Annotated in this window: 63 protein-coding genes and 1 pseudogene; 26 read left to right on the plus strand and 38 right to left on the minus strand. The window is 43.7% G+C overall.

Translation table 11 applies throughout. The features are described from left to right. From BM100_RS23420 to BM100_RS14645, 11 genes are all read right to left on the minus strand, one after another. Positions 1-324: hypothetical protein (locus tag BM100_RS23420; protein WP_217648208.1), on the minus strand; the 324-nt coding region annotated here is incomplete at its 3' end. 198 nt (positions 325-522) lie between these two features. Further along, positions 523-1605, minus strand: coding sequence for a DNA-methyltransferase (locus BM100_RS14600; protein WP_092512212.1), 1083 nt, complete (start codon positions 1603-1605; stop codon positions 523-525). Between the two features lie 106 nt (positions 1606-1711). Continuing rightward, entirely contained in the window at positions 1712-1912 is a 201-nt protein-coding gene (locus tag BM100_RS14605; RefSeq protein WP_092512214.1) for a hypothetical protein, read from the minus strand. Positions 1913-2068: 156 nt separating this feature from the next. Continuing rightward, positions 2069-2764, minus strand: coding sequence for a bacteriophage antitermination protein Q (locus BM100_RS14610; protein WP_092512216.1), 696 nt, complete (start codon positions 2762-2764; stop codon positions 2069-2071). Further along, complete coding sequence (locus tag BM100_RS14615; RefSeq protein WP_244590534.1) at positions 2764-3771, minus strand: DUF968 domain-containing protein; 1008 nt, start codon at positions 3769-3771, stop codon at positions 2764-2766. The genes BM100_RS14610 and BM100_RS14615 overlap by 1 nt, the downstream gene beginning before the upstream one ends. Continuing rightward, the gene (locus tag BM100_RS14620) at positions 3768-4448 is read right to left on the minus strand and encodes a phage antirepressor KilAC domain-containing protein (RefSeq protein ID WP_092512218.1); all 681 of its coding nucleotides are present in this window, start codon (positions 4446-4448) and stop codon (positions 3768-3770) included. The genes BM100_RS14615 and BM100_RS14620 overlap by 4 nt, the downstream gene beginning before the upstream one ends. A 4-nt stretch (positions 4449-4452) precedes the next feature. After that, positions 4453-4797, minus strand: a complete 345-nt coding sequence (locus BM100_RS14625; protein ID WP_092512220.1) for a hypothetical protein — start codon at positions 4795-4797, stop codon at positions 4453-4455. Continuing rightward, positions 4787-5851 (minus strand): conserved phage C-terminal domain-containing protein, encoded by a 1065-nt coding sequence (locus BM100_RS14630; RefSeq protein WP_092512222.1) that lies wholly within the window; start codon positions 5849-5851, stop codon positions 4787-4789. The genes BM100_RS14625 and BM100_RS14630 overlap by 11 nt, the downstream gene beginning before the upstream one ends. Beyond that, complete coding sequence (locus tag BM100_RS14635) at positions 5848-6030, minus strand: hypothetical protein (protein WP_092512224.1); 183 nt, start codon at positions 6028-6030, stop codon at positions 5848-5850. The genes BM100_RS14630 and BM100_RS14635 overlap by 4 nt, the downstream gene beginning before the upstream one ends. A gap of 7 nt (positions 6031-6037) precedes the next feature. Next, on the minus strand, positions 6038-6577 hold the full coding sequence (locus BM100_RS14640; RefSeq protein ID WP_092512226.1) for a YmfL family putative regulatory protein: 540 nt from the start codon (positions 6575-6577) through the stop codon (positions 6038-6040). A 66-nt stretch (positions 6578-6643) separates the two neighbouring features. Beyond that, positions 6644-6871, minus strand: coding sequence for a helix-turn-helix domain-containing protein (locus tag BM100_RS14645; RefSeq protein WP_092512228.1), 228 nt, complete (start codon positions 6869-6871; stop codon positions 6644-6646). A gap of 78 nt (positions 6872-6949) precedes the next feature. On the opposite strand from BM100_RS14645, the pseudogene BM100_RS23620 reads away from it, so the two are divergent. The 4 genes and pseudogenes from BM100_RS23620 to BM100_RS14665 all read left to right on the plus strand — a co-directional run. Beyond that, positions 6950-7195: pseudogene (locus BM100_RS23620) on the plus strand (helix-turn-helix domain-containing protein); the annotation flags it as partial. 465 nt (positions 7196-7660) lie between these two features. After that, on the plus strand, positions 7661-8749 hold the full coding sequence (locus BM100_RS14655; RefSeq protein ID WP_092512232.1) for an N-acetyltransferase: 1089 nt from the start codon (positions 7661-7663) through the stop codon (positions 8747-8749). Next, positions 8721-9101, plus strand: coding sequence for an ASCH domain-containing protein (locus BM100_RS14660; protein ID WP_092512234.1), 381 nt, complete (start codon positions 8721-8723; stop codon positions 9099-9101). The genes BM100_RS14655 and BM100_RS14660 overlap by 29 nt, the downstream gene beginning before the upstream one ends. A gap of 387 nt (positions 9102-9488) precedes the next feature. Continuing rightward, on the plus strand, positions 9489-9692 hold the full coding sequence (locus BM100_RS14665) for a hypothetical protein (RefSeq protein WP_092512236.1): 204 nt from the start codon (positions 9489-9491) through the stop codon (positions 9690-9692). Here BM100_RS14665 and BM100_RS14670 read toward each other — a convergent pair. Further along, positions 9664-9891, minus strand: a complete 228-nt coding sequence (locus tag BM100_RS14670; RefSeq protein ID WP_092512238.1) for a hypothetical protein — start codon at positions 9889-9891, stop codon at positions 9664-9666. The genes BM100_RS14665 and BM100_RS14670 overlap by 29 nt on opposite strands. A 117-nt stretch (positions 9892-10008) precedes the next feature. Between BM100_RS14670 and BM100_RS14675 the strand changes: the two genes are divergently transcribed. From BM100_RS14675 to BM100_RS14720, 10 genes are all read left to right on the plus strand, one after another. After that, positions 10009-10380: a hypothetical protein gene (locus BM100_RS14675; protein ID WP_092512240.1), complete on the plus strand. Its 372-nt coding sequence runs from the start codon at positions 10009-10011 to the stop codon at positions 10378-10380. Positions 10381-10446: 66 nt separating this feature from the next. Next, a complete protein-coding gene (locus BM100_RS14680; RefSeq protein ID WP_092512242.1) occupies positions 10447-11274 on the plus strand; it encodes a YfdQ family protein in 828 nt (275 codons plus the stop codon). Between the two features lie 91 nt (positions 11275-11365). Beyond that, entirely contained in the window at positions 11366-11626 is a 261-nt protein-coding gene (locus BM100_RS14685) for an ANR family transcriptional regulator (protein ID WP_092512244.1), read from the plus strand. Between the two features lie 16 nt (positions 11627-11642). Continuing rightward, a complete protein-coding gene (locus tag BM100_RS14690; RefSeq protein WP_092512246.1) occupies positions 11643-11873 on the plus strand; it encodes a hypothetical protein in 231 nt (76 codons plus the stop codon). Next, entirely contained in the window at positions 11870-12469 is a 600-nt protein-coding gene (locus BM100_RS14695; RefSeq protein ID WP_092512248.1) for an HNH endonuclease signature motif containing protein, read from the plus strand. Before BM100_RS14690 ends, BM100_RS14695 begins: the two co-directional genes overlap by 4 nt. Positions 12470-12510: 41 nt before the next feature. Continuing rightward, a complete protein-coding gene (locus tag BM100_RS14700) occupies positions 12511-12981 on the plus strand; it encodes a hypothetical protein (protein ID WP_092512250.1) in 471 nt (156 codons plus the stop codon). A gap of 6 nt (positions 12982-12987) precedes the next feature. Then, positions 12988-13323: a hypothetical protein gene (locus tag BM100_RS14705; protein ID WP_092512252.1), complete on the plus strand. Its 336-nt coding sequence runs from the start codon at positions 12988-12990 to the stop codon at positions 13321-13323. After that, the gene (locus tag BM100_RS14710; protein ID WP_092512254.1) at positions 13316-13627 is read left to right on the plus strand and encodes a hypothetical protein; all 312 of its coding nucleotides are present in this window, start codon (positions 13316-13318) and stop codon (positions 13625-13627) included. Before BM100_RS14705 ends, BM100_RS14710 begins: the two co-directional genes overlap by 8 nt. 88 nt (positions 13628-13715) lie before the next feature. Further along, positions 13716-13958, plus strand: a complete 243-nt coding sequence (locus BM100_RS14715) for an excisionase (RefSeq protein WP_092512256.1) — start codon at positions 13716-13718, stop codon at positions 13956-13958. Next, positions 13942-15069: a phage integrase Arm DNA-binding domain-containing protein gene (locus BM100_RS14720; RefSeq protein ID WP_092512258.1), complete on the plus strand. Its 1128-nt coding sequence runs from the start codon at positions 13942-13944 to the stop codon at positions 15067-15069. The genes BM100_RS14715 and BM100_RS14720 overlap by 17 nt, the downstream gene beginning before the upstream one ends. 120 nt (positions 15070-15189) lie before the next feature. Here BM100_RS14720 and icd read toward each other — a convergent pair whose 3' ends face one another. After that, complete coding sequence (gene icd / locus BM100_RS14725) at positions 15190-16443, minus strand: NADP-dependent isocitrate dehydrogenase (protein ID WP_092512260.1); 1254 nt, start codon at positions 16441-16443, stop codon at positions 15190-15192. Positions 16444-16583: 140 nt separating this feature from the next. Here icd and rluE point away from each other — a divergent pair, with 140 nt between their 5' ends. From rluE to BM100_RS14765, 8 genes are all read left to right on the plus strand, one after another. Continuing rightward, complete coding sequence (gene rluE, locus BM100_RS14730) at positions 16584-17213, plus strand: 23S rRNA pseudouridine(2457) synthase RluE (protein ID WP_092512404.1); 630 nt, start codon at positions 16584-16586, stop codon at positions 17211-17213. Then, positions 17206-17658, plus strand: a complete 453-nt coding sequence (locus BM100_RS14735; protein ID WP_092512262.1) for an NUDIX hydrolase — start codon at positions 17206-17208, stop codon at positions 17656-17658. The genes rluE and BM100_RS14735 overlap by 8 nt, the downstream gene beginning before the upstream one ends. A gap of 125 nt (positions 17659-17783) precedes the next feature. After that, positions 17784-18887, plus strand: coding sequence for a tRNA 2-thiouridine(34) synthase MnmA (mnmA, locus tag BM100_RS14740; protein ID WP_092512264.1), 1104 nt, complete (start codon positions 17784-17786; stop codon positions 18885-18887). A 2-nt stretch (positions 18888-18889) separates the two neighbouring features. Beyond that, entirely contained in the window at positions 18890-19516 is a 627-nt protein-coding gene (gene hflD / locus BM100_RS14745) for a high frequency lysogenization protein HflD (protein WP_092512266.1), read from the plus strand. A 76-nt stretch (positions 19517-19592) separates the two neighbouring features. After that, positions 19593-20963 (plus strand): adenylosuccinate lyase, encoded by a 1371-nt coding sequence (gene purB, locus BM100_RS14750; RefSeq protein WP_092512268.1) that lies wholly within the window; start codon positions 19593-19595, stop codon positions 20961-20963. Between the two features lie 566 nt (positions 20964-21529). Next, entirely contained in the window at positions 21530-22213 is a 684-nt protein-coding gene (phoP, locus tag BM100_RS14755; RefSeq protein ID WP_092512270.1) for a two-component system response regulator PhoP, read from the plus strand. Beyond that, complete coding sequence (gene phoQ / locus BM100_RS14760; protein WP_092512406.1) at positions 22206-23717, plus strand: two-component system sensor histidine kinase PhoQ; 1512 nt, start codon at positions 22206-22208, stop codon at positions 23715-23717. The genes phoP and phoQ overlap by 8 nt, the downstream gene beginning before the upstream one ends. Before the next feature lie 103 nt (positions 23718-23820). Beyond that, complete coding sequence (locus BM100_RS14765) at positions 23821-24942, plus strand: ribosomal protein uL16 3-hydroxylase (RefSeq protein WP_092512272.1); 1122 nt, start codon at positions 23821-23823, stop codon at positions 24940-24942. An 88-nt stretch (positions 24943-25030) separates the two neighbouring features. Here the strand turns inward: BM100_RS14765 and pepT are convergent, their stop codons facing one another. The 5 genes from pepT to lolC all read right to left on the minus strand — a co-directional run bounded on the left by pepT (position 25031) and on the right by lolC (position 30478). Continuing rightward, a complete protein-coding gene (gene pepT, locus BM100_RS14770; RefSeq protein WP_092512274.1) occupies positions 25031-26275 on the minus strand; it encodes a peptidase T in 1245 nt (414 codons plus the stop codon). A 65-nt stretch (positions 26276-26340) separates the two neighbouring features. Beyond that, positions 26341-27171, minus strand: a complete 831-nt coding sequence (gene cobB, locus BM100_RS14775) for a Sir2 family NAD+-dependent deacetylase (RefSeq protein WP_092512276.1) — start codon at positions 27169-27171, stop codon at positions 26341-26343. Between the two features lie 160 nt (positions 27172-27331). Further along, positions 27332-28579, minus strand: a complete 1248-nt coding sequence (lolE, locus tag BM100_RS14780) for a lipoprotein-releasing ABC transporter permease subunit LolE (RefSeq protein ID WP_092512278.1) — start codon at positions 28577-28579, stop codon at positions 27332-27334. Continuing rightward, complete coding sequence (gene lolD / locus BM100_RS14785) at positions 28579-29283, minus strand: lipoprotein-releasing ABC transporter ATP-binding protein LolD (RefSeq protein ID WP_092512280.1); 705 nt, start codon at positions 29281-29283, stop codon at positions 28579-28581. Before lolD ends, lolE begins: the two co-directional genes overlap by 1 nt. Then, positions 29276-30478: a lipoprotein-releasing ABC transporter permease subunit LolC gene (gene lolC, locus BM100_RS14790; protein ID WP_092512408.1), complete on the minus strand. Its 1203-nt coding sequence runs from the start codon at positions 30476-30478 to the stop codon at positions 29276-29278. The genes lolD and lolC overlap by 8 nt, the downstream gene beginning before the upstream one ends. A gap of 320 nt (positions 30479-30798) precedes the next feature. Between lolC and mfd the strand changes: the two genes are divergently transcribed. Continuing rightward, the gene (gene mfd / locus BM100_RS14800; protein WP_092512284.1) at positions 30799-34239 is read left to right on the plus strand and encodes a transcription-repair coupling factor; all 3441 of its coding nucleotides are present in this window, start codon (positions 30799-30801) and stop codon (positions 34237-34239) included. Between the two features lie 221 nt (positions 34240-34460). Here mfd and umoD read toward each other — a convergent pair whose 3' ends face one another. From umoD to yceD, 19 genes are all read right to left on the minus strand, one after another. Further along, a complete protein-coding gene (umoD, locus tag BM100_RS14805) occupies positions 34461-34931 on the minus strand; it encodes a UmoD family flagellar biogenesis regulator (protein ID WP_092512285.1) in 471 nt (156 codons plus the stop codon). Positions 34932-35586: 655 nt separating this feature from the next. Next, the gene (locus BM100_RS14810; RefSeq protein WP_092512287.1) at positions 35587-36891 is read right to left on the minus strand and encodes an NAD(P)/FAD-dependent oxidoreductase; all 1305 of its coding nucleotides are present in this window, start codon (positions 36889-36891) and stop codon (positions 35587-35589) included. A gap of 432 nt (positions 36892-37323) precedes the next feature. Beyond that, a complete protein-coding gene (gene nagZ, locus BM100_RS14815) occupies positions 37324-38343 on the minus strand; it encodes a beta-N-acetylhexosaminidase (protein ID WP_092512289.1) in 1020 nt (339 codons plus the stop codon). 111 nt (positions 38344-38454) lie between these two features. Continuing rightward, positions 38455-39330 carry a thiamine kinase gene (gene thiK, locus BM100_RS14820; protein ID WP_244590535.1) on the minus strand — a complete coding sequence of 292 codons (876 nt, stop codon included), beginning with the start codon at positions 39328-39330 and terminating at the stop codon, positions 38455-38457. Further along, positions 39314-39886: a penicillin-binding protein activator LpoB gene (lpoB, locus tag BM100_RS14825; RefSeq protein ID WP_092512291.1), complete on the minus strand. Its 573-nt coding sequence runs from the start codon at positions 39884-39886 to the stop codon at positions 39314-39316. The genes thiK and lpoB overlap by 17 nt, the downstream gene beginning before the upstream one ends. Positions 39887-40173: 287 nt before the next feature. Beyond that, entirely contained in the window at positions 40174-40524 is a 351-nt protein-coding gene (gene hinT, locus BM100_RS14830; RefSeq protein ID WP_092512293.1) for a purine nucleoside phosphoramidase, read from the minus strand. Between the two features lie 20 nt (positions 40525-40544). Continuing rightward, complete coding sequence (locus tag BM100_RS14835; protein WP_092512295.1) at positions 40545-41330, minus strand: metal-dependent hydrolase; 786 nt, start codon at positions 41328-41330, stop codon at positions 40545-40547. 13 nt (positions 41331-41343) lie between these two features. Then, entirely contained in the window at positions 41344-42342 is a 999-nt protein-coding gene (gene holB, locus BM100_RS14840; RefSeq protein ID WP_092512297.1) for a DNA polymerase III subunit delta', read from the minus strand. Next, complete coding sequence (gene tmk, locus BM100_RS14845; RefSeq protein WP_092512299.1) at positions 42339-42980, minus strand: dTMP kinase; 642 nt, start codon at positions 42978-42980, stop codon at positions 42339-42341. The genes holB and tmk overlap by 4 nt, the downstream gene beginning before the upstream one ends. Further along, entirely contained in the window at positions 42977-44002 is a 1026-nt protein-coding gene (gene mltG, locus BM100_RS14850; protein ID WP_092512301.1) for an endolytic transglycosylase MltG, read from the minus strand. Before mltG ends, tmk begins: the two co-directional genes overlap by 4 nt. A 91-nt stretch (positions 44003-44093) precedes the next feature. Further along, a complete protein-coding gene (gene pabC / locus BM100_RS14855; RefSeq protein ID WP_092512303.1) occupies positions 44094-44921 on the minus strand; it encodes an aminodeoxychorismate lyase in 828 nt (275 codons plus the stop codon). Positions 44922-45138: 217 nt separating this feature from the next. After that, positions 45139-46380, minus strand: a complete 1242-nt coding sequence (fabF, locus tag BM100_RS14860; RefSeq protein WP_092512305.1) for a beta-ketoacyl-ACP synthase II — start codon at positions 46378-46380, stop codon at positions 45139-45141. 74 nt (positions 46381-46454) lie between these two features. Beyond that, positions 46455-46691, minus strand: a complete 237-nt coding sequence (gene acpP / locus BM100_RS14865; protein WP_004247087.1) for an acyl carrier protein — start codon at positions 46689-46691, stop codon at positions 46455-46457. 151 nt (positions 46692-46842) lie between these two features. Further along, positions 46843-47577 (minus strand): 3-oxoacyl-ACP reductase FabG, encoded by a 735-nt coding sequence (gene fabG, locus BM100_RS14870; protein ID WP_092512307.1) that lies wholly within the window; start codon positions 47575-47577, stop codon positions 46843-46845. 11 nt (positions 47578-47588) lie between these two features. After that, positions 47589-48518 (minus strand): ACP S-malonyltransferase, encoded by a 930-nt coding sequence (fabD, locus tag BM100_RS14875; protein WP_092512309.1) that lies wholly within the window; start codon positions 48516-48518, stop codon positions 47589-47591. Positions 48519-48536: 18 nt separating this feature from the next. Beyond that, entirely contained in the window at positions 48537-49490 is a 954-nt protein-coding gene (locus tag BM100_RS14880; protein WP_092512311.1) for a beta-ketoacyl-ACP synthase III, read from the minus strand. Continuing rightward, entirely contained in the window at positions 49491-50549 is a 1059-nt protein-coding gene (gene plsX, locus BM100_RS14885; RefSeq protein WP_092512313.1) for a phosphate acyltransferase PlsX, read from the minus strand. A gap of 29 nt (positions 50550-50578) precedes the next feature. After that, on the minus strand, positions 50579-50749 hold the full coding sequence (gene rpmF, locus BM100_RS14890; protein WP_092512315.1) for a 50S ribosomal protein L32: 171 nt from the start codon (positions 50747-50749) through the stop codon (positions 50579-50581). Positions 50750-50761: 12 nt separating this feature from the next. Continuing rightward, positions 50762-51286 carry a 23S rRNA accumulation protein YceD gene (gene yceD, locus BM100_RS14895; protein WP_092512317.1) on the minus strand — a complete coding sequence of 175 codons (525 nt, stop codon included), beginning with the start codon at positions 51284-51286 and terminating at the stop codon, positions 50762-50764. Between the two features lie 143 nt (positions 51287-51429). Between yceD and BM100_RS14900 the strand changes: the two genes are divergently transcribed. Further along, on the plus strand, positions 51430-52023 hold the full coding sequence (locus BM100_RS14900) for a Maf family protein (RefSeq protein ID WP_092512319.1): 594 nt from the start codon (positions 51430-51432) through the stop codon (positions 52021-52023). Here the strand turns inward: BM100_RS14900 and rluC are convergent. After that, a complete protein-coding gene (gene rluC, locus BM100_RS14905) occupies positions 52017-52973 on the minus strand; it encodes a 23S rRNA pseudouridine(955/2504/2580) synthase RluC (protein ID WP_092512412.1) in 957 nt (318 codons plus the stop codon). The genes BM100_RS14900 and rluC overlap by 7 nt on opposite strands. Before the next feature lie 561 nt (positions 52974-53534). Between rluC and rne the strand changes: the two genes are divergently transcribed. Together rne and BM100_RS14915 are read left to right on the plus strand one after the other, a co-directional pair. After that, positions 53535-56792 (plus strand): ribonuclease E, encoded by a 3258-nt coding sequence (rne, locus tag BM100_RS14910; RefSeq protein ID WP_092512321.1) that lies wholly within the window; start codon positions 53535-53537, stop codon positions 56790-56792. A gap of 170 nt (positions 56793-56962) precedes the next feature. Beyond that, positions 56963-57589 (plus strand): SDR family oxidoreductase, encoded by a 627-nt coding sequence (locus BM100_RS14915; RefSeq protein ID WP_092512324.1) that lies wholly within the window; start codon positions 56963-56965, stop codon positions 57587-57589. The last annotated feature ends 82 nt before the right edge of the window (positions 57590-57671 follow it).

The raw sequence follows: 57671 nt of genomic DNA on the forward strand, positions 1-57671 counted from the left end.
GATAATTAACCAGTCCCAGACGTGAGACCAGAATTCCGTGTCTTTTTCAATCATGCGCATATTCCACCCCATCAGAACAATGGGCGTCCGTGGGGTGAGAGAGTCGCCCCTGTGAGTTGAGTTAATAGAATGCCAGCCGCAATGTGTGGATACGGATGTGATGAGAGTGATTGCGGTGGCAGATATGGAAAAGGCCACGCAATGCGCAACCTTGGAATTATCGTCTAAATATCCCGGACTCTTGCGGGATTTTGAACTACCTAAAAATCCTCGGTAGTTGAACTTAGAGCTTAAAGTATTTATCTCCACGCCGGAGCGCTTCATCAAACTTTCTCATTCGGTCTACTATTTCTTGCTCAGATAGTTTTCTTGGCTCTTCATGAGAGTAAAGGTTCGCGCGAGCAGCATCAGCACGAGTGGGATACCTAGAAGTCTTCATATTTATCCCACCAATCAAATTCGTCTTTCATAGTTTGATCTCTATACCAATTCGAGGTGTTGCTCGAAATGGTTAAAATACAATTAGCATATTGATTTAAAATCAAATTCAGTATTGTTATGTGCTGCTTGAGTTGGATACTGCTCGAAGATCTCCTGCTCAGTTTGCTTAAACCGTTCTTCTTCCAGTTCAACCCCCAACACACTGCGATTTAACTTCAACGCCGCCTTCAGTGTTGCCCCGGAACCCATAAAGAAATCGGCCACCACATCCCCTTCTTTGCTACTGGACTGGATAATATGCGCCATCAAGTCAGCGGGTTTTTCGCAGGGATGTTTACCCGGATAATATTGAACAGGTGCAAAGTGCCAGACGTCGGTATAAGGCACTTCTGCCGTTACCGTGAACGAGCGGCGCAATAGACCGTATTCCTGCCGCAACTCGTCATACTCGCGCGACAGGGTAAGGTGAGATTTCATCAATTCATGGTGCGACCTGTTCAGCTCACCACGTTGGTGTTTCTCTTTAGCCACACGGTCAAACAACACCTGCAGCTTTTGATAATCCACCTCATTGGGTAACTGCCATTGGCTATCACTGAACCAGTGACTGGCCATCTGCTTACCTGTTGCTGCGTGAATTTCTTTCGCCGTGACACCTAATGCTTTTCGGGCATCACGAAAATAATCGATCAGCGGCTTAAATACCGTTTGTTTCAGTTCCCGGCATTGACGAAAATAACCGTCGCCTTTCGGGTGATAGGGGCCTTGATAATGTTCGGCAAAGATAATGCGTTCCGTTGCCGGAAAATACATTCGCAAGCTTTCTTTATTCTGCCTTCGCCATGGGCCAGAAGGTTTCGCCCAGATAATATGATTTAACACGTTAAACCGTTCACGCACCAGCAGCTCAGTATCCGAGGCCAATCGCGAACCACAGAACATGTACAAGCTGCCGTTGGGTTTCAGTACCCGCCAGAATTCAGCCAGTAATTCATCTAACCACGCAAGGTATGCCGTGACATCTTCCCACTGTCTGTCCCAGGCACACTCTTTTACCCGAAAGTACGGCGGGTCAGTGGCAATCAGGTCAATACAGTTGTCCGGCAAGGTTTTAATAAATTGCAGTGAGTCGTCGTTAATTAATGTGATACCACTTAAATTCACAATTGTTTTCCATCAGTCGACGCTGACTTGCTTGCTGGAAAGCCACGGGGTGAAGGCTGGCGTGAATCCACCAGCCGCCCATTTCACCGCTTAGAAAGTTATCTTATTAAGGACAACGCTTGAAGAAGGTGTCGTCGTCCCGGCTTTCCATCAGGCCAGCCAGACAAAATTGAGTTAAAAGTAATTGGCAACGTGCCGTAGACAGCCCCGTCAGGGTGGAAATATCGTAAACGGATGCCCAGCCATACACGGGCACGATTTCTAAAACACAGGCGGCGGCCGTTGTCATATCTTCATGTTTTAGCATGATAATTTAAACCTTTTGGTCAAGTTTTATGCGTGAACACACATGTAACTCTGACCAAGGACAACAGCAAGTCTTATGTTTATTTCGGGTATAAAAAAACCCACCTGTAAGTGGGTTCAATCATCATTTACAATTCTGGCAAACTATCAGAATTAGCTAAAATATGGCTGATTTCGGAGACATTTGCAAGTCTACTTGATCGGTTCTTCGTTTATTAATTTCCTGAAGCGCTTCCATATCCAGGCGTTCACATAATCCGACCAGAATCTCCCAATATTCGGTATAACGCTTTTTCCAGTTGTATAAACTCACCCCAGCTAAACGGGCAAGTTCTGAATTGGAATAAGGGGTAAAACTTTCTGAACGGCATATTCTGGCATGCTGTTGAGCGACCAACCACACTAATCCCATGAGTCTTGTTACCACCTTAGCAGATAGCTTCCGACCTGCCCGTTTTATCAAAAAGTGACTCCATAAATACCTGCATATTTCAATTTGGTGACGGTAATCCAAGTCATACCCATAACAGTACATCACCCATGCTAATTTGGATTCATTTATGGCCAATACTGCCCGACGCCATGAACTCAAGTGGTATGTAATTGGGCTAATTGGGGGTTTCGGTTGTTTGTTCATGCGAGTTTCAAGACAAAAAACCGGATCGGCATCCCTAATCACCCAGCGATTTCCAACCTTGATTCGTACCTGATTTCTTTTGTAATAATCCGTACATATCAATGGAGAATCCTCAAAGGCTGCTAGCTGCCCTTTAGTCTCACCTTCAATGTTCGCCAGTGCAGGGATAATCTGTGTACGCACGTAGGCCAAATCATGTAAATACCAACTTCTCATCACTTAATTGCCCCTATCCCCAGCGACCTGTCCAAAAACCGAAACAATAAATCGACCTGACTGCCGTGTTTATCCTCCCAGGCCACTCTGTCGCGGTGCAGTTCGTCATGGCATGTTCGGCACAGTGGCAAGCAAAACAGGTCATGCGCCTTAGTTCCCATGCCTCCCTGACCATGCCCGATAATGTGGTGTGGATCATCTGCCGGGCGCTGGCAAGCTATGCAGTGCTGGGATTTCACCCACTGCAGCCAGTGTTTATTGCGCCATGGCTGCAATTTGGGTGAGCGCATAAAGCTGGTGGGCGGTTCAGGGTCAATATCCGCCGTCAGTACAGTCTTAACTTGCTCGACACGCTCATGGATAATATCCTGTGAGGTTTGGGTTACCCACTTGATGTCATGTTCGCTGGTGATGCTACCAATGTTCTCATCATGATCATCCACGCGCTGCAGGGCGCGATGGCTGATAAAGGACGGCAGCAAATCCGCCACCCCGTGAATGACCGCCCAGCCAAACAATTCCGGCCACGTGACTTGATGATGGGATGGTAGGCGAAAATAACTCATAACGTTATACAGCACCCATTGATACCGGTTTTTCTCTGCTGCAGCCTGTATGCGATCAGAGCCTTCCCGACATTGGTTATCATGATGCCAGCACGTCCTGACCACGCTGTTATCAAGTACGGTTACCGTCAACATGTTATGGTGGTAGCCTTCCTCGTCCTCTGCCTGACAGACTGAAACCGTATGAGTGATATAGTGTTTCATTGCCTCGACACCGCCTGTTATTTTGATCACTCGTTCATGCTGAAAAAAAGGATGTAACCGCTTATCCTCAGCCAGCCACTGCCCTTCGGGCACCTGTCCAGATGGCATTGACTGGAGTGCTGTCGGTTCAGGTGCCAACAACATCCGGCCATGAAATCCATTCAAGAGGCTGCGACCCGGTTTGAATATCACCAGCCCCAAATCACGAAGAACATGCGGCGTCAGTAAATAATTCATGCCAGGCACCCCACTTTGTATTCTGCCCACAATCCTGCGACCCAGCGGATCCCCTTGGCTGTAAATCGGGTTTGTGTGAACGCATGGGCATTGGTGATATTGGTACCTGTCTTGACCTCAAATCGTTTTGCATCAATGTGGTGCTGGTAAGGCAGCATCGTGCCATTCAGTCGATACATGATCCGCTTATCCAGCAGGAATCCGCGAAATTCCGGCTCCTTCACCTCAATCAACTTGCACACCTGTCGGAATGTCATTGAGCCGTTCGCGTTAACATACCGATCAACAAACGCCACTTTGGGAGCGGCTGCAGCCAATTGAGATTCCAGCGCCTGATTGTGTTCAGCTAAATCGGCGGCTAACCGCAATGCATCGGGTAACGTCTGAGGGATATGGGTTACTTGATGTTGTTCCAATGCCTGCCAGCGATCGACCAGCCGGGCGGTAAACTCAGGAGAGAGTTGGGCAACAATCACGTAACTGTCCCGTTTCCCTATCCGGTATTCATCAATGGCTTGGTTCTGGTGATTTCTGACTTCCACCAATGGTGGATGTTGAATAATTCCCCGTTCTGCCAGGCGCTCAATGGTTCTTTTCACGGAGTCATGGCGGGATTCCACTAAATCCGCTATTTCCCTGCTCGACATGGTTAAGTTGTGCGCGAGTAAATTGGTCATGTTGTCACTTCCCTATCCGAGCTTTAGCCAGTAATGCATCAAAACGCTTTAACAACAGGTTGCCTTCCGGTATCGGCCGACGTCGTTGGTGTAACGCGTCCCGGCTCGCTTTTAACCTTTCCCAATATTCCGTCATGATGTGATCTGCTCCCTGAACAACACGATAAACTCGTGCTCCCCGCTCACGGGTACCACTAACTTCCACTGCCCCAATAGCAATCAATCTGCACAGGCTGCCCGTGGCGGTGCCGATGGGTATCCCGAACTTCTCGGTGACCATCCGTGAGGTAAATCCATCATGCCGCTTAAACTGCTGAACAATGCGATGGGGTATGGGGTTATTGCGCATCCTTCCCTCCTTGCTCTTTCGCTGCCTGCACTGCCGCCTGCTGCCAAATGCCTCGCCATGCAGCCAAGCCCGCTATCTCGCTCATGCGACCAATGCCCGCCTTGCGTGCCAGTTGTGCCGCCAGCTCTTGAATGCGGTTTGCAGGTTTCCAGCCGGTTGAAAACAGTTGCCGGAACGTAGTGTCACGCTCTACGGTGTCAATGGTGATGGCAGTTTCTCCGGCCTTCAACCAGCGACCGTTAACACAGGCCGGACGCCCTTTTTTGTGCCATTTACAGGCCTTATCGAAATACTCCGGGCAGTTCTCTGGACTGAACAGAGTTTTCAGTCGCAGATACTCACTCATCCTGTCATCGTTCGCCCACTTGGCCGTCAGGTAATCCGTGACCAGCATCAGGTCTTCCATCACGTAGCCCTCCCTCAATCGAGCACGGATATATCCCAAGGTAGTTTTACCCTCGCGGTAACGGGAACCTGTCACTTGATTGAAATAATTCAACACCTGCTGGGCGGGGTCGGGTTCCTCGAGAACCTGACAAGAGTTCTCTGCAGTAGTCTCTGTAGTAATCTCTGTTGTATTCTCTGTAAGATCAGGCCAATTTGACCCGTTCAGAGCAGCGCAATCTGACCCGTTTGATCGTTTCATTTTGCGCTTATCGATAAGGTCATTTTGACCTGTTCGACGATGAGATTTTGAGTCATTCGACGGGGTCATTTTGACCTCATCGTTCAGCAACGCATGTTCATAATTTATCGAATAATAATTTGTGCGGTCATGATTGGATTTGTTGATCTGCTCAATGCGCAATACGTTCATCTTTTTCAAATTGGCAAACGCGCGTTTAATGGTGGACTCCGAGAAGAACGGGAACTGCTCCTGCCATTTTTCAATGGTGTTGTAGATCCAGCGCCGTCCGTTAGCGTCGATGCCTGACTCGGTTTCGGTCAACCAGTATTGCAACTGCTGCAGAACAATCGCCTCATTCAATCCCAGCCGTACCGCTAACTCAGGATTTACCACCAATGGGCGGCTTTTTAACAATAGCGAACTCATACCCTCCCCCCATTGCCCCGTTCTCTGTATTCCCCCACAGCCCATTGCACAAAACTGTGGTTGGTCGGTTCCCATTTACCCAGTATTCTTATTTCATAACGAAACGGCACTGACCCACTGCCGGGGGTGAAGCGACAACGAATTTGCGCCATCCCCGTATTTTTGGTTAAACTGTCCATGCGTTAATTACTCCACACATTGTTTTTGGCGCACTGACGCCTCAGACCGCGAATCTGGGGCGTTACCTTTTTCGGATGGGCAAAAATAACGATAAGACAGGCTGAGATACCCCAATGTCAGCACCTGCAGTTGTTCACCGATATAATTCAATTCTTCCCGTTCTTGTTGATCAATCACACCATCCGCCGTGAATTCATTCCAGCGATGCGCCAACTCCCCCATTTTTCCAACCAATTCATGAAATTTGGCGGCGATATCTTCCCTATCCACTTCCACCTCTGGGGACGGAACAAACACGCCACCCGCCCGTCTTGCCATTTCTTCCACCAGCAATAACTCACCACAAGCACGCTGAATAACCTCAGCAAATCCGACAGGAAAGACTTGGTCCCCCTCATCACGCAGGCGGTTATAGACCGAGTTTTCGGTGATCCCCAACCATTCAGCCGCTTCCTTATAACCTCCTGACAGTTTTGTGATCATTTGTTTAACCACTCTCGAATACCATTGAGGCTGTTTTTCGATATGCCAATGTTCATGTTTCATCCCACGGCTCCTTTTATTTTTTTGTGGTTTATTTATTTCAGTCTTCAATTACTCTTTTGATTGTGTTTATTCTGAAAGCAGTTTTTTTTTGCTGATATTTAGCAGCTCCTTCGCTTGATATTTACCGTCAGAAATTTTTTGAATTGTTTCGGCATAGTTAGTCTTTCCAAAGAACTCAGTCTTAGGGAGAAAGCCATTTTTTAACCATTTATACACTGCTCTTTCGCTGATCCCGCAAGCGCGAGCCACTTTGGTGATACCAATACTTTTTATTGGCTCCCTCAAAGATCGCATACCAACCTCATAATTCGTACTTTTGGTACATATTATGATTGAACTGAAAGTTTTTTCAAGTGAGCTATCATCGTACTTATGGTACAGACAGAAGAAACGCGTAAACAATTCTCCCAACGACTGGCGCAAGCCTGTGAGCAGGCTGGTCTCAATGAACATGGTCGGGGAGCAGCGATAGTTAGAGCTTTAGGGGTATCATCTAAGGCAGTGAGTAAGTGGTTTAATGCAGAATCTTTACCCAGACAGGAAAAGATGAATTCACTCGCTGATTACCTCAATGTCGACATCGTCTGGTTGCAACATGGTATTGATAATGCCAGCGATAACGCTCGCCCAGAGAAAATACAGGCTGTTAAGCCAGCAGTTAGACAACTAACAAAGGAACAAGAAGAATTATTAGAGCTATTCGATCGTTTGCCAGCAGAAGAGGCAAAGCGCTTTTTAAAAGAAATGCAGATAAAAGCAGCTCATTTTGATGCAATTTTCGCCGAGATGTTGGCGAAACGTGGCAATAAAGCAAGTTAACAAAAGAATTTTCATCTGTAAATCATAACGTTAAGAAATGTTATACTGATCATATTTTTTAATATAGGCCGTGCCTTGCGGCCATTTACTCTCTGTAACACTTCAATAATTCCATCCCAAAATAGTCAGTTATGTAATTACATGCATAATTCACAATTTAAGCAATTTCTGATCAAAATATTTGTAATAGTGTTTTATCGTATGAAATCTATGATGTTTTCTAACTAATGGCTTTTACTTTACCGTATTCTAAAGGGTCAAATAATGGACAATTTAAAATATATTCCATTTCGTGATGTTAATTTTAATGATAGCTTTTTTGACTCCCTAAAATCAGACTATCAACATGGTTTTATTGAATGGGTTAATAAAAAAATCAATGATACAACCCAATTTTCATATGTCTTGTTCGATGAAAACAATAAAATTGATGGATTCATGTATCTTAAAATAGAAATGGGTATAGTAAATGATGTAACTCCTAATCTGTCAAAATCTAAGCACCTAAAAATTGGAACATTTAAATTCAACCCACGAGGTACTCTTAGAGGACAACGATTTATAAAAAAAGTATTTGACCACGCCATTAATGAAAAAGTTGATGATATATATGTAACTATATTTGATAAACATCAGTATCTTATCAAATTATTTATTATCTATGGATTCCAAGTATATGGTTCCAAACCATCTAAAAATGGTAAAGAGTGTGTTCTTGTAAGAGAAATGAAAACATTTCGCCTCACAACAAATGAATCTAATTGTTTAATAAATTATCCATATATAATCAACTCAAGCAGTTATAATAAATATTTGTTATCAATTTATCCAGAATTTCACACTCGGCTTTTCCCAGATTCTAAGTTGGTAAACGAATCTCCAGATATTTTAAAAGACGTTTCTCATTCAAATAGCATAAGAAAAATCTATATATGTGCAATTTCTAATGCGCTAAAGATACGTACTAATGATCAAATAGTTATATACAGAACAACCGATAGCAAGGGCCCTGCTCACTATCGTTCGGTAGTAACATCCATATGTATCGTAGAGTCAGTAACACATATCAACTCTTTTCAGAATGAAGATGATTTTGTGAATTTTTGTAAAAAATATTCTGTATTTTCAGAAGAAGAGCTCAGACAATACTACAAACTTAAAAGATACCCATACGTTATCAGCTTTACATATAATTTAGCCCTGCCAAAACGCATAACTAGAGCTACACTAATTGAAGTTGTGGGGTTAAATCCAGATGAACGTTGGAGTATAATCAAGCTAACGGATGAGAAGTTTAATAAAATTATAGAGCTGAGTAATGTAGATGAAAGTATTATTATCAATAAAACCTGAATTCGCTGAAAAAATATTAAATGGCACTAAAAAGTACGAGTTCAGAAAAGGTATCTTTAAAAACACTTCCGTTCGCTCAGTTGTGATTTACGCAACAAAACCTGTTGGTCGAATAGTAGGTGAGTTTGATATTGAAACCATTATAGAAGATGCCCCAGAAGCAGTATGGTATAAAACTTACGAATATGCTGGTATTAGCAAACAATTTTTTGATTCTTATTTCTTCAAAAAGAAAAAGGCTTTCGCTATCCAAATTGGCAAGGTAAAAAAATATAGCACTCCTATCCCGTTGGATGAATTTGGACATAATATTGTTGCCCCCCAGTCCTACAGATACCTGCCTTCATACTGATTGCCCCAATAGGGGCTTTTTACACCTTACAGATAAATTTGTGACTATAATCACAATACCTCACCGGCGTAAAAATTTATTTCATTGTTAATCAATTTGTTATACCAAAAGTACGATAATTTAATTTAAATACGTACTTTTGGTACTTGTAAAATTCGTACTTTTGGTTCAAAATTAACTCGTAGGGTACTGAAGCACTTTGCGGCTGATCAGATTTCCAGTCCAGCACCAGGGGGAACGACGCTTTCGTTCTTATTGGTCAGCCGCACTTTTTAGCTCTTATAGATAAGGTCACTGGTTTGTTTCTTTTGTCACTCGGCACTCTCGGTAGCTGGTGGCCTTATCTGTAAGTGTGGAGTAGTTAAAAACAGTGTGGAGTAATTGACTATGGAAATTAAATTATTGGTAGATGAAAAGGTGATCACTACATATACAGAAGGTGAATCACCTATCAGATTTCTAGCTGACATATTCACTGCTATGGCAGTGGCGGATGAAGAAGCTCAAAAGGCTAAAAGCATCGCTAGAAAAAAACGCCTTATGGAGCTTACTGATCGATGGCTTAAAACGGATCACTCAGGTCAGCACTAATAGGATCAAGTAACCTAATCATTTGGGCTGAGATTGATTTTTTTTGTACGTCAACTGAACTGCTATTTAATTTGTATTTGAGGTTATTGATATCCTCCCGGTACACATCGGCAGGCGTGTTTTCAAGTAAGGCAACAGATACGAAGCTAATAGCGCGTTCAATAGCTTCTAGGCGAGCTTCTAAAGAATCATTTTTCATTATCTTTTCTCTTGGTTGTTGTGGTGACTTCCAAGAATACCACCACCGCCTGAGGTGGTAAAACAACCAGGCATTAATTCACGTGTGGAGTAATAACGATAACCGACGGAGGTTAGCATGAGTGAAAGTAGAGCAACGGTAGTACCGGATTTTTTATCCGAACTGGATGGCGGCGTATTCGAAAATAAACTGTCCGCATCATTAAACGCAGTTGCACTGGGGGTCATTAATAACGGTGGAAAAGGTAAAGTGATTGTTGAGATGGATATTGCCCGCTTGAACAATTCCATCGAAGAAAAGCGCGTCATGATTTCCCATAAATTGAAATTTACCGCACCGACACCACGCGGAAAATCTTCAGAAGAAGATACGACTGAAACACCAATGTATGTTGGCAAGGGTGGGAAATTATCCATCATGCAGGAAGATCAGGGTAATTTATTTTCCATTAATGGAGAGCCAGACGGAAAATTAAGAGCAGCGAACTGATTTAATTTATTCCTATTTAACTTTCAATATTCATTAATACTCAAAATAAAGAGTGGAGGTTTTATCATGTCTCAATTAGATAGCACAGCTATTTCTCAAATTCAGGAAATGAGCATCGCCGCTTCATCTCTGGATGTAATTAAAAGTGCTAATTTCCCAGCTGCCCTTATTTCAGAAAATTATCGCATCGAAAGTTTGGAAGAGTTTGAACTTCTTCGATATCGTTTTCGTGGTGAAATGAAAACAACCAGTATTGATGATTTCGTCAAATATTCTATTGGTTATTCTGGTGAAGGTACCCGCTGCTTTATTGATGCGGAAAAAATGCGGGCTGAATCTATTTTTAATCTGGGCACACTTTCCCGCCCTGACCATGCAGATAATACGGCCAGCGTCACCTTAAAGAAAACGGCTCCCTTCCGTTCCTTGCTAGATATTAATGCCCGTAAACAACGGCAAAAAGATTTGGCTGAATGGCTGGAAGACTGGCATGAACATTTAACCGCGTTCGATAGTGACGGCAATGTATTAGATATCAAAAAAGCAGTCGCGGCCATTAGACGCATTACCATTGAAGCTACACAGTCCCAAGATCATGAAGAGCACGACTTCAGCGGCAAGCGCTCGGTATTAGAGAGTGTCGAAGCCAAAAGCAAAGAAGTGATGCCTGCGGTGTTTGAATTTAAATGTGTACCTTATGATGGCCTGTCAGAACGCCGGTTTAAATTGCGCTATAGCATCTTGACCGGTGATAACGTTCCAGTGCTGATACTGCGCATTGTGCAACTGGAAGCAAAAGAAGAAGCGATTGCCGGAGAATTTCGCGATCTCCTGACAATTGAGTTTCAAGATGCCAACATTGAAACATTTATCGGTAATTTCTCAATCCGATAATGAGTAATAAATTAAGCGTCGTAATTGCGGCGCTTACTTAAAAATAATGTGTGGAGTAAATATCATATTTTTATTGCCATCTGGTGAATATATGACAAACGAACAATATTTTAATTTCGCCAATAAAGCTGTTTTATGTGAACAAAGTGAAAAATATATTCAAGCTGCTTTATTTTGGGGGAAAGCTGCTGATTGTGCGATGCATTATAAAAATAGAGGCTGGGCAATATATCGCAAAGAGCACAATGAAATTAGAAATACATTGCATATTCGTCACGAAGGGGAATGCAAGAAAACAACCAATCGAAAAACGGCTGTGGTGTTAAAGGCGCATATTGATAGAAATAAATAAAATACAGGTGAATATCATGAAAAACACGTTGGAAGATTTAAATAACCATCTCTTTGCTCAATTGGAGCGATTGTCTGACGAAGATATTTCCGGTGAAGAATTAGAAATGGAAATCAGGCGCGGAAAAGCGATATCTGGTGTGGCAGTGCAGATTGTTAATAACGGTAAATTGGCATTAGAGGCTCAACGAGCCTTCGGTTCTGGCGAGATCCCTGCAACCCCCAAATTTTTGGAGGCTCGGAAATGAAGAAAGCTCTGTTTTTCTATTCAGATGAAATGAAGCTGTGGATGAAGGAAAATTATAGGTTGGTACGACACCAACTTACAGATGCGTTTAATGTTCAATTTAACACGAACCAAAGCAGGGAAAGTGTTTGTGGACTACGTAAGCGATTAGGGTTACGTGTTAGGCAATCTGCTACATGGGAAAAAGGATATAAACCCATCCATACCGGCACTAAAGGCGTACTAAAAGCCACTAGCGGCTCATTCAAAGCAGGTCACGATGCGATTGGAAATAAGCGCGAGGTAGGAGCAGAACGTATTAACTCATGTGGCTACATGGAAATAAAAATCGCCAATCCCAGCGTTTGGCGACTGAAGCATCTGGTTATTTGGGAAGAGCATCATGGCGAACGCTCTAAAAACCACGTAATTACTTTTAAAGATGGCAATCCCCTAAATTGCCAAATTGATAACTTGGTATTGATTACCCGTACAGAGAATACCATTGTCAATAACACCAACAGAAAACTAAAAGCACCTGCAGAATTTAAATCGGTGTTAATCAATTTGGTAAAAATAGAACAGGTCATCGCAAGCAAGAGCGCCAATAACGCATAACCAAAATTAATACCTTTTAATGAAATTAAGGAAAAATAAAAATGAACAACACTGCAATTGATATAGCCGCAAGATTCAAAATGGCTTCAAAACTAGCTAAAAAAATGGGTGGAAATGAAATTACAATTAACTGCGATGAATTAATAAAACTTTGTGAGGCAACAAAGAAACTCGCTGAATATAAAGACATGGAGCCTATGGCTCATTTCATTATCGGTGGCGATGGATTTATTGGAGAAGCTCTTCACGAATATAAAAATGATTCTGACGTATTTCCCCTCTATCGCCATCCCAGCAAAGAGTCACTTAAATTTACTGCCGAAATAGAATTAACCGATTTCGTGAATGGAAGTAATGGTAAAGCGATAGCATATGGCAAGATATTCAATGACATTAAAAAACGTTTTTCAGATGGAACTGAAATAAAAACATCCCTGATAACCAATCCTGAAACCTATAAAACTGATGGGTATATAAAAACTCAAAACTCTATTTATAAAATTAGGGAGTAAAGAACAATGATAAGCATCGATAACGCACAAAATAATATTGGTTTGCCTGGGCACATTGACGATGGACGGGAGTGGGCAGATTGGTTATTGAAAAAGGCTGGTGAATGCAAGGCAACTCAGGGGATCCCATGGGTAAGTGTTCAGAAAAGAATGCCTGAAACCGATGAACCTTTTCCCACTTTGTGTCTTGTTTATATTTCCTTAGGTTCACCCCCTCGCGCAGATTTTAGCTACTGGGATGCCGACGAGAAACATTGGCAGCAACATGAAAACGATAAAATAACGCACTGGTGCTATTTGGAAGATATCCCCGCGCCAGTCATTGGGGTGAATCATGGTTAGTAACTCATTCCACCTCACACAGATAATAGCTTCGGCTTGGGGTGATCCTTCGGATATCACCGATGCAGTATGGCATGCCGGATACCGCAAGCCAGAACGGGAAGCAAAGGAAATTGCCGCACTGACTATCGACATTATGGAGGGAGTGCCCGATGGGGAGCCCTATTCAGCAAGACCAAAAAATCTGGATGATATTCTTAGTTTAGAACTGAAAAACATTGTTTTTGATACGGTGTGGGATGGAAAGGCGACGCCGGCGGGAGTGGCTCGAATCATTTTGAGGTGTGGTTATCAAAAGGGATAATAAAGAATCAAAACCATTAATCAAAGGCTGTTAAAAGTAGCAGCCCAATATTGTTAAGTTATCCTTAATTTAAGGTATGGGAAGAGCTATGGCACGAACTCAAACACTTAGGGAATGGGCTGAACAGGAATTTTCTGAACCAGTTCCAAGCTACCAGACTCTAATACGTTATGCAAAAAATGGAATGATTTCCCCCAGACCATATAAAGCCGGAAGATGCTGGAGAGTTGAACTAAATGCCAGATTTATTGGATTTATAGAAAAACCTATTATCAAGAAAAATGATGATCCCAGACTTATGAGGATTTTAGAAGATGGCTCGTCCACGTAAATATAATGTCAATGTCCCCGGCTTATCCTGTTACACCGATGCCAGAACAAAAAAAATCTACTGGCGTTACAAGCACCCTGTTACGGGGAAGTTTCATGGCTTAGGGGATGATGAAGAAGCCGCGAGAACCATTGCTGTAGAAGCAAACTCTCGTTTAGCTGAGGTCAAAATGACCCAGCTAATAAAAGTAAAAGATGAAATTAGCCAAAAAATAAGAAAAGGAATTTCAGTAACAAGCTGGTTAGATGAATATTTAAAAATTCAGCAAGAACGACTAAATGCGGGTGAAATAAAATTAAACACCCTAAAGCAAAAAATTGCTCCTGTAGAAGCATTCAGAAAGCACTGCGGTAATGAAAATATAGACAGCATTCAAACTAAAGATATTGCAATCTTGGTGGATGAATATAAAGAACGCGGGCAAGCGAGAATGGCTCAAATTATTCGCATGGTTTTAATTGACGTATATAAAGAAGCTCAACATGCCGGGGAAGTTCCTCCCGGATACAATCCAGCGAGAGCAACAAAAATGCCTATAAATAAAGTGAAGCGCCAACGCCTGAGCTTAGAAGAATGGGAAGTTATATTCAATAAAGCTGGGGAAACTCAGCGCTACTTACAAAATGCGATGTTATTAGCTCTGGTAACTGGTCAACGCTTAGGGGATATTGCTAAATTGCGATTTGATGACGTATGGGATGAGCATTTGCATATTATTCAGGAAAAAACAGGAAGCAAGCTGGCAATCCCTTTAGATCTTAAGTGTGAAAAAATAAATTGTACCTTACGAGATGTAATAGCGCGTTGCAGAGACAGAATATTAAGCCCTTACATGCTCCATTATCACCACACAACTTCACAAGCCAAACGAGGCGGTCAAGTTTCCGCCAATGCTATCACCGCAGGTTTCCAGAAATCCCGTGATAAAACAGCCCTAAAGTGGGATAAAGGCACTCCTCCTAGTTTCCATGAACAACGATCTCTGTCAGAACGTCTTTATCGTGAGCAGGGTATAGATACAAAAATATTGTTAGGGCATAAGAGTCAGGCAATGACGGATAAATACCATGATGATCGGGGTAAAGATTGGGTTATTTTGGTGGCGAAATAACGGTTATTTTTTGAACAGTTTTGCAGAAGAGTTTTGCAGGAGTTTTGCAGAAGAATTTTTCAATGCTTAAAATTAACGGGAACCCTTAAGCCCCCGTTATCAATTCAATTAAGCAATCAATTACATATGAGAGATAATTGCATCACCGAACTCGCTACATTTCAGCAGCTTAGCATCATCCATCAGGCGTTCGAAATCGTAAGTCACGGTCTTGGCAGCAATTGAACCTTCCATTCCTTTAACGATTAAGTCTGCGGCTTCGAACCATCCCATGTGGCGCAGCATCATTTCAGCAGAAAGGATCACAGAACCTGGGTTAACTTTATCCTGACCGGCATATTTAGGCGCTGTACCGTGTGTCGCTTCAAATAGTGCGCACTCATCACCAATATTGGCACCAGGAGCGATACCAATACCACCTACCTGTGCAGCCAAGGCGTCAGAAATGTAATCACCATTCAGGTTCATACAAGCAATTACATCATATTCTGCTGGGCGCAGCAGGATTTGTTGCAAGAAAGCATCAGCGATAACATCTTTGATGATGATTTCTTTTCCGTTTTTCGGATTCTTGATCTTAACCCACGGACCGCCATCCAGCAGCTCCCCACCGAATTCGGTACGAGCCAGCTCATAACCCCAATCTTTAAAGGCGCCTTCAGTGAATTTCATGATGTTGCCTTTGTGAACCAATGTCACGGATTCACGATCATTATCAATGGCGTATTCAATTGCAGCGCGCACCAAACGTTTAGTCCCTTCTTCTGAGCAAGGTTTCACGCCGATACCACATTGTTGAGGGAAACGGATTTTGGTGACACCCATTTCATCCTGCAGGAATTTGATGACTTTGTCCGCTTCCGCTGAACCCGCTTTCCATTCAATGCCCGCATAAATATCTTCGGCATTTTCACGGAAAATGACCATATCAGTCAGTTCAGGCTGTTTAACAGGGCTTGGCGTACCTTGATAGTAACGAACAGGACGCAAACAAACATACAGATCCAATTGCTGACGCAGAGCTACGTTCAAAGAACGGATACCGCCGCCGACTGGTGTTGTCAGAGGGCCTTTGATGGCAACACGGTATTCACGGATCAGATCCAGTGTTTCATCTGGCAGCCACACATCTTTGCCATAGATTTGGGTGGATTTTTCACCCGTATAGATTTCCATCCAAGAAACTTTGCGCTCACCGCTATACGCTTTCTGAACTGCTGCATCAACAACTTTCAGCATGACCGGCGTAACATCAACACCAATGCCATCCCCTTCGATATAAGGGATTACTGGGTTATTCGGAACATTTAATTTACCTTTGGCATCAATGGTAATTTTTTTACCTTCCGCCGGAACAACTACTTTGCTTTCCATTAACCTCTCCTTTCAAATAAGCGCAATGCCTTGTTAATTTTTTGTAAGGGACGTGTCAATACTACTTGAATATTCTGCAAACGCCAATGGTCACAGATTTAAGGTATAATATGTCCCCAAATTTTTTACGATGGCTTATCATGACAAATTTCTCTTTTAAAAAACGCAAACTTAACCGATTCAGCCAAAGAAAAAATGACAATCCTATAAAAAAATTAACGGTTCCCAGACGAGTATTAATTTTTAACAAGCCTTATGATGTTCTCCCTCAGTTTACCGATGATATGGGCAGAACAACGCTAAAAGATTTTATTCCATTTACGGACGTTTATGCCGCAGGTCGTCTGGATCGCGATAGTGAAGGTCTGCTTGTTTTGACCAATGATGGGAAGTTGCAGGCTAAGTTAACGCAACCACATAAAAAAACAGCTAAAATTTATTATGTTCAGGTCGAAGGAATTCCTGATGACGCTGCCCTGAATAAATTACGCCGTGGTGTTACGTTAAAAGATGGCCCGACTCTGCCCGCAGGCGCAGAGCTTGTCGAAGAACCTAATTGGCTCTGGGAAAGAGTCCCCCCTATCCGCGAGCGAAAAAGCATTCCGGTCAGTTGGCTCAAAATTACCTTGTATGAGGGCCGTAACCGCCAAGTACGCAGAATGACGGCTCATGTTGGTTTCCCTACATTGCGTTTAATCCGATTTAGCATGGGTTCAATGCAATTAGGAAACCTATCCCCAGGAGAATGGAGAGAAATCGATTTTGTTTAGCCCACACGTTACTGTTGCCTGCATTGTGCATGCAGAAAATAAATTCTTGGTTGTCGAAGAAATTATCAATGGCAAACCGCTCTGGAATCAGCCTGCGGGTCATTTGGAGGCTGATGAAACGTTACTGGCAGCCGCTGAGCGTGAGTTATGGGAAGAAACCGGCATTCGTGCCCAACCACAATCCTTCTTGAAACTGCACCAGTGGGTAGCCCCCGACGGAACGCCATTTATCCGTTTTCTGTTTTTGATTGAAATGGAAACCATCATGGATACCAATCCACAAGATGAAGATATCCATCGTTGCCATTGGTTAAGCGCAGAAGAAATTCTCAAAAGTTCACAACTGCGCTCACCGCTGGTTGCTGAAAGCATTCGTTGCCATCAGGAGCGCAAAACGTATCCGCTCTCAATACTGGACAGTTATGGCTCACCTTTCACTAATTGATCCTTTTACTTGTTGCTTGGTGTAAATGGCACATCAAGCAACAAGAGTGTGAAGACGTTTGATGCACCTTAACAGCCAACGTGCTAAAGTATTGCGTTTGTTTTTTTCCGCAGTGAGATATATCCATGTCAGATAACAGCCAGAAAAAAGTCATTGTCGGCATGTCCGGCGGTGTTGATTCATCAGTTTCCGCCTACCTTCTGCAACAGCAGGGCTATCAGGTCGCAGGGCTGTTCATGAAAAACTGGGAAGAAGACGATGGCGAAGAGTATTGCTCTGCTGCTACCGATCTTGCCGATGCCCAAGCGGTTTGTGACAAATTGGGCATTGAATTACATACCATCAATTTTGCCGCTGAATATTGGGATAATGTTTTTGAACATTTTCTTGCAGAATACAAAGCCGGCAGAACCCCAAACCCAGATATTCTCTGCAACAAAGAAATAAAATTCAAAGCATTCCTGGAATTTGCGGCTGAGGATCTGGAGGCTGATTACATCGCAACAGGGCATTATGTCCGTCGTCGGGATGTAGACGGTATGAGTCAGTTACTCCGTGGCTTGGATGGCAATAAAGATCAAAGTTATTTCCTGTACACCCTAAGCCACCAGCAAGTTGCCAAGAGCCTGTTTCCTGTTGGGGAATTAGAAAAGCCTGAAGTACGCCGTATTGCTGAAGAAATCGGGTTGATTACAGCCAAGAAAAAAGATTCAACCGGCATTTGTTTTATTGGTGAGCGTAAATTCCGTGATTTTCTGGGACGTTACCTGCCAGCCCAACCAGGGCCAATTGTAACCGTGGATGGAGAAACCATCGGCCAGCATACTGGCTTGATGTACCACACACTCGGTCAACGTAAGGGGTTGGGCATTGGCGGAACCAAAAATGGCAGCGAAGAGCCTTGGTATGTTGTTGATAAAGAAGTTGAAAACAACGCACTGATTGTTGCCCAAGGCCATGAGCATCCTCGCTTGATGTCTGTCGGCTTAATTGCACAGCAGCTTCATTGGGTTGATCGCCAGCCATTGAAAACAGAAATTCGTTGTGTAGTGAAGACTCGCTACCGTCAGCAGGATATCCCCTGCACTATCGTTCCCCTGAGCGAAGATAAAATCGAAGTTCGTTTTGACAGCCCTGTCGCTGCTGTCACACCCGGCCAATCGGCCGTATTTTATCAGGATGAAATCTGTCTCGGTGGCGGTGTGATTGAACAACGTATACAGGAGTAGTTGTGGCTAAAAATTATTACGATATTACACTGGCCTTGGCAGGTATCTGCCAGTCAAGCCGCCTGGTACAAACACTGGCCCATGAAGGCCAGTGCGATGCTGATAGTTTTGAAATGATGACCAACAGTATCTTAAATATGAATCCGTCATCCACTCTGGATGTTTTTGGCAACGATGCCTGTAACCTGCGCATTGGCCTCGAAACATTGCTAGGAATATTCAATGGATCGCACAGCGGCATTTCGGCTGAACTGACCCGTTATGTGCTGAGCTTAATGGCACTGGAACGAAAACTGCACAAGAACCAGTCTGCTGCCAATGAGCTGGCAAATCGTATTAACCAGCTGGAACGTCAGCAAGCCTACTTTGAGCCTATGTCAGAGGGAATGTTAAACGCCCTTGCGGGGATTTATGTTGATGTTATCAGCCCGCTGGGATCACGTATTCAAGTCATGGGTTCACCTGACGTACTGCGTAATACATTAACTCAGGCAAAAGTCAGATCTGCATTACTGGCAGGGATCCGCAGCGCGGTGTTATGGCAACAAGTCGGCGGCAGTCGCTTGCAAATCATGTTTTCTCGCCAACGTCTGGTCCGACAGGCCAAAGACATTCTTGCTCATTGCTAGAGCACGTTTGTAACATATAGCGTGACATATAGATTGTTAAATAAAATTGTTAATTAAAATCCGGGAGTTGCTACCAATGGAATTATCCTCACTGACCGCTGTTTCACCCATTGATGGCCGTTACGGCGATAAAGTCAGCACATTGCGCGCTATTTTTAGTGAGTTTGGCTTACTGAAATTTCGTGTGCAAGTCGAAATACGTTGGCTGCAAAAACTGGCCGCTACAACTGAAATTCAGGAAGTTCCTGCTTTTGATGCAAACGCAAACGCTTACCTTGATGAGATTATTCAAAATTTCAATGAACAAGACGCGTTGCGCATTAAAGAGATTGAACGCACAACCAACCATGATGTTAAAGCTGTTGAATATTTTCTGAAAGAAAAAGTTGAACATATCCCTGCACTGCATCAAGTCGCAGAATTTATTCACTTTGCCTGCACATCAGAAGACATCAATAACTTGTCACATGCCCTGATGCTGAAAACAGCCCGTGAGGAAGTTCTGCTGCCTCAATGGCGCCAGTTGATTGATACCATCACGCGTATGGCACATGACTATCGTGATCTTCCTTTGCTGTCTCGTACGCATGGTCAACCAGCCACGCCTTCCACCATCGGCAAGGAGTTGGCGAATGTGGCTTACCGTATGGAACGACAATTCCGTCAGCTCGGTCAAATAGACATTCTGGGCAAAATCAACGGAGCCGTCGGCAATTACAATGCTCACTTGTCAGCTTACCCACAAGTTGACTGGCATCAATTCAGCGAATCATTTGTTACGTCATTGGGCATTCAGTGGAACCCATATACCACCCAGATTGAACCTCATGATTACATCGCAGAATTATTCGATTGCGTTGCACGTTTCAATACAATCCTTCTCGATTTTGACCGTGATATCTGGGGTTACGTCGCCCTGAACCATTTCAAGCAAAAAACCATTGCTGGTGAAATTGGTTCTTCCACCATGCCACACAAAGTCAATCCTATTGACTTCGAAAACTCTGAAGGCAATTTAGGATTGGCAAACGCAGTTCTGGGTCACCTTGCCAGCAAACTTCCTGTTTCACGCTGGCAGCGGGATCTCACGGATTCAACCGTCCTGCGCAATTTAGGGGTCGGTCTGGGGTATGCTTTGATTGCCTATCAATCCACAATGAAGGGCTTGAATAAGCTGGAAGTTAATGAACAGCATCTGCTGGATGAACTGAATCACAACTGGGAAGTTCTGGCTGAGCCAATCCAAACTGTAATGCGTCGTTATGGTATTGAAAAACCATATGAAAAACTAAAAGAGTTAACCCGTGGTAAACGTGTTGATGCAGAAGGCATGAAAACGTTCATTGATAGCCTCGAATTACCTGAGGAGGAAAAAGAACGTCTCAAGGCCATGACACCAGCAAATTACATCGGTTACGCTACTTCATTGGTTGATAAACTGAAATAACCTCACTGTTTAGTGGATTTCACGTCACTACCAACAAATCCACAACTTGCTAAACAGTAGTTATCTTCATGTATATGAACGGGAAATATCCCGTTCATATATCAATACCTCTCCCCATTACTTTGCATGCCATCAGTTGTAAATCAACAGGCCACAACTTTCTTTTCTCTTCTTTTTAAAACGGCTATAAACGTTTGCTATTTTTTAGCAGAACTATCAACGACATTGTCGGCCCATAAATAATTACTTGAATAATCACATAAATAGCATAGAGGGAAATATATCCAATAAAACAACTGGTTGCATGTGTATTATTTCTGGAAATATAAAAATGAAATTACGGACAAAATATAAATGAAACATAAACTTATTTGTTATTTTAATATAACCATTTGTTTTTAAATGCCTCGATCATTAATATGGCAATAAAGGCCAAATGGTTACTATACTTAGCTTAGTCATAATAATATATTTCATAATTTTGTTTAATCTTTATTGACGAAACTAATTAATTAGCTATTTTAAATTTATTTAGTAAACATTACTGATTAACAAAAGGAATCATTATGCGGATATTGATTGTTGAAGATAACGCATTACTTCGCCATCACTTAACCGTACAACTACGGGATATCGGACATCAAGTCGATGCTGCGGAAAATGCCAAAGAAGCTGACTACTACCTTAAAGAAAGTCACCCAGATATTGCTATTGTTGATCTGGGTCTGCCGGGAGAAGATGGGCTCACCATGTTGCGACGTTGGCGCAATGAGCAGATTAATTTACCTATACTCGTACTGACTGCCCGTGAAAGCTGGCAGGAAAAGGTCAATGTACTGAACGCAGGCGCAGATGATTACGTCACTAAACCTTTTCATCTGGAAGAAATTAATGCCCGGATACAGGCTTTAATGCGGCGTAATAGTGGATTGGCTTCTCAACTTGTTGAGTTATCGCCTTTTTTAATTGATCTTTCACGAAAAGAGTTTTCAGTTAATGATACCAATATCAGGTTGACTGCCTTTGAATATACCATCATCGAAACCTTGATGCGTAATAATGGCAAAGTTGTCAGCAAGGAATCATTAATGCGTCAGTTATATCCAGACGCTGAATTACGTGAAAGTCATACAATTGATGTATTAATGGGGCGTTTAAGGAAAAAAATATTGAATGAATGGCCTAACGAGGTAATTGTTACTGTTCGTGGTCAAGGATATCGTTTTGATGTTAAAGAGCAAGATGCCTAGGTTCTCTGAAAAATACTTTTCTCTGAGGGCTCGGTTTCTCATGGCAACGGCAGTTATTATTCTTGCCATGACCTTATCATATGGAATTGTTGCTATTATTGGGTATTCAGTGAGTTTCGATAAAGCTAGTTATGCGATACTCCATACCCAAAGTAAATTCTTTACCTCTCTTGCCAGGTGGGAAAACAATAAACTGGATATAATTGCTCCCCCAAGTGTTTTTGCGAATAACAAGATGTTAACGTTGATTTATGACCAAAACGGAAATCTTCTCTGGCGCCAAAATAATGTGCCTGAATTGGAAAAGAAGCTGAACCCGGAGTGGTTGAAAAAAGAAGGAATATATTTGCTGGAAAGATATGGCAAAGAGAATGGGAACTTTATTTATAACCAAACACCAACTTCAGATTCAAGTGGTGCGAAAGATACCAGAGGTGAAAAAGATCCAAAAAATAAAATAAATGAAGCAAAAAAAACAGATAACGACGGTAATACATCATTGATTTATTTTGTTGCTGTAAGTATTTATCCAGCAACAGATAATCTACCTGCAATGACTGTCGTTATCATTGATAATATTCCGCAAAATGTACAAGAGTCAGCAAAAGTCTGGAAAATGTTTGGTTATGTGCTGATAGCCAATTTGCTGCTCGTTATTCCGTTAATCTGGCTTGCTGCTGATTGGAGCCTCAAGCCAATTAAATCGCTTATTACTCAAATAAGTTCTTTAGAAAAAGGGGAACGAGAAAAGCTGGATGAGAACCCACCTTCTGAGTTGAAAACCTTGGTCAGGAATTTAAATGCCCTATTGGACAATGAGCGCAAGCGTTATGCTAAATACCACACAACGCTGTCAGATTTGACGCACAGTCTAAAAACACCGTTGGCCGTTTTGCAATCAACGCTACGCTCTCTAAGACCACCGCAAAAAACCACCATTAAGCAAGCTGAACCCATCATGCTTGAACAGATTGACAGAATCTCCCAGCAGATTGGTTATTATCTGCATCGAGCCAATATGCGCAGCGATCATAACCTGATGCTGAGGCAAGTGTCTTCCGTTCCAATTCTATTGGATAGCTTAATCAGTGCGTTGGTAAAGGTATATCAGCAAAAAGGTGTACACGTCACGCTAGATATATCCCCTGAGGTGACATGGCTGGGTGAAAAAAATGATTTTTTGGAAGTGATGGGAAATGTGCTGGATAACGCTTGCAAATATTGTTTGGAGTTTGTTGAAGTCACCGCCACCATGGACGAAAACTCCGTCACCATCATTGTTGATGATGACGGGCCGGGCGTTCCGCCAGATAAGCATGAGATGATTTTTCAACGCGGTCTGCGGGCTGATACTCTTCGTTCAGGGCAAGGGCTTGGGCTTTCAATCGCTTCTGAAATTGTCGAGCAATATGATGGTGATATCAGCATTGAAGATAGCCCACTGGGTGGTGTGCGAATGAAAGTCGTTTTTCGGGCGCAGCAAATTAACAACGACGATAATTAGGCAATTTCTGACAGAGTCGAGAAATATTGACACCAAGTCTGATATCGTCGTTGACTATTCGTTATAATAGCCCGAAATTCACTTCTCACTTCAGGATGTCATCATGGATTATCAGCTAAATCTGGACTGGCAGGCGTTTTTGCAAAATCATTGGCAAAAACGACCGTTGCTGATTAAACAAGGTTTCCATCAGTTTATTGATCCCCTTTCTCCTGATGAGTTGGCGGGATTGGCGATGGAAAATGAAATCGATAGTCGCTTGGTCAGCCAGAAAAATGGCCGTTGGGAAGTTTCCCATGGACCATTCGAAGATTACGACCATTTAGACACAAAAGACTGGTCATTGCTTGTACAAGCCGTTGATCACTGGCATCTTCCTTCCTCTGCATTGATGAAACCATTCCGGGTACTGTCTGATTGGCGCATGGATGATCTGATGGTCTCTTTTTCTGTACCGGGCGGCGGTGTTGGCCCTCATCTTGACCAATATGACGTCTTTATCATTCAAGGAAAGGGCCGTCGACGTTGGCGTGTGGGCGAGAAAATCCCCATGAAACAACATTGCCCGCATCCTGATTTATTGCAGGTAGAACCGTTTGAAGCCATCATTGATGAAGAAATGCTACCGGGCGATATTCTTTACATTCCACCAGGCTTTCCACATGAAGGCTATGCCATTGAGGATTCCCTGAACTATTCAGTGGGGTTCCGAGCTCCCAATGCGCGTGAATTATTCAGTGGATTTGCTGATTACATACTGGCAAACGAATTAGGCAGTCATCGCTACAGCGACCCTAAACTGGCATTACGTGAGAATCCAGCTTTAATCCAAACCGACGAACTGGCTACTCTGCGTTCAATGATGCTTGAGTTGCTGGATCAACCTGAGACATTCCAGAATTGGTTTGGTGAGTTTATCTCCCAATCACGCCATGAGCTGGATCTTGCTCAACCTGAACCACCTTATGAAAGTGATGAAATCTATGAATTGCTGAAACAAGGTGAAGAATTAAATCGGCTGAGTGGATTGCGTGTTCTGCGTGTCGGTGATCAATGCTTCGTTAATGGTGAATTGATGGAGACTCCCCACCTCCACGCTGCGGATGCGCTTTGCCAGTATAGCAAGGTCAACGCAGAGCTGTTGGGTGATGCCATCGACGATGTTCGGTTCGTCAGCCTGCTGACTGCTTTGGTTAATAGTGGTTATTGGTATTTCAACGATTGATTTTCATTCATCGTTACCCATGACAATCGTTACCAATCCAATAAAGGGGAGCTATGCAGCTCCCCTTTATGATGGGATTAATCTGACGTTAATCCGGTAAAACACCGTGCTCATGCTTCGCTGTCAATTCAGCAATTCGCATAATAACATTCACTGCCTGTTCCATGCCTTCCAGCGAAATGAATTCATGCTTACTGTGGTAATTGTACCCGCCGGTGAAAATATTCGGGCATGGCAGGCCGCGATAAGAAAGCTGCGCCCCATCTGTACCGCCACGAATTGGCTGAATTATCGGCTCAATACCACAATCCAGCATGGCCTGTTTGGCTATATCAATAACGTGTGGATGTTTAATTATTTCACTGTGCATATTGTAGTAGCTATCATCCATTGTCAGCTCAATATAGCAATCTGGGTGTAGATCTTTTCCGATTTTTTCAGCGATAGTAAACAACGTTTCTTTCCGTTTTTCAAAATCCGTACTGTCAAAATCTCGAATGAGATAGTGCATTTCCGCACGTTCCACCGTGCCCTTGATACTCTCCAAGTGATAGAAACCTTCATACCCTTCTGTTTTTTCCGGCGTTTCTTCAGAAGGCAGCGCATGATGGATCTGCATTGCCAAAGATAATGCATTGACCATCACCCCTTTGGCGCTCCCGGTATGAACCATGTTGCCTATAATTTTAATAACCACTGATGCAGCGTTAAAGTTTTCAAACTCCAGTTCCCCCACTCCCCCGCCATCAACGGTATAGGCCCATTCAGCACCAAATGCTGCAATGTCTAAATAGTGCCCTCCGGAACCAATTTCTTCATCGGGTGTGAAAGCAATGCGTATATCGCCATGTGGAATATCTTGTTGTTTCAACCGCACCATTGCTGTGATGATTTCAGCGATCCCCGCTTTATTATCAGCACCCAGCAACGTTTTCCCGTCAGTCGTTATCAATGTCTTGCCCAACAAATCATGCAATACAGGAAACATGACCGGCGATAACACTTCATCCCCCATTCCCAATGCAATATCTCCCCCACGGTAATTCTCCAGAATTTGGGGATTAACATGTTTGCCGGAAAAATCAGGTGAGGTATCAAGATGTGAAATGAAGCCAATAACAGGTACAGGCCAAGCAACATTTGATGGTACGGTTGCCATAACATACCCTTGTTCATCAAGGGTAACATCAGAAAAACCAAGTTGAATCAGTTCATCGTATAACTCTTTACCAAGTTTCAGTTGGCCGTTACTGCTGGGAATGGTTTTAGCGGATGGTTTTGATTGAGTATTAAATGCAATATAGTTAAAAAAACGCTCTAATAATCTATCCATCTTCTCCTCCCTAAATCACGTGGGTTTATTATGGAGAAGATGGATAGAGCAAATCTTGCGTCAAATCAGCTTTTATCTGCCTTCATCTGCTGAATTAAGGTTTGTACATATCCAGTGACAACTTTGCTGGCATGACCATAATGTTTTTCATCAAACAGATTTTCAACCTGGCTTGGCTCCAGATTCAATTCAACAGTATGTGCCCCAGACAATTTCGCTTCATGCACGAAACCAGCCGCAGGATAAACATGGCCTGACGTGCCAATCGCAATAAAAATATCAGCTTCCGCCAAAGCAGAATAAATTTGTTCCATGCCTAATGGCATTTCCCCAAACCATACAACATGAGGGCGCAAATAGGAGGGAAACTGGCAGCAATGGCAACGATCATCCATCGTTAATTCACTTGTCCACTCGATCACTTGGCCGGACTGACAACAACGAACTTTCAGCAATTCACCATGCATATGCAACACACGGCGGCTGCCTGCACGTTCATGCAGATTATCAATATTTTGTGTCACCAACAGAAAACGATCGCCAAGAAGCTGCTCAAGTTCTGCCAAAGCATAATGTGCGGCATTGGGTTTAATTTCCAATTGTTGAAGCTGCTCCCGACGTGCATTGTAGAATGCCTGAACCATATCAGGATCCTTCTGGAAGCCTTCCGGTGTGGCAACATCTTCCACCCGATGTTCTTCCCACAGGCCGTCAGAAGCGCGAAATGTTTGAATGCCTGATTCGGCAGAGATCCCTGCCCCAGTCAGCACCACCACATAGGGTTTTTCTATTTTATTTGCCAATCGAATATCCCTGTAAAAGTTTTGTCGATGTAATCGCTGACGCCGTAACCGTTTAATCCGGTAAAATTTACCGTGCCGATAACGAACCCGCATGTCACCATTTCCTTGTCATGTCATTATTAAATGATTATATGCTCTACTTTCCAAGTGCATTATCTGAAAATACGACTTAAGCGTATTTTTTGTGCTGATTTTCTTACTAAGACAAAATTATACAATAACTTGCTTCGAGGTAAGTTGATACCTTGACTTATTATTGACCACTCAAAATTCGTGCTGGATCAAGTTTGCTGGCCCGACGAGCCGGATACCAACTGGCCAACAGGCTTAATATCAACGCTGTCAGCAGAACATAAAAGACATCCATTGCATGCAATTCCGAGGGCAGGAAATCAATGAAATAGACATCTCCTGACAGGAATTGATGCCCGATCAACTTTTCCAGTCCTTTAATCATAGGCGTCAAATTTAATGATATGAAAACGCCAACGACGGCGCCAATACCGCTGCCAATCATCCCCGCAATTGAGCCATACCACAAAAAGATCGCTCTGACATGGGCATCTTTGGCACCCAAAGTACGCAGGATCGCGATATCGCTGCTTTTATCTTTCACCGCCATAATCAAGGTTGAAATAATGTTGAAACAAGCGACGCCAATAACCAAGATCATGGCCAGATACATGATGCTTCGTACCATCTGGATGTCGTTATACATATAGCCATAGTCTTTTATCCACGTGCTGATATACACATACCTCCCTGTTGCTTTACCCGCAGCCAAAACCCGCTGATCTGCCGCAAAGACATTATCTGCCTTAATGGCAATACCTGTGATGGCATTACCGTAATCCAGATATTGCTGGGCATCAGATAAAGGTACCAGAGCCAGACTATGATCCAGCATGCCACTTAACTGGAAAACACCCGAGACTTGTAAGCGAATGCGCTTGGGCTGCAAAAGTTTTAAACTTGGATCGCTATTGGGGATCATGACAGTCAGCCAATCCCCTTGTTTGACATGCAGAGAATTGGCGACGCCCTGCCCCAAAATGACCTGATTTTTCCCCGCGCTGAAGTGGTTCCACGCCCCGCGGCTCACAAATTGAGGCAAGGAGCTGACTTCTGTCTCTGTCGCCAAATCCACCCCACGTACCTGTACGGCATGGAGCTTTTCCCCGCGTTCCATCAAGCCGGTAAATTCAACATAGGGGGATGCCCCGGCAATTCCCGGAGTGTGCTTTACCTGTTCCAGTGCAGGCTTCCAATCCTGAAAAGGTTGCTCTACCGCATAAATTTGCCCGTGAGGCACAACAGAAAGTATCCGGTTATTCAACTCACGTTCGAACCCGTTCATTGCGCTCAGGCCGATAATCAGTACCGCAACACCCAGCATAATGCCCAGAGTTGAAATAACAGAAATCAAGGAAACCATCCCTGAACGGCGGCGACCTCTGCTGAATCGTAATGCGGTAAATAATGCAAGAGGCAGATTTGCCATTACATCTCCCCCGTCAGGGTTAATTCATCCTGTAGATAACCATCACGCATTTCTACCTGACGGGTCAGGCGATTGGCTAAAGCCAGATCATGGGTCACCACCAAAAATGCTGTACCTTGCCGTTGATTCAATTCTTGCAAGAGCTGGAACACACTCTCAGCATTACGCTGGTCAAGGTTGCCTGTGGGTTCATCCGCCAATACCAGAGAAGGCTCATTTACCAATGCCCGGGCAATTGCAACACGCTGGCGCTCTCCTCCAGACAATTCAGACGGTCGGTGATGCGCCCGCTTTTCCAGCCCGACGGCCGCCAACATGTCCAGTGCCTTTTGTTTAGCCAACTGACGTTTTTTTCCACCAATAAATAGCGGCATGGCAACATTTTCCAACGCATTAAAATCCGGCAAGAGGTGGTGAAACTGGTAAATAAAACCAATTTCGTTATTCCGTAGTTCTGCACGCACAGAAGAAGACATATGATTCAAGGACTGCCCCTTGAAAATCACTTCACCAGCCGTGGGAGAATCCAACCCTCCAAGCAAATGCAATAACGTACTTTTACCCGATCCGGAGCTGCCGACGATTGCCATCATTTCTCCTTGCTGCATAGAAAAAGTGACATTTTTCAACACCTCTGTGGAAACATTTCCTTCCTGATATTTTTTACACAGATGATGACACAGCAATAAGGGTTGGTTACTCATAACGTAGAGCCTCAGCAGGTTGGACGGCAGCCGCGCGCCAGGATGGATATAAAGTCGAAAGCAAAGATATCAGCATGGCACTGACCGCAATAACCACTACTTGCATAGGATCAAGTGCAACAGGGAGTTTGATCCCTTCAGTCAACAGACCAATCACCGGCATCAAATTGTTCAACTGGCTGGAAAGCAGTATTCCCAGCCCTGTTCCCAACAGAGCACCGATAATGCCCGCCCCTGCGCCTTGTAACATAAAGATTGCCATTATCTGGCGACGGGTCAGCCCTTGAGTCTGCAAGATGGCGATTTCACCTTGTTTTTCCATCACAAGCAAAGAAAGTGAAGTAATGATATTAAAAGCGGCGACGGCGATAATGAGGCTCAATAACAGACCCATCATATTTTTCTCCATGCGCACCGCCTGGAAAAATTCACCTTTACGCTCACGCCAATCTTTCCAAATTAACCCATCCGGTAGTTTTTGCTGGCTCAGTTCATCAACTGACAGTGGTTTGTCTAGATACAAACGCCATCCGGTAATATCCCCGATGGGATAACGCAGCAAACGTGATGCATCTTGCTGATTGACCAGCATTTCTGTGTCATCAACCTCACTGTTAGCATAAAACGTACCTGCGACAGTAAATAGCCTCTGGCTGGGAATTCTGCCCATTGGCGTTAATTGACTGGCGCTGGGTACAATAACGCGAATTTGATCACCACGTTTAACCCCCAATTTTATCGCCAGCTTTTCTCCCAAAATGACAAAATAACGTCCGGCTTGCAGCTGACTGCGATCACCATCGTCTATATGTTCCGCCAAAGGTGAATATTCATCAGGTGTAATCCCCAGCATAACGCCGACACCAACATTGCGGGGACTTTGTAGCACCACATCTCCCTGTACCAAAGGGGTAATACGGTTAACACCTTTTAAACCCGAAAGTTCACTACTCGGATGTTCAGTGGGATTAATAGAACCCTGTTCCGATGTAATGATTGCCTGGGGCATAAAACCCAAAATACTTCCTTCCAATGTGCGTTCAAAGCCGTTCATCACTGACAAAACGGTGATCAATGCCGCCACACCCAGCGTGATGCCAATTGCTGATAGCCATGAAACAAAACGGCCAAACTTGTCGACCGCTCGCCCGCGCATATAGCGCAATCCTATAAATAATGAGACAGATTGAAACATGAAATCTGTACGCCCCTGTTGCCAAAGCAAAGTGTTCAGGGATAATAAAGGGTAGCAATACTTTATGGAACCACCCATATCCCGGTTATGTGGTTTTTTTTACTTTATCTCAACCTGCCAGCGTATTTATTGTATACCCTATGGATTTTAAAGTGCATCGAGTCGGCAAGGGAGTGATCCTCGGAAGCATAGATAACTATGTGGCCGAAGTGAACAAGTACAGCCAACAAAGAGACTATTTGAAACACGACGGGTATAAAGCTACTGGGTCAAAAATGTGTTGGGAATGAACTGAATCTTAGAGAACACATCAAACGCTTATGTCAGCAAAATATCGTTATCAACTTCCTGAACGCCGTGGTGATATCCGCCACTTAGGTCATTTAACGGGTGCGGCCAGTGCCGTTGAATGTGCAGAAATCATTGAACGTCACTCAGGGCCAATACTGCTGGTGACAAAGGATATGCAGAACGCCCTGCGATTGCGTGATGAAATCCAACAATTCACCCATGCCCCAATAAATATGATGTCAGATTGGGAAACACTGCCTTACGATAGTTTTTCTCCCCATCAAGAAATCATTTCCAATCGCCTGTCTACACTGTACCACTTACCCTTTATGACGAAAGGTGCGTTGATCCTTCCCGTCAATACGTTAATGCAACTTGTCTGCCCACACGGTTATCTTAAAGGGCATGCCTTGGTCATGCATAAAGGGCAACAGCTTTCCCGCGATAAATTACGGGCAGAGTTAGAACAAGCGGGCTATCGCAGCGTTGAGCAAGTGCTTGAACATGGTGAGTTTGCCACGCGTGGGGCTTTGTTCGACCTATTCCCCATGGGAAGCGAACACCCTTACCGCATTGACTTTTTTGACGATGAAATAGATAGCCTGCGCATTTTTGACGTCGATACTCAACGAACGCTGACAGAGGTAGAAAAAATCAGTTTATTGCCAGCCCATGAGTTTCCGACTGATAAGGAAGCGATTGAGCTGTTTCGCAGCCAGTGGCGTGAACAGTTTGAAGTTCGCCGTGATGCTGAACATATTTACCAGCAAGTCAGCAAAAAAATGTTGCCTGCTGGAATCGAATATTGGCAACCGTTGTTTTTTGAACAACCCTTGCCTTCCCTCTTCGATTATTTACCTGAAAATACGCTGGTTATTACACAAGATTTAATCAATGCAGCAGAGCGTTTCTGGCAAGATACAGAACAACGCTTTGAAAGCCGCAAGGTTGATCCCATGCGTCCGCTGCTTTCTCCTGAAAAAATTTGGTTGCCCGTCAATAAGCTATTTTCAGCCTTGAAAAACTGGCCTCGCATTCAGATAAGCAACGAAGCCCTTGCTCAAAAGACAGGAAATACCAACCTTGCCTATCAATCTCTGCCTGATTTATCGATTGCAGCCCAACATAAAGCGCCATTAGATAAATTACGTCGCTTCATGGAACAGTTCAGCGGCAAGATTATCTTTTCAGTGGAAAGCGAAGGCCGCCGGGAATCCGTACAGGAGTTGCTGTCGCGAATCAAGGTCAGCCCGACAAAAATCAATCAATTGTCAGAAGCCAATCAATCTGGTCACTTTTTGATGATTGGTGCAGCAGAACACGGTTTTGTTGACGAAGAAAATCAACTCGCACTTATCTGTGAAAGCGACATGCTCGGTGAGCGGGTTAGCCGTCGCCGCCAAGATAATCGACGCACGATAAATACCGATACGTTAATCCGCAATCTTGCTGAATTACGGCATGGTCAGCCTGTTGTGCACCTTGAACACGGAGTCGGGCGCTATCAAGGGTTAACCACGCTGGAAGCCGGTGGAATCAAAGCTGAATATCTTATTCTGACCTACTCCGGGGAAGACAAACTCTATGTACCTGTATCCTCCCTTCATTTAATCAGCCGTTATGCCGGTGGCGCTGAAGAGAGCGCGCCCTTGCACAAGCTGGGGGGAGAAGCATGGAGCAAGGCTCGCCAGAAAGCCGCAGAAAAAGTGTGTGATGTGGCGGCTGAATTATTGGATGTTTACGCGCAACGAGCTGTCAAATCGGGTTTTGCCTTCACCAATGATCGCGAACAATATCAACTGTTCTGCCAAAACTTCCCATTCGATACCACTCCAGATCAAGAACAAGCCATCAATGCGGTTATCAATGACATGTGCCAACCCATTGCCATGGATCGGCTGGTATGTGGTGATGTCGGTTTCGGGAAAACAGAAGTCGCAATGCGCGCTGCATTTCTTGCCATCACCAATAACAAGCAGGTTGCCGTGTTAGTGCCAACGACCTTATTGGCGCAGCAGCATTATGATAATTTCCGCGATCGCTTTGCCAATTGGCCGGTACACATTGAAGTGATGTCACGTTTTCGCAGTGCGAAAGAGCAACAGCAAGTCATTGATATGGCAGCGGAAGGAAAAGTCGATATTATCATCGGCACTCACAAGCTCCTGCAAAGTGATCTGCGCTGGAAAGATCTTGGCTTGTTGATTGTCGATGAGGAACACCGCTTTGGTGTCCGCCATAAAGAGCGTATTAAAGCCATCCGTGCGGATGTTGATGTTCTGACTTTGACCGCAACCCCGATTCCCCGCACCCTCAACATGGCAATGAGCGGAATGCGTGATCTGTCCATTATTGCAACACCTCCGGCCCGTCGTTTGGCAGTAAAAACTTTCGTGCGGGAGTATGACAACCTGATCATTCGCGAATCCATTCTGCGTGAAATTTTGCGTGGCGGGCAGGTGTACTATCTGTATAACGATGTCGAAAATATTGAAAAGGCCAAAATCCGCCTTGAAGAGTTAGTACCGGAAGCCAGAATTGTTGTTGGTCATGGACAAATGCGTGAGCGTGATCTGGAACGCGTCATGACGGATTTCCACCACCAGCGTTTTAATGTTCTGGTTTGTACCACGATTATTGAGACAGGGATTGATATTCCCAGCGCCAATACCATCATTATTGAGCGTGCTGATCATTTCGGCTTGGCTCAATTGCATCAATTGCGGGGACGGGTTGGGCGCTCGCATCATCAAGCCTACGCCTATTTATTGACCCCTCATCCAAAAGCCATGACCAGTGATGCACAAAAGCGGCTAGAAGCCATTGCATCCCTTGAAGATTTAGGAGCCGGTTTTGCGTTGGCTACCCATGATTTGGAAATCAGGGGAGCCGGTGAGTTACTGGGTGAAGATCAAAGTGGGCAAATGGCCAGCATCGGTTTCACGCTTTATATGGAATTATTGGAAAGCGCCGTTAACGCACTCAAGGAAGGCCGTGAACCTTCACTTGAAGATTTAAGCAGTAGTCAGACAGATATAGAATTGCGCATGCCTGTCTTACTTCCTGATGACTATATTCCCGATGTTAATATGCGTCTGTCTTTCTATAAACGTATCGCCAGTGCGCGGGATGATAATGAACTGGAAGAGCTTAAGGTCGAGCTCATAGACCGGTTTGGCTTGCTCCCTGATCCGGGTCGGCAGTTGCTGCAATCCGCGTCTATTCGTCTGGCAGCACATAGCTTGGGCATTAAACGGATTGAAGCACACGAAAAAGGTGGTTTCATCGAATTTAGTCATGACAATAAAGTTGACCCTAACTATTTGATCGGATTATTGCAGACACAACCCAATGTTTATCGTCTTGATGGCCCATCGAAACTAAAATTCATTACCGAATTGACCGAACGGGCGGCCCGTGTTTCTTTCATCCAGCAATTATTGGAGTCTTTCGCTAAACATTCACTGTGAGCCCAATAGGTTCCGGCAACAATCACTGGCTTTCGCTCAGTGGAAAATGGGAATGAACAGTGGACAGGAAAATGGCTCAGAAAATGGATAGAAAGATTAAGGGTTAATTTTAAGATTGCGCTATCACGCCAACGCAATTCACCAAAGTCGTTTCATGTGAATTACGTGCAAAGATAGCGCAATCATGTACGCTATCTTTGGCCATTGGGCAGAGAAAATGATTATTCCAGCGGTGCGTTAATAATTAATTGCCCTTTCTCATTTAAAGGGATTGAGCTCCCCGGTTCATAGGGCATTCTGACCTTGCCGCCACCTTTTTCACCGATCTCATAATTGATATCATATCCAATGATACTGACTTGCTCAAAATGAACTGGTATGCAATGTTCCAGTGCTGAATGAGATAAAGCGGGATATTCTTTCTTTACTTTTAAGTAATCAAGCAGAGTTAATATCTGGTATTCGCGGGCAACCAGACTATTTCCCGGCAAATCTTTTACCGTAGCTGGAATGGGGAATACGGCGATATGGCAATAGGATTGGTGAACGGTAATAGATGCTCGTATCGGTTCCGAAGATACTACTTTCGCAACATTGGGAAACGGGGGCTTAAAACAATACGTTGCAACACCAATGGCAGCAATAGTAATTATGAAACCAAGTAAGTACTGTCTTATATTTAGTTTAACCACATAGCACCTTGATATATTAATAATTTTATACGCATTTTATTAAGCAACTCTTTCGGTGTATAAAAAGAACTAAAAATGCGTTTAATTTATTATTTAAGAAAAGTCCTATTCCAATAATCCAATTTTATAAAAAATATAATTTATTCCAGTAGGATTTGCGTGTGTTTATTCCCTCGGATTTATCTGTCTACGAAACTGATTTGAAATAACAAATAAAATATCTTAGTGGAATCCTTTCTAATCCTAACAGCTCAAGTAAAATTGCGATACTACAGTAAGCTAACTAAAACTCACTTTATTACAACGATTAGTTAAGTGCATAAATAAATTACTGCACTTTCTTAAAGGATATTCCACAGTAAAATTATCTAAATTTTCCCTTTGTATCATATAAATATAAGAATATCTCCATTATTTAAAATAAACTCACATATAACAATAATTAGTTAATTCGATGCAATGGCTTTATGGAATATAAATAAAACTTTATTCATTATAATAAACAAGTTCGGTAAATTTAGAGAAGAATTATTATGATATGTATAATAATAAATATAACGCGTAAAAAAATGGCCCGCCTGAATTAATTAAATTCGGACGGGCCATTTTTCAAATCAGTATCTCAGCTCAATTTACCTGCCGAGTTTTCAATTAGTTAATGTAATTTCAATCGTGGGCGAATAACACGGTTAATTCCACCAACTAACATCATCAGGCCAGTTTTAATATACCCATGCAAAGCCACCTGATGCATGCGGTACAACGAAATATAAACGATGCGTGCGATACGGCCTTCTATCATCATTGAGCCACGCATCAAGTTCCCCATCAGGCTGCCAACTGTGCTGAACTTAGATAATGAAACTAATGAACCATGATCTTTATAAACATATTCTTTCAATGGCTTTTCATTCAGCAATGCCAAAATATTATCGTAACAACGGCTTGCCATCTGGTGAGCAGACTGAGCTCTAGGAGGAACAAAACCGCCCTCTTTTTTCGGGCATGATGCACAATCCCCGATAGCAAAAATATGGCTGTCATGCGTAGTCTGCAACGTTGGCTTCACGACCAGTTGATTGATTCGGTTCGTTTCCAACCCACCAATGTCTTTCATGAAGTCAGGCGCTTTGATCCCTGCCGCCCAAACCATCAGAGAGGCTTTGATCTGTTCACCATCTTTAGTATTCAGGCCGTGCTCGTCAGCGCTGGTCACCATAGTCTTGGTTAATACCTTAACACCCAGCTTGGTCAATTCCTGATGAGCGGCGCTGGAAATGCGCGTAGGCAATGCTGGCAGGATACGCTCCCCAGCTTCAACCAAAGTCACATTCAAGACATCTGAATTCAGGCTTTCAAAACCATAACTGTTGAACTGTTTCACGGCATTGTACAGTTCTGCTGACAATTCCACGCCTGTTGCGCCGCCGCCAACAATCGCAATATTCACCTTTTCTTCTGCACATTGATTTGCAGAATATTTCAGGAATAGATTTAGCATCTCGTTATGGAAGCGATGCGCCTGCTGCGGATTATCAAGGAAAATACAATTGTCTTTCACGCCAGCCGTACCAAAATCATTTGATTGGCTGCCCAATGCCATGACAAGAATGTCGTAAGTCAGCTCACGCTCTGGAACCAACAAATCGCTGCCTTCATCACGGATTTCAGCCAAAGTAATTTTCTTTGCCTCACGATCAATATTCGTGAGTGTACCCAGCTGGAAATTGAAATAATGGTTACTGGCATGCGCTAAATAACTCAATGCATCCACACCATCATCCAGAGAACCCGTCGCTACTTCATGTAATAATGGCTTCCATAAGTGGCTGTTATTGCGATCCACCAAAGTAATTTCGGCTTTCTGCTTACGCCCTAATTTATGCCCCAAACGCGTTGCCAGCTCTAAACCACCAGCGCCCCCACCAATGATGACAATTCTTGTCTTTGGCGTTGTCATGACTACCCCACTGAAAATACAACTAATGTTATGTAAGAAGTCAAACACGTTTTTTTAAGTCAAAAATGTTGAATAACGTTCTTAAATAACATCAGGCTAGACAAATTTCATACGGAAAATATCCTCAGAATATCATGGCTGGTCAGTTGGTCATACCAAAAATAGCCGCAATCAAATTCTTTTGACTAATTAGACATCAATCACAAATTTTGCATTCAAATTTTCAATTAGTTGGATATCAATCATATTTATTACTGATTCATCTTTACAATGTTAATACGATGTGAATTGGAAATTTTTCGGCTCAACCAAGCCCTATCGTCAGGGCTCAAGGAAGACTTAAGAAAGGGCATTCAGAGTAAAAAAGGAATAGGGTTATCAATCACATCCCTATTCCTGATTTTATGGTGAAAAGAACAAATTATTTAAAAACTATTCACATCTTAACCACTTATCGCATAAATCATGCAATGCCTTGTGCGCTTGCTGCCAACGTTCAGATTTATGCAGTTCCTCTAGGCTAAACTGTTTTCCTTGATGATACAACCGCGAAACTTTCTCTGAATTGATAATCGGCAGATTATCCAGCACACTGACCGCGCCTTCTCGATTATTGCACACCAAAATCATGTCACAACCTGCATCTAATGAGGCTTTCGCACGATCAGGATAGCTCCCCATAACAGCCGCGCCTTCCATGGACAAGTCATCAGAAAAAATGACGCCTTCAAAGCCCAATTGACCACGCAGAACGGATTTCAGCCAATATGGAGAACCACTGGCAGGACGATGATCAATTTGAGGATAAATAACATGGGCAGGCATAATTGCATCCAGCAAATTACGTTGGATAAAATCACGAAATATCACCATATCATGGCAATTGATGTCATCCATTGAACGGTTATCCCTTGGCGTCTCTTTATGGGAATCGGCTGTTACGGCACCATGTCCGGGAAAATGTTTACCCGTTGATCGCATTCCCGCAGAATGCATGCCCTTAATAAATTTTTCAGCCATCGCCATCGCAGGTTCAGGCTCTTCATGAAACGAACGTTCACCAATGGCCGTGCACTTGTGCCCCAAGTCCAGTACTGGCGCAAAACTGATATCAATGTCCATCGCAATCATTTCTGAAGCCATCAGCCAACCAGATTCTTCAGCCAAATAAGCCCCCATAAGATTGTCATTCATACAGGCAAAAGATTGTGCTGCTGGTAAACGAGTAAAGCCTTCGTGGAAACGCTGGACACGCCCTCCTTCCTGATCAACCGCAATGACCAGGCGGTTATGGGACGCCTCACGGATTTGGCGAACCAATTCACGTAATTGTTTTGTATCATGGAAGTTGCGGGTAAACAGAATTAAGCCGCCCACTAATGGATGTTGCAGAATTTCGCGTTCTTCACTATCCAATTCATAACCAACAACATCTAACATTACTGGTCCCATAGCTTTCCTCATTATTTCTCTTTATTGGTTGTTTATTGGTCGTCACTTTTGACTAATAATCAGTTAAAACCCGCCAGTACATCACACCTGTTTTAAACTTATTACATGAGGTTAAAGTTTAAAATTGTGGCGCAGAGGATCCACCAATGATAAAAATTGCTGCTCTCTTGTCTGTTGCCAGCGTACTTCGTACCACATCAGCATCATATAGTTAACCCATGGCTTCCATCGTTTAATCTGCTGTTGTAACCGCTGGATATCTGAATAGCCTGATGCCTGAATACAATAATAATTCAAAAAAGTGTGTTGCTGTATCTCATCCCATTGATTTCCGCTAAACAGAACAGCCAATGACAAACCAATATCGACATCAGCGGCATATTCCCAATCAATCAATTTGATCCCTTTGTCGGTGATCAGCAGATTATCAGGATGAATATCCATATGGGCAGGCGCGATTTTTAAAGCGGTGGGCATTTTGGCCGCCATAAAAAATTTATGTAAGCGTAGCCAGCCGGGAGACAGACGTTTCCGGTCAATTTGCTGCCATTGAGACGCAATTTGTTGTTTGAACTTGAGAGGATATCCCAAGGGAGGACGCCGATGCAGGATAGAAATTGCCTGAGCCAACGACTGCAACAGCGCTGGCCGACTCAATGCTGCGGGTGTTACTTTTGTCCCCGTAACCCACTCCAGCAATAGCCAGCGTTCGTTCATAGCGACAACTTTAGGGGCAATACCGCTCGTGGACAATCTGCGTAATATTTGATTTTCCCGCAGACGATTTACCCCAAGTGTTCGATTCTGTGATGTTTGTGCACGCCCAATCATCTGGTGCACACCATTCGTAATATAGTAACTGCCTTGTGTCAGCCCCGTTAATGGCTTAATTTCCCAAGACTCTGCCGGAATATCAGGCCATTGCCGGCATAACATTCTCAGCAAAGAATTATTCTGCAAAATGTTATCGTCAGTTAACGTCACCACGACCTGACCACAGTATTTCGCCCGTTTTAACCAGCATCAACTGCATCTCTATATTACGCTGGCCATTGTGATTAGAAACCGTGGAGTAAAGCACATAATCAGCGTTCAAATAACGAGCCAAACCGATAGACTTACTCCGCAACCCCAGACTATCCTCCGATGATAACCTGAGTGCTTGTCGAGCCGCATAGACCTGAGATTTGGAGACTACCCGGAAAACCTGTTTTCGGTTAATGGCATCAGTAATCGCTTCTGTTGCTTTCAGCGTTCGCAATGAACTGTTGGTATTGTTTTTCACAGAATCAACCAACAGCAGTTTCCCGCCGCCCACGCCATTGGCTTTAGCCATCTTTTCAATCAATGGCTGAACAATATCATTCCAATTAGTAGATTGGATTTTGGGAGGCTGAGGAACTTTTTCCGATGGCTCTATCGGAGGTGGTTCCTGTTTTTTCTCTGGTTGGGCTGGTGTAACAGGAGCAGGCTGTTGTGATTCGTGGAATACACAACTTGCCAGCAGCATCGCTGATAATATAACAAAGAGAACTCTTTTCATTAATCTACTCCGGTTACATCGCTAACTTTTATTGGTACTTATATCCGTTTATACCCACTGTCTTTCAAGTTGCAGCGTTCAAGCCGCCGAGTTATTGGCTGCACTCATTCATTTCAGTCACCGTTTTATAAAAATACAGTGACTTCTGCTTTTGAGGGGATTAATGCAAGGCTCCCGTCTTTCACCAAAAACCTGCTTTTGGCTGGGCAAATTCGTTTCCGACGAATTTGCCACTCCCTTGTCACCTCAGCGCAACTCGAAATCTATAGGATATATAACTAAAACGATTATTTTGCTAACAGTGGCCCCAATGGACGCCCGCCAACCATATGCATATGGATATGGAATACTTCCTGCCCTGAATGACGGTTACAGTTCATAATTAAACGATAGCCATCTTCTGCGATACCTTCATCCTGTGCGATTTTTGCTGCGACGGTAAATAAACGCCCCAATGCCAGTTCATGATCCGCAGTCACATCGTTAACTGTCGGGATCAATACGTTAGGGATAATCAAAATATGTGTCGGTGCTTGAGGAGAAATATCACGAAATGCGGTTACCAAATCGTCCTGATAGATAATATCAGCCGGAATTTCTCGACGAATAATTTTACTAAAAATAGTTTCTTCTGCCATCTAAATTCTCCTTTTATCACTTATTTTTCAGTAAGATCAACATGAAACAATTCACAAAAGTTTTTTGTAGTTACTTCAGCCAATTCATCAATGCTAACACCTTTCAAGACGGCCATATATTCAGCGACATCTCGTACATAGGCAGGCTGATTTTGTTTGCCACGATGAGGAACTGGAGCCAGATAAGGCGAGTCAGTTTCTACCAAGATTCGATCGAGTGGTACAAATCTGGCGGCTTCACGGATCTGTTCCGCGTTACGGAAAGTAACGATACCAGAAAAAGAAATATAAAAACCCAAATCCAACAAGGCGCTGGCGGTTTCTTTATCTTCTGTGAAACAGTGCAAAACACCACCGCAATCTTGCACATTTTCTTCTCGCAAAACCATCAACGTATCGTCTCTGGCTTCACGGGTATGCACGATCACAGGCTTATTTAATTCACGACCAATTTGTATGTGTTTGCGGAATGAAGTGCGTTGGAGTTCTGCATTATCTTTCTGGTAATAATAATCGAGCCCCGTTTCCCCCATTGCGATGACTTCTTTATCGGCAGCCAATCGGGCCAATTCTTCAAAATCGTAACCTTCATCCAAATTTAATGGATGAATACCACAGGAATACGCGACATTTTCTCGTTTGCCGATCAGATTCTTCATCTGCTGAAAGCCAGGCAATGTTGTTGCCACTGCCAGCATATATTTCACATCCCGCTCTGCAGCTTTTGCTACAACTTCATCAACATTTTTGTGCTGTGTTTCATAATCAAGGCAATCGAGGTGACAATGTGAATCAACTAAAAACATAATATGCTCGTATCTAAAGGGGTGACGGTATGGAACAAAGTTGCTTTTCCCATTTGAGTAAGTGTTCTGTCAGCAATAATTCCCGGTTGATGCCCACCACAGACAGCAATTGATGACGACAAAGTACCCAATCATCAACTGTACTTAATAATGTTTCCACATTTTGTGAAAAAGCAAGGTGCTGAATTAAGGCCTGTTGATCTTGATTAACGCAGTAGTTCTGCGCCTGCTGCCGCCATTTCACTGCATCGGACAATAGGCTTATCAACCAAAACAAAAATTGTGGTGCATCATCACGATTCAACAATGGCAAAAGCGACAGGGTATCACATTTATGCAAAGCCTGGGCAATTGCCTGACAAAGCGCATTTCTCTGCTGCCATTTTTCAGTCTGGAGCAATTGTTCCGCCGCCAATGGTGCCCCTTGTGACAACTTTAATGCGGTCAACGCATCTGAAGGTGCTACATTAGGCAGCTTGTTTTGCAGCCAATAAAGCCCGATGGACGTTTCTGGTACAGGGAGAAAATAGTAGAAACAACGACTCCGCATGGTTGCCAGCAAATTTGCGGGATGTTGGCATTGCAATAAGAAATACGTGTTTTTAGGCGGCTCTTCCAACGTTTTCAATAAAGCGTTGGATGCAGCATCAGTTAAGGACTCTGCCGATGGAACCCAGACAATTTTGGCCCCACCTTGCTGAGAGTATTCATAGAGTCTTTCGCTGATATGGCGGACAGCATCCACCCCAATGATATGCTTTCCCTTTTCGGGGGCAAGAACATGCCAGTCAGAATGGGTACCGGCCAGCATCAAGTGGCAGCCATGGCATTCGCCACAGCTTTTCATACCCTGTTTATTCTGACACATCAGCCAGCGGCTCAATCCGTATGATAATGCTTTCGCACCTGTTCCTTCATGAGCATGCAGTAAAATAGCGTGATGCCCACGCCCCTGTTGATGGGATTCAACTAACTGGCGATACGCATGATTGAGCCACGGATACCAATTCATGCCGGTGTTTCCTGTTGTTGTAGCCACTGTAGCAAGATATGGCGAATATCCGCCTGTACTTCTTCCAGTGATTGAGTTGCATCAACCTTTTTGATTCTGTCATCAGACATCACAAACTCAAGATACTTTGCCCGAGTACGGTTGAAGAAATCTAAAGATTCTTTTTCAATGCGATCTAACTCACCCCGCTCACGGGCGCGTTTTAGTCCTACCTCTGGAGGTAAATCAAGATAGATAGTTAAATCTGGGCAAAAATCCCCCAATGCAGCGTCACGCAATGATGTCATCAGGTTCTGGTCAATGCCACGTCCTCCTCCCTGATAGGCCTGGGACGAAAGATCATGGCGATCACCTACAACCCAAGTTCCCTTTGCCAGAGCAGGCTTGATAACATTTTCAACCAATTGAACTCTGGCAGCATATAACATCAATACTTCTGCTTTATCTGTCAGTAGTTCACCTTCAATACCTTGTTTAATCAACTCACGTAACTTTTCTGCCAATGGCGTCCCGCCCGGCTCACGAGTAAAAATAAGATCAGAAATGCCATACTGCTTCAATGTTTCAACAACTGTTTTGATTGCAGTCGTCTTGCCCGCACCTTCAAGCCCTTCAATTACAATAAATTTGCTGTTCATTTATCCTGCTTTAACCTCTGACGGTAAAGGGTTACTGCCTTATTGTGCGCAACCAAATTAGTAGTGAATGTATGACCGCCATTGCCATTCGCAACAAAATATAAGTATTCAGTTACGGCGGGATGTGCCGCAGCCTTGATTGAAGCTAGGCCCGGCATAGCAATCGGCGTTGGAGGTAACCCATCAATCATATAAGTATTGTACGGAGTAAATGTGGTCAGGTTGCTGCGAAAAATCGTCCCCGTATATTTATCTCCAAGACCATAAATAACTGTAGGATCAGTTTGCAATCTCATTTTTAACCGTAATCGATTGATGAAAACAGATGCAACTTTAGTACGCTCAGATTCAATTGCCGTCTCTTTTTCAATGATGGAAGCCATGATCAACATTTCATGTGCGTTCTTATACGGCAGATTTTTCTCGCGTGATTTCCACTCCTGATCCAGCACTGTTTGCATTTTATTGTGGGCTCGCTTGAGTAATTCCATATCACTCGTACCAGCGGTGTACATATATGTGTCTGGATAAAACCACCCTTCCAGAGACTCCCCCGCTTTCATGCCCAAGGCATCTGTCAACTCTTGCGGTGTTTTATTTTCCACAACATGCTTTAAGTATGGTGCATTCTGTAATATTTTTGACCAATCAGAGAGGTTGCTTCCTTCAACGAAACGGATAGCAAATTGCATTTCTTTACCACTGGCAAATAATTGCAAAATAGCTCGCAGAGACATCCCTTTCTGCAAACGGTAAGTTCCCGCCTTGAATTTCATCAACTCAGGTTCGACACGGAATAACCACGGCATTAACTGATTATCTTCAATTAATTTATGTTTAATCAGCAGGGCTTCTAAACCTGTACGCCCAGTTCCCGCCGGCACAGTAAATATGAGATCTTGATTGAGATTAATCTTTTGATCAGCAAAATTTTCTATTTTTTTCATAAAAGAGAAAAAGATGATCAGTGCGATCACAATAATCAAACCAGGTAGAATGAGAATATGCTTTTTAAATTTCATTCGTAATCACTTTTATATGTACTTCAATGACGAATACCAATAGCCGATACTTTAAGCGTTAGCTAGACCAACCGTTTGAGCAGTAAAAACGCTAAATCTCTAAGCAGCCGGGTAATAAATACTCATACAATTCTCTTGATTGATATTGCCACTGAGGCTGATTCTTATGTGCTTGTATTTGATTGATTGGGAGTACTGGCATCAAGGAATTGCAGATAATCACCTCGTCAGCATGAGCCAACGCTTCAGGGTAACGCATGACACATGACAAGTTATAATCACTTTTCGATAATAATTCGATTATTTTCTGGCGCATCACCCCTTCAACACCACATTGAGTGAGTTCAGGAGTATAAATATTTTTGCCTTTTCTCCAGAAAATATTAGCAGCGCTGCATTCAACCAATAGTCCATCGCTATCAAGCACTAATGCATCATCAGCTTTCGATGTTTCAATGAACCGTTTGATTAAAATTTGTTCCAGACGATTCAGGTGTTTAATGCCTGCCAAATAAGGATTAATGCCCAGTGAAACAGGGCTAAGAACCAGTGAAATACCTTTCTGGCGTTGAGTAATATACTGTTCTGGATATGGATTCAACGATAAAATGTGAGTAGGTGCAACTGCACCATCCGTACCATAGCCTCTGCCCCCTTCCCCTCTGGAAAGAATCACCTTTAAAACGCCTGATTCACATCCCTTTACTGCTTGTTTAATTTGGCTCTCAAGTTGCAGCCAATCAAATTCTGGCATAAACAACTTTTCAACACCTTTTTGCAGGCGTTTGATATGCAAAGACAACAAAGCTGGCTGTTCTTGTTCCACTCTTATTGTAGTGAAACAGCCATCACCAAATTGTACAGCCCGATCGCTTACCGCTATGCGATCGCACTGATTACCATTAATCCAGTACGTCATTTTAATTTCTTATTTCGATAAAAAGGCGCAATAACCTCAGCTACTAAGGGGCGCTATAATAGTATAGGTGTCCCGACAGTGCAAAAACCCATACAATTAGTGAACCTACGTTCGGCGAACTTACATTCGATGACCATTCTAATTCATGATAAAAAAGTAGGTATAAAAAAGCCTCAACAAATGTTGAGGCTCTTCATTGACGCAAAGTGTTTTGTTTTTAGATCTTGCGGAAAATCAATGACCCATTGGTGCCACCGAAACCGAAAGAGTTACACAGAGCGTACTCCATCCCTTCAACTTTACGCGCTTCACCTGGAACTAAATCCAAATGACAGTTTTCATCCTGATTTTCCAAGTTAATGGTAGGAGGAACAATCTGATCACGCAGCGAAAGAATAGTAAAAATGGATTCAACCGCACCAGCCGCGCCTAACAAATGGCCTGTCATTGATTTGGTAGAACTCACCAATACTTTAGTGCCCTTACCGAAAACAGACTCAACTGCACGAGCTTCTGCCAAATCACCAACTGAAGTTGAAGTGCCATGAGCATTAATGTAGCCCACTTGCTCTGGTGAAAGACCAGCATCATTCAGGGCATTGCTCATTGCTAAAGCAGCACCCGCACCGTCTTCAGGTGGTGATGTCATATGGTAAGCATCACTGCTCATACCAAAGCCGACAATTTCAGCGTAGATTTTTGCACCACGTTTTTTGGCATGTTCATATTCTTCAAGAACGACAATACCAGCGCCATCACCCAGCACAAAGCCATCACGATCTTTATCCCAAGGACGACTTGCGCCTTGAGGATCATCATTACGGGTAGACAATGCACGTGCAGCACCGAAACCGGCAATACCAAATTCTGTGCTCGCTTTCTCCGCACCACCAGCCAGCATAATATCAGCATCATTATAGGCAATAATACGAGCCGCATGACCGATATTGTGTACGCCAGAAGTGCAAGCGGTTGCAATGGAAATGCTTGGACCACGCAGACCATAAAGGATGCTCAGATGGCCTGATACCATATTGATAATGGTCGAAGGTACAAAGAATGGACTGACCTTACGAGGGCCGCCAGAAAGCAATGTACTGTGGTTTTCTTCAATCAGGCCCAAACCACCAATACCAGAACCAATAGCAGCACCAAAGCGGCTAGCATTGGTTTCTGTTATGTCAATTCCTGCATCTTCAATGGCTTGTATGCCCGCAGCAATACCATATTGAATGAAGAGATCCATCTTCCGTGCTTCTTTGCGCGAAATATTAAAATCTTCATGATTAAAATTCTTCACCAAACCAGCAAATTTAGTTGCATGGTTACAGGCGTCAAAATGTTCGATAAGGCCGATACCACTCTGTCCGCTACAAACAGCATTCCAAGAAGATTCTACTGTGTTGCCGACAGGAGATAACATGCCTAGTCCGGTCACGACTACTCGACGCTTAGACACGGTTATCCTCCAGGGAGGGAAAAAATTTAGGACAAAAAACATAGGCGGTCGAACGACCGCCTAGGTATGTGTGCTTATTTACCTGCGTTTTCAACGTAGTCAATAGCAGCCTGAACTGTGGTGATTTTTTCAGCTTCTTCGTCTGGGATCTCGATATCGAACTCTTCTTCCAGAGCCATTACCAGTTCAACTGTGTCAAGAGAATCAGCGCCCAAGTCATCAACAAATGAAGCTGAATTTACAACTTCTTCCTCTTTAACACCCAGTTGTTCAACGATGATTTTCTTAACGCGTTCGTCGATAGTGCTCATACTATTAAATTTCCTATCAAAACTCGCTTTTGCGATGGTTTTCGTAGTTTATAAAATACAGGAAAAGATGCAACCAAATCCCGGCTGGTCGAACCACAATCTGCCTCTTTCTGTATAAAAAATACATCAGAAACAGATAGTTCGCTCATTTTTAGATCATGTACATGCCGCCATTGACATGTAATGTTTCACCCGTAATGTAAGCGGCCTCGTCAGAAGCAAGAAACGCTACAGCACTGGCAATTTCTTTTGCATCACCAAGACGATTGGCAGGAATTGTAGCTTCAATACCTGCACGCTGTTCGTCAGTCAACGCTTTGGTCATATCTGTTTCGATAAAACCAGGTGCAACAACGTTGACGGTGATACCACGGGAAGCAACTTCACGGGCCAGTGATTTACTGAAACCAATAACCCCTGCTTTCGCTGCCGTGTAATTCACCTGCCCAGCATTTCCCATTACTCCAACAACAGAACCAATGGAAATAATGCGTCCATAACGTTTTTTCATCATAGAGCGCATTACTGCTTTTGACAGACGAAAAATAGAAGAAAGATTAGTGTCAACAATGTCTTGCCACTCATCATCTTTCATGCGCATCAACAAGTTATCACGAGTGATGCCTGCATTATTAACTAAAATGTCTATTTCACCAAATTCAGCACGAATATTCGATAGTGCATTTTCAATGGATTCTGAATCTGTGACATTCAGTACAAAACCTTTGCCCTTATCACCAAGGTAGGCACTGATTGCTTCAGCACCTTTTTCACTGGTCGCAGTACCAATAACACATGCACCGCGTTCAGCCAATAATTCTGCAATTGCGCGACCTATACCGCGGCTCGCACCTGTTACCAGTGCAATTTTTCCATCAAAGCTCATGTTTTCCCCAGTCATTTGTTCAGAGCAACTGTGAGTGATGATACATCATTTACTGCCACAGCACTTAAAGTATCAACAATTCGTTTAGTCAACCCAGTTAATACCTTACCCGGCCCAATTTCTAACAGTTGTTCTACACCTTGCGCAGCAATGTATTCAACCGATTCAGCCCAACGTACAGGATTATACAACTGACGAACCAGCGCGTCGCGAATAGCGTCGGCAGATTTTTCTACTTTTACATCGACATTATTAACGACAGGGAATAGTGGCTGTTTAAATTCAATCGCTTGCAATGCAACTGCCAATTGATCAGCAGCCGATTTCATCAGTGCGCAGTGTGAAGGTACACTCACAGACAGAGGCAATGCGCGTTTTGCGCCCGCAGCTTTACATGCTGCGCCAGCGCGTTCAACTGCATCTTTTTCACCAGCTATCACAACCTGTCCAGGTGAATTGAAGTTAACGGGTGAAACAATTTGCCCTTGTGCTGCTTCGTCACATGCTTTTGCAATGGACTCATTATCCAGACCAATAATGGCATACATCGCCCCTTGTCCTTCTGGTACAGCATCCTGCATCAGCTTCCCGCGTAGTTCAACCAGTTTGATTGCCTGACTGAAGTCAATCACGCCAGCACAAACCAATGCCGAATATTCACCGAGGCTGTGACCGGCCATTATGGAAGGTGCTTTACCTCCCTTTTCTTGCCAAACACGCCAAATGGCTACTGAAGCTGCCAGTAACGCAGGTTGGGTTTTCCACGTTTTATTCAGCTCTTCTGCGGTTCCTTGTTGGACTAATGCCCATAAATCATATCCCAAAACCGCAGAGGCCTCTGCGAAAGTTTGCTCAACCAGCGGGAACTCCGTGGCTAAATCTGCCAACATCCCCAAAGATTGAGAACCTTGACCGGGAAATACCATTGCAAAATCAGACATGTTTATTTTCCTGTTAAATTAAAAACGTACTAGCGCTGAGCCCCAGGTAAAGCCACCGCCAAATGCTTCAAGTAAAACAAGCTGGCCACGTTGGATCCTTCCATCACGCACCGCTTCATCAAATGCTGTCGGTACTGATGCTGCCGAGGTATTACCATGACGATCCAACGTCACAACAACTTTATCCATAGTCATATTCAACTTCTTGGCTGTCGCTGAAATAATGCGCAAGTTTGCCTGATGAGGCACCAGCCAATCCAGCTCGGAATGAGACATGTTGTTAGCTTCTAATGTTTCATCAACGATATTCGCTAACTCACGGACAGCTACTTTGAAAACTTCATTGCCGGTCATAGAGATATATGATGACTTATCAAGTTCCACTCTGCTTTGATGGGGCAGTGACAACAAATCACCATGACGGCCATCAGCATGAAGATGGGTGGATAATATGCCTGGTTCCTCGGAAGCCCCGACTATCATAGCTCCAGCCGCATCTCCAAAGAGAATAATTGTACCGCGATCTTCTGGATCCACAACTCTTGAAATAATGTCAGATCCAATTACCAGTGCATGCTTGGCTGCCCCGGTTTTAATAAATTTATCAACAACGCTCAAAGCGTAAGCAAAACCAGCACATGCCGCTGCAACATCAAAAGCTGCAACGTTTGGAATTCCCAATAATTGCTGGATTTGGCAAGCTGCGCTTGGGAAAGCATGCGTGGAGCTTGTTGTTGCAACAACAATTAAATCAATTTCTGTTTTATCGATGCCGGCCATTTCAATGGCTTTTTCTGCAGCTTTAAAACCCAAGGTTGCAACATTTTCATCTTCAGCTGCAATACGGCGTTCACGAATGCCCGTACGAGCGACAATCCACTCGTCAGACGTATCCACCATTTTTTCTAGATCTGCGTTAGTACGCACTTGCTCAGGCAAATAACTGCCCGTACCTAAGATTTTTGTATACATTTATGCTTGTTCACTCTTGGGTAATACTGCATCCAGTCGGGCAGCGATTCTGTCAGGAACTTGTTTTTCTACAGCCTGAACAGCTTGATCAATAGCCGCTTTAAACGCTCGTTCATTGGCAGCACCATGGCTTTTAATGACGATACCGCGTAATCCCAATAACGTTGCTCCGTTATACTGATCAGGATTCAAATGACCAAATCGCTTCGTTACCTGCTTTAGCAACCATTTTTTGAATATCTTCATCTTGAATATTTTCATCAGCCAAGATGATTTTTTCTGCTGACCATCCGGTGATTTTACCAGAGATAGAATCACTCTAATTGCACCTTCCATCGTCTTCAGCGTAACATTACCTGCGAAGCCGTCACATACGAGCACATCGGTCTTTCCCGTCAGTAACTCATTTCCTTCCACATAGCCTATATAATTAATAGCCGGGCTATTGCGCAAGGTTATAGCAGCTTCGCGGATATTATCCAGCCCCTTGGATTCCTCTTCCCCTATATTGAGCAGCGCAACTCGCGGATTATCCACACCAGCTACATACTCTGCCATTACAGCACCCATAATCGCAAACTGAACCAACATGCCGCTATTACAATTAATATTAGCGCCTAAATCTAATACAACTGTCTTCCGCTGTTTCAGGTTAGGTATCACTGTCATTAATGCCGGCCGTTCAATCCCCTCTATGGATTTTAGCATCAATTTGGCCAACCCCATCAAAGCACCCGTATTTCCCGCACTGACACAGGCTTGCGCTTCTCCCGATTTAACCAGTTCCAAAGCCACACGCATCGAAGTACCATGACTGGCGCGAATAGCTTGTGAAGGTCTTGCATCGTTGGAAACGACATGTTCCGCAGGGATGATTTGCAAACGGCCAAGCAGCTCGGCATTTTCATTTGCAAGCAAAGGGGAAATGGTTTCGGGGTTACCGACCAACAATAGCTTTAATTGCGGATTAGATGCCAGTGCCTGCAAAGCAGCAGGCACTGTGACGCGAGGACCAAAGTCCCCGCCCATAGCATCTAACGCTAAGGTTAGATTAGCCAAGATATCAACTTGCTAATGGTTAGCTGAGATTACTTGTTGATTACCTTGCGGCCACGGTAGTAGCCATCAGCGGTCACGTGGTGACGCAGGTGAGTTTCACCAGAAGTTTTGTCTACAGAGACATGTGATGCAGTCAGTGCGTCATGAGAACGACGCATACCACGTTTAGAACGAGTTGGTTTATTCTGTTGTACGGCCATTGACCTTACTCCTTAAGTACTTTTCTTTAAACTGGCTAATACGGCAAATGGGTTTGGTTTTTCCGCTTCAACGGGCAATACACCAAACACCATGTCCGCGTCGGACACTTCACAGTGTTCAGAATCATGTACCGGAACTACCGGCAGAGACAGAATTATTTCATCTTCAATCATTGCCAGTAAATCTATTTCGCCAAATTCATTAACATTAATTGGCTCATATTCTTCCGGTAATGCCTCAGCTTTTTCGTCATTGACGATCGGGCTAAAACAATACGTTGTGTGAACATGATGACTGAAATTACTGCCACAACGCTGACAGGCAAGTGTGACATCCACATCGGAATGCCCTTTTACAACAGCCAGACGCTGATTATCAATTTCAAACGATAGTGAGCTATCTACATCACCATCCACACTGACCACACTTTCTGCAATGCGACGAACTTGCTCAGGAGAATAACTACCTTGATAGTCTAGTCTTTTCTGGGCAGCCCGAAGTGCATCAATGGTCAGGGGTAATTTTACCTTCTGCATAAGGCGCGCATATTATCTTTGTAATGAGACATAGTCAAAGAAAAAGGCCACACATCTTACCTTTCCGCCAAATATTCGCTTATTAAGCGCCGTATAGTTTAAAATGTCTGCAAAGATTTCTCTACGTATTTTATGGAAAAATGATGCTTCCGATTGTTTTATCGTCAACTTCTGTCTATCGCCGCCTATTATTGGAAAAATTGGGTTTATCTTTTGCTTGTGCCTCTCCAGACATTGAGGAGAATCCACAAGAAAATGAAAATCCAGAACAGTTGGTAATGCGGCTATCTCATGCCAAAGCAACTGCATTGCAATGTGATTATCCCAACCACTTAATTATAGGTTCAGATCAGGTTTGTGTTTTAGATAACAAAATTACAGGGAAACCACATAATTTTGAAAACGCGTTCAATCAACTGCAAAAAGCCAGCGGAAAATGTGTCACGTTTTATACTGGTGTTACGTTATTTAACAGCAAAACCGGGAATGCAGATACCCGCTGTGAACGCTTTCATGTTTATTTTAGACAAATTACCGAAGCAGAAATCATCAGCTACTTAAACAAAGAAAAACCGTTTAATTGTGCAGGCAGTTTTAAAAGTGAAGGTTTAGGGATCACATTATTTGAGAAACTTGATGGCAGAGATCCAAACACATTAATCGGCCTGCCATTGATTACCCTGACAGAGATGCTGATCCGTCAGGGGGTTAATCCTCTGACGGAATCTTCTTATTGATTATTCTGCCGCAATATTCTTAAACAAGTTCTTAATTTATCATCCAACGGGGCTTCGAAACGTAAAGTTTCCCCCGTAGATGGATGGGTAAATTTCAGAGAGCTTGCATGCAAAAACAATCGGTTAAGGCCCGTATTTGCCAGTTGTGCGTCAAATGCCCTATCACCGTAGCGATCATCAAAAGCGATAGGATGACCCGCATGCAAGGTATGTACCCGAATCTGATGCGTTCGGCCTGTAACTGGACTTGCCCGCACCAAAGTCGCGAATGTATACCTTTCTTCAATTTTAAAGCGTGTTTCAGAAGGCTTACCTTCGTTGCTGATTTTTACTACCCTTTCCCCGCTTTGCAGAATATTTTTCAGCAAAGGCGCTTCAACCACTTTGCAATGGGATTGCCACTGACCGCGTACCAATGCCAAGTAATCTTTTTGCATCTGTTTCAAACGCAGTTGCTCATGAAGGGCGCGCAACGCAGAACGTTTTTTTGCAATTAATAAAATGCCCGAGGTATCACGGTCGAGGCGATGCACCAGCTCAAGAAAGCGAGCTTCAGGACGCAATGCCCGCAATCCTTCAATTACACCAAAACTCAGCCCGCTGCCGCCATGTACTGCCGTCCCAGAGGGTTTATTAATGACCAAAATATGGTCATCTTCATACAAAATGCATTCAGCCAGTGCTGCAACCTTGCCCAGTTTTGCTGAGACAGGGGGTTCCTGTTTGTCTGAGACTCTGACCGGAGGGATCCTGATGATGTCACCTGCCGCCAATTTATATTCGGGTTTGATTCTGCCCTTGTTAACTCGAACTTCACCTTTGCGCAGGATCCGGTAGATCATGCTCTTAGGTACACCTTTTAAACGAGCCAGCAAAAAATTATCGATTCGCTGACCGGCTTCATCGTCATCAATAGTGACAAATTGTACAATTTGATTATTTGTTTTCATGGGCGAGATTTTAATTATCCAACAAACAGAGCGCCACTCAATTTTTTTAATGTGACTAAATAACATCCATGTTTTTCTACTTCATTGGTATGAATGACTTTATTTAAAGGCCAAAGATTAACAACTTATCACTATTTCCTGATAAAAAAACCCCAAAGCGATAAAGTCACCTTGCTATCACCCCAAAAGCAATGGAATAATGCTTTCTGGCCACAGTTCACTAAACTATGAATGGCAAGATTGAAATTGTTTGTTATCTGTTTGATCGAACAAAAGCGCAGCAATGGCGTAAGACGTAATGTTCAATCAAACAATTTATGGGCTGCGAGTTGCAGCTTACTGGATTGGGTAAAATCTGTACTGGCTTAATTACAGTATTCCCCAATAAATAGAGTGCTGTATTTGAATGAAATCCAGACTCGCCGGCAAATAGGCGCCTCTATACAAACGATAGCCGTGAGGCTGACGGTTTTGTAAAAGACACGAGGCCATCGGTAACCAGTAGCTCATCTTTTTTACTCGCAGCTCTATACCAATGTAAAAAATAATGAGTAAGTTAGAATGAAAAGAATGCTAATCAACGCAACCCAACAGGAAGAGTTGCGTGTCGCCCTTGTTGATGGGCAACGTCTTTATGATTTGGATATTGAAAGCCCTGGGCACGAGCAGAAAAAGGCCAATATATATAAAGGTAAAATTACACGAATTGAACCTAGCCTGGAAGCTGCTTTTGTTGATTATGGTGCAGAACGACACGGTTTCTTGCCCATAAAAGAAATTGCTCGCGAGTATTTCCCAAGTAATTATCATCCGCACGGCCGCCCCAACATTAAGGATATCCTTAAAGAAGGTCAGGAAGTTATCGTTCAGGTTGATAAAGAAGAACGTGGAAATAAAGGTGCAGCTTTAACCACTTTTATTAGCCTGGCTGGTAGCTATCTGGTTCTGATGCCCAATAATCCAAGGGCTGGCGGTATTTCTCGCCGTATTGAAGGCGATGATCGCATTGAGCTGAAAGAAGCACTCTCTTCGCTTGAAGTTCCTGAAGGAATGGGGCTGATTGTACGTACCGCTGGTGTAGGCAAATCCGCAGAAGCTTTACAGGGAGATTTAAATTTCCGTTTAAGACACTGGGAAGCTATCAAAAAAGCCGCAGATAACCATCCTGCCCCGTTTCTGATCCATCAGGAAAGTAATGTTATCGTACGTGCCTTCCGTGATTATCTGCGCCCTGACATCGGGGAAATCTTGATAGATAATCCGAAAATCCTTGATTTGGCCCGCCAGCATATCACTGCGCTGGGGCGTCCGGATTTTGCCAGTAAAATTAAGTTATACAGTGGTGAAGTTCCCCTGTTCAGCCATTATCAAATAGAATCACAGATAGAATCAGCTTTCCAGCGCGAAGTTCGCTTGCCTTCAGGCGGTTCAGTGGTTATTGATACGACTGAGGCCTTAACTGCCATTGATATTAACTCATCACGTTCAACCCGTGGTGGCGATATCGAAGAAACTGCCTTTAACACCAATTTAGAAGCCGCAGATGAAATTGCACGTCAATTGCGTTTGCGTGACCTCGGTGGCTTGATTGTCATTGACTTTATTGACATGACACCAGTGCGCCACCAGCGCGAAGTTGAAAACCGGCTGCGTGATGCAGTACGCCAAGATCGTGCCCGTATTCAAATTGGCCGTATTTCTCGCTTCGGCTTGTTGGAGATGTCCCGCCAGCGTTTAAGCCCTTCGTTGGGAGAATCCAGCCATCACGTTTGCCCTCGCTGTAGCGGCACGGGAACTATTCGCGATAACGAATCACTTTCTTTGTCTATTCTGCGCTTAATCGAAGAAGAAGCACTGAAAGAAAATACACATCAGGTTCATGCGATTGTTCCCGTACAAATTGCCTCTTACTTGCTGAATGAAAAACGTAGGGCTGTCAGCGCGATTGAACATCGCCAGGGCGGTGTCGGCGTTGTCATTGTGCCAAACGACCAAATGCAAACACCGCATTTCTCTGTTTTGCGTGTGCGTAAAGGCGAAGAAATTTCTGCATTGAGTTACCTGCTTCCACAATTGCATGATGCAGAAACGACAAATGTTCAGGATGAAAGCCAGAATGAACGTAAACGTCCAGAACAACCAGCCATTTCGACATTTGACCTTCCAGCGGATGCACCTGCTGCGGCAACAGCAAAAACCAGAGATAAAAAAGCAGCAGCCAATAACCAGAAGCAAGCTGCTACTCCGGGTTTGTTCAGCCGTTTCTTCACTGCCCTGAAAAAAATATTCAGTGCTGAAGAAGAGAAACAACCTCAGGCAAATAACAAAAAATCTTCTGGCAATGACAACCGCCGCTCATCAGACCGTCGCAATTCACGCCGTCAAAACCAACGACGTGATCGCAACGAAAATGAAAATCGCAATAACCGCGAGCGCGATGAACAGCGTAAGGGCCGCAATGTACAGCAGAAAAATAATGCTAATGCACAAGAAAACACTGCAATAGACAATGAAGCACGCGAAGCTCAGCAGCAGCAACGTCGTGAGCAACGTGCAGAACGTCAGCGCCGTCGTCAGGAAGAAAAACGTCAGCAACAACTGGAAGCCAAAGCTGAGCAAGTAGCAAGCAAGCCGGAACTGAATGAGGAAGAAGCAGAAGAGCGCCAGCCTGTCATGCCTCGTCGCCAGCGCCGTCAGCTTGAGCAAAAAATACGCATAACCGATGAGGTGAAAAAAGAAGCAGTTACCGCTGCTTTGCCAGTCATCTTGTCAGAAACGGTATCAACCAATGTCGAAGAAGAGAAAAAAGCTTCTGTACCGGCCATTATTGATACTCATGCTGAAGCAGCAAACCAACCTGCAATATCACAGGACACAGTTGCTCAGAACGATGCGCCTCAAAATGCGGCTTCACAAAATAACGAGCAGCAAGATAACACCATGCCACGTCGTTCCCGCCGTTCACCACGTCATCTGCGTGTCAGCGGTCAGCGTCGTCGCCGTTATCGTGATGAACGCAACTTAACTCAATCTCCAGTGCCGTTAGAAATGGCTGTGGTTTCACCAGAACTGGCATCAGGTAAAGTCTGGGTTCGTTATCCTGTTACCCCTGTGACAAATAGCGAAGCTGAAATTCCAACAGCTGTTGAAACCTTTGATGAGGCAACTCAGGCACAGCAAGAAAATGTTATTCTGATGCCAGCAATAACAGAGCCTGCAGCAAGCCCAATGGAAACTCATGCGGCAGCAGCAGAGCAACAAGAGAGCGTTGTTCATCATGAAGCTACTGTAACTCATGAGGAAACCAAATCAACTGAAGTATCTTCTTCCGCCGTGGCATCCGAAGAGCCAGAAGTGGTGGCACCAGCCAGCAGCCATGATGAAACACATCCGGCCGAGGTTGCATTGGACGATAAAGCTCCGCAAGTTAGCGTTCTCCATAATGAAGTGCTGCATAACGAGGTGCCGCATGATTCTGAAGAAACAGCTCACAAATCAGCGCCAATCATCGTGTCGCCTTTAGTTGAACAGGAACATCATGAAGAACAACCAACTGTCGCAGCGGAAACACGCTCTCAGGCAGAGGAAGTTAAAACGGAAGAGACAAAAGTTATTGAGTCTTCGATTATCGTGGAAAAATATCATCACGCTTATTCCCCAATGACAAGAGCACCCGCTCCAGATTTGCTGGAAAAACCCGTCGTGATTACCGAATTGCAGCGCCCTACTTCCCCATTCAAAGGAAAAGGCGGAGCAGGTGGTCACTCTGCGACAAATGTTGCTACTTCTGGCATGGTTAAACCCCAATTTTTCAAATAATCGAAAATTGTAATTTCTTATAAGAACAAATGGCTCCTGTTATCAGGAGTCATTTTTTTTATCCCATTTCCACAAAAAACAACCAATCTCATTCCTTTCAATGAGTTATTCCAATAAACTTAAATAATTATCATTTGAAGTTTATTAATTTTATGGAGAGTATCCTGCCTATGAAACCTTGGTTAATTTTTGGCGCTGGGAAAGGTATTGGAAGACATTTAGCGGCTATCGGACTCAAACAAAACCGCCCTGTTACGGCCTTGATTCGTAATGAGCAACAAGCTGCCGAGCTGAGTGCAGTGGGTGTTAATGTGATATTCGGCGATGCCTGCGACCACGAGAGTATAGAAACAGCAATTGCAAATGCGGGGGAAAACCCGGTTGTCTTCTCAACCATTGGAGGAGGGAATTCAGATCATCATGGCAATATCGCCATCATTGATGCATTGGAAAAATCCCAGATTTCACGCATGTTATTAGTGACCTCCATCGGGTGTGGAGAAAGCTGGAAAACATTATCGCAGCGAGCCAAATCACTATTCGGGCAATCAGTCAGACACAAATCACTGGCGGAAAGTTACTTACAAACCAGTACACTGAATTTTACCATTATTCGTCCTGGCGGCCTGACCGATCAGCCAGGTACCGGAAACTGCCAACGCTATCAAGATGAAATTCATGGCATGGTAAGCCGCATAGATGTCGCTGAACAATTAGCGCAAATGGCAGATGATGAACAAACTTATTATCAGATTTATGCCTTAGTCGATCCTGAACTTAAACCACATTGGAACTGATATTTCCATCGCCAAAAAAAATGATAACCACGCACAATGGCGTGGTTTAATTTTATCAATCTAACTATTGGCAACCGAAAGC

The organism is Xenorhabdus mauleonii (genome assembly GCF_900113945.1).
GTDB lineage: Bacteria > Pseudomonadota > Gammaproteobacteria > Enterobacterales > Enterobacteriaceae > Xenorhabdus > Xenorhabdus mauleonii.

Excerpts from the sequence above, each read along its gene's own strand:
- BM100_RS14605 (WP_092512214.1), bottom strand. The coding sequence starts at position 1,912 with ATGCTAAAACATGAAGATATGACAACGGCCGCCGCCTGTGTTTTAGAA.
- BM100_RS14610 (WP_092512216.1), bottom strand. The coding sequence starts at position 2,764 with ATGAGAAGTTGGTATTTACATGATTTGGCCTACGTGCGTACACAGATT.
- BM100_RS14615 (WP_244590534.1), bottom strand. The coding sequence starts at position 3,771 with ATGAATTATTTACTGACGCCGCATGTTCTTCGTGATTTGGGGCTGGTG.
- BM100_RS14620 (WP_092512218.1), bottom strand. The coding sequence starts at position 4,448 with ATGACCAATTTACTCGCGCACAACTTAACCATGTCGAGCAGGGAAATA.
- BM100_RS14625 (WP_092512220.1), bottom strand. The coding sequence starts at position 4,797 with ATGCGCAATAACCCCATACCCCATCGCATTGTTCAGCAGTTTAAGCGG.
- BM100_RS14630 (WP_092512222.1), bottom strand. The coding sequence starts at position 5,851 with ATGAGTTCGCTATTGTTAAAAAGCCGCCCATTGGTGGTAAATCCTGAG.
- BM100_RS14635 (WP_092512224.1), bottom strand. The coding sequence starts at position 6,030 with ATGGACAGTTTAACCAAAAATACGGGGATGGCGCAAATTCGTTGTCGC.
- BM100_RS14640 (WP_092512226.1), bottom strand. The coding sequence starts at position 6,577 with ATGAAACATGAACATTGGCATATCGAAAAACAGCCTCAATGGTATTCG.
- BM100_RS14645 (WP_092512228.1), bottom strand. The coding sequence starts at position 6,871 with ATGCGATCTTTGAGGGAGCCAATAAAAAGTATTGGTATCACCAAAGTG.
- BM100_RS14655 (WP_092512232.1), top strand. The coding sequence starts at position 7,661 with ATGGACAATTTAAAATATATTCCATTTCGTGATGTTAATTTTAATGAT.
- BM100_RS14660 (WP_092512234.1), top strand. The coding sequence starts at position 8,721 with ATGAAAGTATTATTATCAATAAAACCTGAATTCGCTGAAAAAATATTA.
- BM100_RS14665 (WP_092512236.1), top strand. The coding sequence starts at position 9,489 with ATGGAAATTAAATTATTGGTAGATGAAAAGGTGATCACTACATATACA.
- BM100_RS14670 (WP_092512238.1), bottom strand. The coding sequence starts at position 9,891 with ATGAAAAATGATTCTTTAGAAGCTCGCCTAGAAGCTATTGAACGCGCT.
- BM100_RS14675 (WP_092512240.1), top strand. The coding sequence starts at position 10,009 with ATGAGTGAAAGTAGAGCAACGGTAGTACCGGATTTTTTATCCGAACTG.
- BM100_RS14680 (WP_092512242.1), top strand. The coding sequence starts at position 10,447 with ATGTCTCAATTAGATAGCACAGCTATTTCTCAAATTCAGGAAATGAGC.
- BM100_RS14685 (WP_092512244.1), top strand. The coding sequence starts at position 11,366 with ATGACAAACGAACAATATTTTAATTTCGCCAATAAAGCTGTTTTATGT.
- BM100_RS14690 (WP_092512246.1), top strand. The coding sequence starts at position 11,643 with ATGAAAAACACGTTGGAAGATTTAAATAACCATCTCTTTGCTCAATTG.
- BM100_RS14695 (WP_092512248.1), top strand. The coding sequence starts at position 11,870 with ATGAAGAAAGCTCTGTTTTTCTATTCAGATGAAATGAAGCTGTGGATG.
- BM100_RS14700 (WP_092512250.1), top strand. The coding sequence starts at position 12,511 with ATGAACAACACTGCAATTGATATAGCCGCAAGATTCAAAATGGCTTCA.
- BM100_RS14705 (WP_092512252.1), top strand. The coding sequence starts at position 12,988 with ATGATAAGCATCGATAACGCACAAAATAATATTGGTTTGCCTGGGCAC.
- BM100_RS14710 (WP_092512254.1), top strand. The coding sequence starts at position 13,316 with ATGGTTAGTAACTCATTCCACCTCACACAGATAATAGCTTCGGCTTGG.
- BM100_RS14715 (WP_092512256.1), top strand. The coding sequence starts at position 13,716 with ATGGCACGAACTCAAACACTTAGGGAATGGGCTGAACAGGAATTTTCT.
- BM100_RS14720 (WP_092512258.1), top strand. The coding sequence starts at position 13,942 with ATGGCTCGTCCACGTAAATATAATGTCAATGTCCCCGGCTTATCCTGT.
- icd (WP_092512260.1), bottom strand. The coding sequence starts at position 16,443 with ATGGAAAGCAAAGTAGTTGTTCCGGCGGAAGGTAAAAAAATTACCATT.
- rluE (WP_092512404.1), top strand. The coding sequence starts at position 16,584 with ATGACAAATTTCTCTTTTAAAAAACGCAAACTTAACCGATTCAGCCAA.
- mnmA (WP_092512264.1), top strand. The coding sequence starts at position 17,784 with ATGTCAGATAACAGCCAGAAAAAAGTCATTGTCGGCATGTCCGGCGGT.
- purB (WP_092512268.1), top strand. The coding sequence starts at position 19,593 with ATGGAATTATCCTCACTGACCGCTGTTTCACCCATTGATGGCCGTTAC.
- phoP (WP_092512270.1), top strand. The coding sequence starts at position 21,530 with ATGCGGATATTGATTGTTGAAGATAACGCATTACTTCGCCATCACTTA.
- phoQ (WP_092512406.1), top strand. The coding sequence starts at position 22,206 with ATGCCTAGGTTCTCTGAAAAATACTTTTCTCTGAGGGCTCGGTTTCTC.
- BM100_RS14765 (WP_092512272.1), top strand. The coding sequence starts at position 23,821 with ATGGATTATCAGCTAAATCTGGACTGGCAGGCGTTTTTGCAAAATCAT.
- pepT (WP_092512274.1), bottom strand. The coding sequence starts at position 26,275 with ATGGATAGATTATTAGAGCGTTTTTTTAACTATATTGCATTTAATACT.
- cobB (WP_092512276.1), bottom strand. The coding sequence starts at position 27,171 with ATGCGGGTTCGTTATCGGCACGGTAAATTTTACCGGATTAAACGGTTA.
- lolE (WP_092512278.1), bottom strand. The coding sequence starts at position 28,579 with ATGGCAAATCTGCCTCTTGCATTATTTACCGCATTACGATTCAGCAGA.
- lolD (WP_092512280.1), bottom strand. The coding sequence starts at position 29,283 with ATGAGTAACCAACCCTTATTGCTGTGTCATCATCTGTGTAAAAAATAT.
- lolC (WP_092512408.1), bottom strand. The coding sequence starts at position 30,478 with ATGTTTCAATCTGTCTCATTATTTATAGGATTGCGCTATATGCGCGGG.
- mfd (WP_092512284.1), top strand. The coding sequence starts at position 30,799 with ATGTCAGCAAAATATCGTTATCAACTTCCTGAACGCCGTGGTGATATC.
- BM100_RS14810 (WP_092512287.1), bottom strand. The coding sequence starts at position 36,891 with ATGACAACGCCAAAGACAAGAATTGTCATCATTGGTGGGGGCGCTGGT.
- nagZ (WP_092512289.1), bottom strand. The coding sequence starts at position 38,343 with ATGGGACCAGTAATGTTAGATGTTGTTGGTTATGAATTGGATAGTGAA.
- lpoB (WP_092512291.1), bottom strand. The coding sequence starts at position 39,886 with ATGAAAAGAGTTCTCTTTGTTATATTATCAGCGATGCTGCTGGCAAGT.
- hinT (WP_092512293.1), bottom strand. The coding sequence starts at position 40,524 with ATGGCAGAAGAAACTATTTTTAGTAAAATTATTCGTCGAGAAATTCCG.
- BM100_RS14835 (WP_092512295.1), bottom strand. The coding sequence starts at position 41,330 with ATGTTTTTAGTTGATTCACATTGTCACCTCGATTGCCTTGATTATGAA.
- holB (WP_092512297.1), bottom strand. The coding sequence starts at position 42,342 with ATGAATTGGTATCCGTGGCTCAATCATGCGTATCGCCAGTTAGTTGAA.
- tmk (WP_092512299.1), bottom strand. The coding sequence starts at position 42,980 with ATGAACAGCAAATTTATTGTAATTGAAGGGCTTGAAGGTGCGGGCAAG.
- mltG (WP_092512301.1), bottom strand. The coding sequence starts at position 44,002 with ATGAAATTTAAAAAGCATATTCTCATTCTACCTGGTTTGATTATTGTG.
- pabC (WP_092512303.1), bottom strand. The coding sequence starts at position 44,921 with ATGACGTACTGGATTAATGGTAATCAGTGCGATCGCATAGCGGTAAGC.
- acpP (WP_004247087.1), bottom strand. The coding sequence starts at position 46,691 with ATGAGCACTATCGACGAACGCGTTAAGAAAATCATCGTTGAACAACTG.
- fabG (WP_092512307.1), bottom strand. The coding sequence starts at position 47,577 with ATGAGCTTTGATGGAAAAATTGCACTGGTAACAGGTGCGAGCCGCGGT.
- fabD (WP_092512309.1), bottom strand. The coding sequence starts at position 48,518 with ATGTCTGATTTTGCAATGGTATTTCCCGGTCAAGGTTCTCAATCTTTG.
- BM100_RS14880 (WP_092512311.1), bottom strand. The coding sequence starts at position 49,490 with ATGTATACAAAAATCTTAGGTACGGGCAGTTATTTGCCTGAGCAAGTG.
- rpmF (WP_092512315.1), bottom strand. The coding sequence starts at position 50,749 with ATGGCCGTACAACAGAATAAACCAACTCGTTCTAAACGTGGTATGCGT.
- yceD (WP_092512317.1), bottom strand. The coding sequence starts at position 51,286 with ATGCAGAAGGTAAAATTACCCCTGACCATTGATGCACTTCGGGCTGCC.
- BM100_RS14900 (WP_092512319.1), top strand. The coding sequence starts at position 51,430 with ATGCTTCCGATTGTTTTATCGTCAACTTCTGTCTATCGCCGCCTATTA.
- rluC (WP_092512412.1), bottom strand. The coding sequence starts at position 52,973 with ATGAAAACAAATAATCAAATTGTACAATTTGTCACTATTGATGACGAT.
- rne (WP_092512321.1), top strand. The coding sequence starts at position 53,535 with ATGAAAAGAATGCTAATCAACGCAACCCAACAGGAAGAGTTGCGTGTC.
- BM100_RS14915 (WP_092512324.1), top strand. The coding sequence starts at position 56,963 with ATGAAACCTTGGTTAATTTTTGGCGCTGGGAAAGGTATTGGAAGACAT.